Genomic DNA, 57671 nt, shown 5'->3' with positions numbered 1-57671 from the left:
TTACCAGATCCCTGTAATCCAGACATCAATATTACCGATGGATTTCCAGACAGATCAACTCCTGCAACATCTCCCCCCATTAATTCTGTCAATTCATCCTTAACGAGTTTTACCATTAACTGCCCCGGTTTCAAGCTTTTTAGAACATTTTGTCCTAACGCCTTTTCTTTTACCGTTGCCGTAAATTCTTTAGCAATTTTATAATTTACATCAGCATCAACTAATGCCCTTCTCACTTCCTTAAGGGTTTCAGCAACATTTACTTCTGTTATCTGCCCATGCCCTTTTAAAATATGTAAGGCCTTATCTAACTTATCACTTAAATTATCAAACATATATTTTCTCGTATTTTCAAAACACTATCTTTATCAATAGATCGTGCAAATTTAAGAATTTGAAGTGTATAAATAAAGGATGCAATTATAGAATTATAGAAGTAATCCTATGATTTGTTCTTGATTATGATGTAGAGAATCTATTATCTCTTAAAAAAGTAGTGTTGTAAATATCTTTGAACAAATATGATAAAACTGTTACTCTAACAAAAAGGAATCTCAATTTATGGTTATAGGTTATTGAAGGTGCTTGATACCACTATAACTTACAACCTCTTCTCCACCTACAACTTTTACAGCATTCTTAACAATTTCAAATCCTTTTTTCTTAAAAAATGGCTGAGTCATTAAATTTACTTTTGCTGTAAGAGTAACAATATTTAAGTCTTTTGCTATTTCTTCGATAGTTTTATACAATTCGGCAGCAATACCTCTACCGTGATAATTCATATGTACAAAAATATATTCTATATTCCCTTTTTTATCCATTGAGAAAGACCCTACGATTTCACCATTTAGTTTAGCATTATACACAAAGTCTTTTTCAAACTTATTTTGCCAATATGCTTTATTTACAGCTAATCGTGAGTATATTTTAATTTCAGATTTGGTAAATATCATTGCACCATAGGTGATTACTGTTTGGTAAAACAAATGTTGCATCAATGGTAAATCTTGATTTGTTGCTCTTGATATTTCACAATTCATATTACTAAAATAAAAAAAACAACTTCTATATTACATTTTATCTGTTTAATTTTTGTGTAATACTTAGACCAAAGGAAAAAAAAATCGACATTCTTCCACTAATTGAAGGAAAAACATCGATTTTAAAGAATTTCTTACTTTTAAGACTACATGCGCTCAGGAACATTAATTCCTAAAAGTTTAAATGCAGATTTAATTGTACGACCTACCACATCTGAAAGCTGTACTCTAAATATTTTTTCATCATCTGAGTCCGCTCCAAATATTGGTACGTTTTGAAAGAAAGAATTATAACCCTTCACCAAATCATATGTATAATTGGCTATTATTGCAGGGCTAAGGTCGTCTGCTGCATTTTGTATTATTTCTGGGTAAGATTCTAACAACTTGACAACATCCTTTTCTTTCTGATTCAATACTATTGTAGAAATATCTTTACTGTAATCAAAATCTGCCTTACGCAAAATCGCTTGAATTCTTGCATAGGTGTATTGTATAAAAGGCCCTGTATTACCTTGAAAATCTACAGATTCCTCAGGATTAAAGAGAATACGTTTTTTGGGATCTACTTTTAAAATATAATATTTTAAAGCTCCTAGTCCTATAATACGATACACCTCTTTTTTCTCTTCATCAGTATACCCTTCTAGTTTACCAAGGTCTTTAGAAATATCACCTGCTGTCTTTGCCATCTCTATGATTAGATCATCTGCATCAACCACAGTTCCTTCTCTACTTTTCATTTTACCACTAGGCAAATCGACCATACCGTAACTAAGATGATGTAAATACTGCGCCCAATCATATCCTAGTTTTTTCAAAATCAAAAACAATACTTTAAAATGATAATCTTGCTCATTACCTACAGTATAAATCATCCCCCCTATATCAGGGTTATCTTTTACTCGTTGAATGGCTGTTCCAATATCCTGAGTCATATATACTGCTGTACCATCACTACGCAACACTAATTTCTCATCAAGTCCTTCATCTGTAAGGTCACACCACACAGATCCGTCTTCTTTTTTAAAGAAAACACCTTTAGTCAACCCTTCTTCAATATTATTTTTACCTAGCAAGTATGTATCACTCTCATAATAGTAGCTATCAAAATCTACCCCCAGAGCCTTATAAGTTTGATCAAAGCCATCATACACCCATCCATTCATCATTTGCCATAATTGCACTACGTCCTTATCTCCTGCCTCCCATTTTCTCAGCATCTCCTGAGCCTCTATAATAACTGGTGCTTCTTTTTTTGCTTCTTCCTCTGTTTTTCCTTCACCTATCAGTTGAGCTATTTGCTCTTTATACACCTGATCAAATTTCACATAGTAGTTACCTACCAACTTATCTCCTTTTAAACCAGTAGATTCAGGGGTTTCTTCATTACCATATTTTTGCCATGCTAGCATAGACTTACAAATATGTATCCCTCTGTCATTTATAATCTGAGTTTTATATACTCTTTTTCCACTCGCTTTTATAATCTCTGCAACAGCATACCCTAATAAGTTATTTCTAATATGACCTAAATGCAACGGTTTGTTTGTATTTGGCGAAGAATACTCTACCATCGTTGCTTTATCATTTTCAGAAGGCGTGACAAATCCATACTTTTTATCATTTTTAGTTTTTGCAAAAAAACTAAAGTAATACGAGTCAGAAATTACAAGATTCAGAAAGCCTTTTACCACATTATAATTATCAATTTCCTTTACGTGTTCTACCAAATATTGACCAACTGACTCTCCTATCTGAACAGGATTTCCTTTTACTACTCGTAACATTGGAAATACCACTACTGTAATATCTCCTTCAAACTCTTTTCGGGTAGCTTGTAATTCTACAGATTCTAATTGAGCACTATACAATTGTTGTATTGCTTCTTTTACTTTTCCCGAAATGACTTCTTGTACACTCATCTTCTTAAAAATTTAAGCTGCAAAGATAAGAGAATTTACACTGTAGTACTATGTGTTTTATAATCATTCATCATGCTCTAAAAAAACACATGGCAATTGTATAAGAAAGTTAGAATTCTTATGCTAATATCATATCAATTCTGATGAATAATCTATGAAGAATCAGGTTTATACCTAACAACAATTAATTAACAATATGCTTTATAAAATCAGAAAGCAATATAATCAAGCATTCTATTGTATTTCTTTGTATCTTATAATTAAAAATGAAAATCCTTCTTACTGGTGCTAATGGATATATTGGAATGCGGTTACTCCCTTTACTTCTAAGTTTTGGTCATGAAATTATATGTTGTGTAAGAGATAAAAATAGGCTATCTATAGATAAGGAGCTTCAAAAAAAAGTATCAGTAGTAGAAATAGATTTTCTAACCCCCCCAGACTCTTCTATTCTTCCTTCAAACATTGATATAGCATATTACCTCATTCATTCTATGAGTTCTTCTACTACAGATTTTGATAAAAAAGAAGAATTATCTGCTCAAAACTTTAATCTCTATGCAAAACATACCTCTTTTAAACAGGTGATTTATCTAAGCGGTATTGTTAATGAAAAAAATTTATCAAAACATTTATGGTCTCGGAAAAACGTAGAAAAAATTTTATATCAAGGCAACTATAATCTTACTGTGTTAAGATCTGGTATTATTGTTGGCTCTGGCAGCTCTTCGTTTGAAATCATTAGAGATTTATGTGAAAAACTCCCTCTTATGATCACTCCAAAATGGGTGAATACAAAAACGCAACCTATTGCTATAAGAGATGTTCTTCATTTTATGACTGGTGTATTGGGCAAATCGATTTGCTACAACCAATCATATGATATTAGCGGCCCTGATATTCTTACATATGGAGAAATGCTAAAACTATATGCAAAAAAGAGAGGGATTAAGCTATCTATAATCACCTTACCAATTATGACTCCCCGCTTATCATCTTACTGGTTGTACTTTGTAACGTCTACATCATACAAATTAGCACTAAATCTTGTAGATAGCATGCGCATTCCTGTGATTGCAAACGACAATCGCTTACAACAAATATTAAAAATCACTCCTATAACTTATGGTAAAGCACTTGATCTAGCTTTCTTGAAAATTGAACAAAATCAAGTGGTTTCTAGTTGGAAAGATTCTATGGTAAGTGGTCGTTTTAAAAAAAGTATTCAAAAACACATTAGTGTTCCTAAACGTGGTTGTTTTACAGATAAGAAAAAGACGCGAGTTATAGACACACAAAAAACACTTAATCGTATTTGGTCAATTGGAGGAGATACTGGTTGGTATTACGGAAATTGGATGTGGAAAATAAGAGGTGATTTTGATAAACTTATGGGGGGAGTTGGTTTACGAAGAGGTAGAACACATACTGATCAAATTTTTTCTGGTGATTCTCTAGATTTCTGGAGAGTATTGGTTGCTGATAAAAATGATATGCGTTTATTATTATTTGCTGAAATGCGTATTCCTGGTGAAGCTTGGCTAGAATTCATTATCGATAAGGAAAACATCTTACATCTTACTGCTACATTTAGACCAAAAGGAATCTGGGGTAGATTATATTGGTATTTAATGATTCCTTTTCATTACTTTATTTTCAGAGGTATGGTTCGTAAAATTACGTTAATAAACTAATTATACTAGGACAAAACGCTAAGTTTTATCGATAAATCGCTTTTTTTTTAGTTTTTTTTATATATTTATTAAAATTACTGTATGAGGCAACTTTTGCTAATTATTTTTCTACCAACACTATTTACTTCGTGTAATTCTAAGCCTGTAAAAGATGCTGAATTGCATAACTTGGTAACACTATTAATTGGCAAGTTTTCTAATAAAGAACAAGTTGAAAACGACACGAGTTTTTCTCACCTTAATCTAGTAAATATTAGAATCTGGGAAGACAGACCTGGTTATTGGGTATACTCTGAGGTTTATAGTGCTAAAGAAAACCAAAAAATCCATAATCAAACAATATCTCATTATGAACGAATGGATTCTTCTACTTTTAAGAAAACAATTTATAAAATTTCAAACATAAAAAATCATAAGGACGATACTCCTAAAGAAGGTAAAAAATCAATGATTAATAATCTTGAGTTCTTTGATAACCTATCCATTGAACGCCTTAAATTAGAAACTGGGTGTCATGTCTATTTTAAGAAAAAAACTTCTACAATATACTCTGGAAAAACAAGTAAAAAATCATGTTATTGCAGTCCAGAGCAGCTTAATTATTCTACCAGTTCATATGTAGTAAGCAGGGACAAAATATCTATTTGGACCAAAGGATACAATAAAAAAGGAAAGCAAGTTTGGGGAAATATAAAAGGACCTTTTAAATACAAAAAAATCGTAGACAATTAATTTCTTTTGTTTGAAATTGGGTTATACTATAAAATCAGCTAGTGTTTTATTCTCCAAAACCTTCAAAGTACTATCTCTTACCTCTATCATAACACTATGTACTGCGCACAAAGCTTCATCGGGGCAATCATCACATTTTTCATAAAAATTAAGACTTACACAAGGAACCATAGCTATGGGGCCTTCTAGCACTCTTATTACAGATGCCATTGTAATATCTATTGGTTCTTTAATAAGATAATACCCTCCTCCTTTTCCTTTCTTGGATCCTAGAAATCCCGTTTTCTTTAAAGTTAAAAGAATGCTTTCTAAAAATTTCTGAGAAATATTCTCACTTTTTGCTATTTCAGAAATCAATACTGGTTCATTACATTTCTTTCTTGCAATATAAGTAAGTGCTTTTAAGCCATATTTCGTTTTTTTTGAAAGCATATTCTAATTGATTACAATCCTACCGTTTTTGTATTATCCCTTGTGATTCAAAATTCACTTACCCCTTTTTAGGAAGAAAAATTTCTGCCATCATACAACGTGCACTCCCACCTCCTAATGTTTCGATAGTAGTAAGGTCACTATAAAGAATTTCACAATGCTGTTGTATTTTGGTAATTTGATCCCCTGTAAAGCTTTTAAATGCTGATGATGACATTACAAGATAACGTTTATCTTTTAATCCTACAACCTGTAACACATTACCTGCAAATCCAACCACTTGATCTTCTGTAATTGATAGTATCTCTTTACCATCATTTTTTAAATGATTAATAAGGTTTTTCCTTTCTTTTTTATCATCAATACACTCTAGACATACTATCGCAAATGTTTCTCCCACTCCCATCATGACATTAGTATGATATATTGGTAACCTTTTTGAGTCAACTGTTTGATAAGCCGTAAATATAACAGGTAAATATTCAAAATCTTCACAAAACTCGATAAGCAAGTCTTCATCTGCCCTTGAAGAAAGAGCACAATATGCTTTTCTATTCACCCTATCTAACACCAAGCTCCCAGTGCCTTCTAGAAAAAGCTCTTCGTTTTCGGCTTCTGTATAATCTATTATATTCTGTATATCAAAACCAGAAGTTTCAATATAATCCAAAACTTCTGGCCTACGTTCTTTTCTTCGATTTACGGCAAACATAGGATACAATGCAACATTTCCATTTTGATGAAATGACACCCAATTATTAGGAAAGACTGCATCTGGCGTATCTTTTCCTATATCACCTTCAATCACAATCACTTGCACTCCTTTCTCTTTTAGCACTGCTACAAAAGTATCAAACTCTTGTATGGCTTTTTCCAGAATATCATGAGGGGATAAGCTTACTGCTTTTTGATAATAATTATTTACAGCAGTTTGTTCATTCATCCTAAATTCTACTGGACGAATCATTACTACAGTATTAGTTACTTGTGTTTTCAAATAATTAATTTATCATTTTTTGAGAAATCGTTGCTGTTGTTGCCTTTAGTACTTCAAAAGCTGCTTCTGCCATCTTATTCCCCTTATTATCTAAAGTAGGATTAACCTCTACAACTTCAAAACATACTGTTTTTTCAGTTTCTATAAATGTCTTAATTATACGAATAGCTTCATCAATATCAAATCCTCTGGACACAGGAGTACCTGTTCCTTTTGATATCAAATCACAATCCATGCTATCCACATCAAATGACACATAAATAATATCACAAGATTCTAATCTTTGAACAGCTTCTTCAAGACACTTATCAAAACCGCGATAGCGCATTTCTTCTACAGTATAATTTTTGATATCATTATCTGCTATTATCTTTTCTTCTGCTTCCTCTGTATCTCTTACCCCAAAATATACTACATGTTGATGTGCTACTTTTTGACCATCAATACCTATATTTTTCATTTTATTCCACAAATCTGCTGTCTCTTCTAATACTTGATTTGTTTTCAAATCTATATTATCAGTAGCTAATGCAGCAGCCAAAGGCATACCGTGTATGTTTCCAGATGGAGACGTATATGGTGAGTGTATATCTGCATGAGCATCTATCCAAACAACTCCTAATGTTTTTGTTGGATACGCTGCTTTTATTCCACTTATTGTTCCTAAAGCAGAAGAATGGTCTCCTGACAAAACAATAGGGTACGCATTGTTTTTAAGATTAGTAGACACACTATCACTTAATCTAGTACAAACTTTTAATACGCTACCTATTCGTTTAGCAAATGAATTATTTACTTTATTGTATATAGTTTCATTCTCTGTTTCTACATCTTCAAAATCATAAAGATTAAAATAATCATCTTTATGATTTATTGCTGCAATTTCTATTGCATCAATCCCCATATCAGAACCTCTGGTTCCCGCACCAATATCTGATCTGTTTTTTACTAATTTTATTTCTTTCATTGTGTACTCCTGTTTTAATTGCTTAAAAAATAACAAACAAGCAAAACAACTTTTACTCTATTTACTTACTCTATTCTGTTCTTCTTCTACCTTGTTTTATCAATCTACATTTTGAAATGTATGGTAATAAAACAACAAAAGCCTTACTACTATTTTTTATAATGTAAGGCTTTTATTTTATACTTGAATCTTTTATCTCTTTTCTACTGTTACAAAAGATCTTTCGTTTTCTCCAATATATATTTGTCTTGGTCTTCCTATTGGTTCTTTACGAAGCCTCATTTCTCTCCATTGAGCAATCCATCCTGGTAATCTACCTAAAGCAAACATCACAGTAAACATTTCTGTAGGAATGCCTAAAGCTCTATATATAATACCAGAATAGAAATCAACATTCGGGTATAATTTTCTTTGTACAAAATACTCATCCTCGAGTGCCACTTTTGCTAACCCTTTTGCTATATCAAGAACTGGATCTTCTATCCCTAAGTTTCCTAATACTTCTTCTGCCGATTTTTTTATAATCTTAGCTCTTGGGTCAAAGTTCTTGTATACTCTATGCCCAAACCCCATTAAACGGAACGGATCATTCTTATCTTTTGCTTTAGCTATATATTTAGCGGTATCACCTCCATCTTCTTTAATTGCCTCAAGCATCTCTATAACCGCTTGATTAGCTCCACCGTGAAGTGGCCCCCACAATGCAGAAATCCCTGCTGATAACGATGCAAATAGTCCCGCATGAGAAGAACCTACTATTCTCACTGTTGAAGTAGAACAGTTTTGCTCATGATCCGCATGAAGTATTAATAATTTATCCAATGCATCATTAACAATCTTATTAGCCTCATATGACTTGTTTGGTCTAGCAAACATCATTTTATGTAAATTCTCTACATAGCCCAATGAGTTATCTCCGTAATCCAAAGGAAGACTTTTTCGTTTTCTCATCGTCCAAGCTGCAAGTACAGGGAATTTTGCTAATATTTTCACAATAGCTCCGTACATTTCTTCTTCAGAATCAACATCTACAGATCCAGGGTTAAAAGCAATTAATGCACTGGTTAATGATGACAATACTCCCATTGGATGCGCACTTTTAGGAAACCCATCAAGGATTTTCTTCATGTCTTCATCTACATGAGATTCTTCTTTTATATCGCTATCAAATTTTTCTAATTCTGCTGCTGTTGGTAATTCTCCAAAAATTAACAAATAAGCAACTTCTAAGAAATCAGCTTTTTCTGCTAATTCTTCTATAGAATATCCTCGGTATCTCAGGATTCCTTTTTCTCCATCGAGAAAAGTGACACCACTCTCACAACTTCCAGTATTTTTATACCCAGGATCAATTGTAGTAACCCCTCCAGTTGCGCCTCTAAGTGTCTTAATATCAATTCCTAATTCGTTCTCTGTTCCTTCTATAATTGGAAACTCGTACTTATTACCGTCGATTTCTAACGTAGCTTTTTTTGACATTTGATTATTTTAGAATTTTGCTGTTATTGTAGAAATGCTAAAGTACGAAATATAGTGTTAAAATAGTATTAATGAGAGGATCAATTTTGGGGTTAAAATTGATTTTTATCGTAGTCAAAAAAAAGGAGGTGCCTTGTACAAGACACCTCCTTTTTTATACTTTTCCTACAAGGTATTTATTTCACCTTAAAAGCATTTTCTTTTGGATAGTATGCTATAGTTCCTAGCTCTTCTTCTATACGAAGTAATTGATTATACTTTGCCATTCTATCACTACGAGAAGCTGATCCCGTTTTGATCTGTCCAGTATTCAAAGCTACAGCAAGGTCTGCAATAGTATTGTCTTCTGTTTCACCTGAACGATGAGACATTACAGATGTATACCCTGCATTATGAGCCATATTTACAGCTGCTATAGTTTCTGTAAGAGTTCCTATCTGGTTTACTTTTATCAATATAGAGTTTGCAATCCCATTTTTAATTCCTCTAGAAAGCCTTTCTACATTTGTTACAAACAAATCATCTCCTACTAACTGCGTTTTATCACCAATTTTATCTGTTAGGTATTTCCAACCATCCCAATCATTTTCATCCATACCATCTTCTATAGAAATGATTGGATATTTTGCTGCTAATTCTGCCAAATAATCTGCTTGTTCTTCACTTGTACGAATCACTCCTTTATCTCCTTCGAATTTTGTGTAATCATATTTACCATCAACAAAAAATTCTGCTGCTGCACAATCTAAAGCTACCATTACATCTTCTCCAAATTTATATCCAGCTTTTTCTACTGCCAAAGCTATCGAATCTAAAGCGTCTTCTGTACCATCTAACGCTGGAGCAAACCCTCCTTCATCACCAACTGCAGTACTCAATCCACGATCATGTAGTACTTTTTTTAGGTTATGAAAAATCTCTGTCCCCATTTGCATTGCATGTGTAAAGTTTTCTGCTTTTACAGGCATTACCATAAATTCTTGAAACGCAATCGGTGCATCACTATGAGATCCTCCATTAATAATATTCATCATTGGTACTGGTAGTGTGTTTGCACTAACTCCTCCTACATATCTATACAATGGCATATTAAGCTCATTTGCTGCTGCTTTTGCCGCTGCCAATGAAACTCCTAATATAGCGTTTGCCCCAAGTTTTGATTTATTAGGTGTACCATCTAATTCGATCATTGTTTGATCTAATAGATTTTGCTCAAACACAGAATACCCTAATAACTCTTCAGCAATTATTGTATTAACATTTTCAACAGCCTTCAGAACTCCTTTACCCATAAAGGTTTTTCCTCCATCACGTAATTCTACAGCTTCGTGTTCTCCTGTAGATGCTCCAGAAGGAACTGCAGCTCTACCTAAAATACCGTTTTCGGTAATCACGTCTACCTCTACTGTAGGGTTTCCTCGTGAATCTAAGATCTGTCTAGCGTGAATATTAATAATTACACTCATTTTTTTAATTTATTTTGTTGGATAATTTTAATTCTCTGCAATATACAAAACCAGTAATTTTTAGCGTCTTTCAAAAAACTATAATTTAGTATAGAAATGACAGTATCCTCAACAAGTTATTAACTACAACGTTATAGATCAAAACCTTACCAAAAGACATTTCTAATTTCTACAACTACACTACTGGCACCTCCTTAAGCTTTTGCTTTTTTTATATTTTCTATAAATTGATCAAAAAGATATGTCGAATCATTTGGACCTGGGCTTGCTTCTGGGTGATATTGCACAGAAAAACAGTTCTTATTTTTCATTTTTATACCTGCAACTGTATCATCATTAAGATGTACATGGGTAATCTCTACATCTGGATGTTTTTCTGTTTCTTCTCTTCGTATAGCAAAACCATGATTCTGCGATGTTATCTCTCCTTTTTGAGTTATCAGATTTTTAACCGGGTGATTAATCCCTCTATGCCCATTATGCATTTTATAAGTACCAATCCCGTTAGCCAATGCTACCACCTGATGCCCTAAACAAATACCGAATAATGGTAAATCTTTTGCTATAATTTCTTTTGCTGTTGCAATAGCTTGTGTTAAAGGCTCTGGGTCTCCAGGTCCATTTGACAAGAAGTAACCATCAGGATTCCATTCGCTCATCTCTGCAAAAGTAGTATCATAAGGAAACACTTTTATATAAGCATCTCTTTTTGCCAGATTGCGCAAAATATTTTTCTTAATTCCGATATCTAAAGCTGAAATTTTATAGGTTGCATTAGGATCTCCTACAAAATATGGCTCTTTAGTAGATACTTTTGATGCCAATTCCAAACCATTCATATCAGGTACAGCAGCCAATTTTTCTTTTAATTTATCGATATCGTCAATTTCTGTTGAGATAACAGCATTCATGGCTCCATTATCTCTAATATAACTTACCAATGCCCTAGTATCAACATCAGAAATTGCAAGAAGATTATGTTTTTCTAAAAACTCTTGCAGAGAACTATCTGCAAGATCTCTAGAATAGTCATAACTAAAATTTTTGACTATCAAACCTGCTATTTTTATAGAGTCTGATTCTATTTCATGCTTATTGGTTCCATAGTTACCAATATGAGCATTTGTTGTTACCATTAACTGACCATAATATGATGGGTCAGTAAAGATTTCTTGATACCCTGTCATACCGGTATTAAAACACACTTCACCAAAGGCGCTCCCTTCTCTTCCTACAGCTTTGCCATGGAAAATTGTACCATCTGCCAATAAAAGAATTGCTTTTTTCCGAGATTGATATTTCATCTGTTTTAAATAATTGTTTGTTATAATTTGGCGAAATTGATATAATAGCCCCGCTATATCCACCTCCCCTTTTTCAATTTGATATTTATTTTTTTAAAGTCTTTTAATCTAGATTTTTTTTAAAATCTATCAAAAAAAAAGGATAAACGATGAACGTCTATCCTTTACATTATTATGTGCGATTCGCATTTCCCATTTATTCTTCTTCAGAACTAGTGGTTTCAGCTGCTGGCGCAACAGGTGCAGATTCAGTTTTCTTTCCTCCTTTACCTCTTCTCCTTGCTTTTTTCTTAGCAGGCTTACCAGCGTTATATAATTCATTATAATCTACTAATTCGATCATTGCCATATCAGCATTATCTCCTAGTCGATTACCTAGCTTTATAATTCTAGTGTACCCACCTGGTCTATCACCAACCTTAGATGCTACTTCTCTAAACAATTCAGTTACTGCATATTTATTACGCAATTTACTGAATACAATTCGTCTATTATGAGTTGTATCATCTTTAGATTTTGTCACCAAAGGTTCAACAAACTGCTTAAGAGCTTTTGCCTTTGCTACAGTTGTATTAATTCTTTTGTGCTCAATTAGGGAACAAGCCATATTCGCAAGCATTGCTTTACGATGAGCTGTTTTTCTACCTAGGTGATTTACTTTTTTTCCGTGTCTCATGACATTTTAATTTAATCATCATCTTGCATCTACCCACTTTGGGGAGCAAATTATGATGAAATTAGTCTTTATCTAATTTGTATTTTGAAAGATCCATTCCAAAGTTAAGCCCTTTAACGTTCACTAATTCTTCTAGCTCTGTCAAAGATTTCTTACCAAAATTACGGAACTTCATCAAATCATTTTTATTGTAAGATACAAGGTCTCCTAATGTATCTACTTCTGCAGCTTTTAAACAGTTCAACGCTCTTACAGAAAGATCCATGTCGATCAACTTTGTTTTCAACAACTGTCTCATATGAAGTGATTCTTCATCATAAGTCTCAGTCTGTGCTATTTCATCAGCTTCAAGCGTAATACGCTCATCAGAGAATAACATAAAGTGATGTATTAAAATCTTAGCTGCTTCTGTCAATGCATCTTTTGGATGAATTGATCCATCAGTTACAATTTCGAAAACTAATTTTTCGTAATCTGTTTTTTGCTCTACACGATAATTCTCTATACTATACTTTACATTCTTAATAGGAGTGTAAATAGAATCTGTAAAAATGGTACCAATAGGAGCATTCGCTTTTTTGTTTTCCTCAGCAGGAACATAACCTCTACCTTTTTCTATGGTAACCTCAAGATTAAGTGCTACTTTTTTATCCATATTACAGATAACCAGATCAGGATTTAACACTTGAAATCCAGAAATAAATTTCTGAAAATCTCCAGCTGTTAATTGCTCCTGTCCAGAAATAGAAATTGTCACAGACTCATTATCTATATCTTCAATCTGACGCTTGAAACGTACTTGCTTAAGATTTAAGATAATTTCTGTTACATCCTCTACTACACCAGATATTGCAGAGAACTCGTGATCTACACCTTCTATTCTAAGAGAAGTTATAGCAAATCCCTCTAAAGAAGATAGCAAAACTCTTCGTAAAGCGTTACCCACTGTTAATCCATATCCAGGTTCTAATGGTCTAAACTCAAATTTACCATTGAACTCTGTAGAGTCAATCATGATAACTTTATCGGGCTTCTGAAAATTTAATATTGCCATGTTATTGTTTCTTCTTTAGCGTTATTACTTAGAGTATAATTCGACAATGAATTGTTCATTAATATTTTCCGGAATTTGAATTCTAGCCGGAACAGAAACAAATGTCCCCTGTTTTGTATCATTATTAAATGTAATCCATTCATATACCTTACTATTGTTAGCCAATGAATTTTGAATTACTTCTAATGATTTTGATTTCTCTCTTACTCCAACAACATCTCCTGCTCTTAACTGATATGAAGGAATATTTACTTGCTCTCCATTTACAGTTATATGTCTATGAGAAACTAATTGTCTTGCACCTCTACGAGAATTAGACAATCCCATTCTGAAAACCACGTTATCTAAACGAGATTCACAAAGCTGAAGTAACACCTCACCAGTAATACCCTGTGCACGAGTTGCCTTTTCAAACATATTACGGAACTGACGCTCAAGAACACCATATGTATATTTTGCTTTTTGCTTTTCCATTAACTGGATAGCGTACTCACTTTTTTTCCCTCTACGTCTATTGTTTCCATGTTGACCTGGAGGGTAATTTCTTTTTTCGAATGATTTATCATCTCCGAATATCGCTTCACCAAATTTACGAGCGATTTTAGTTTTTGGACCAGTATATCTTGCCATTATTAATAATTTAGTTACTGAGAGTGATTATGAATTAAGGTCTCTTTCCTTCGATAATCTTAATCTCTCATCAATTAGATTTACTTATTATATGTAAAAAGATCCTGAAACAAGTTCAGGATTAGAATTAAACTCTACGTCTTTTTGGAGGACGACATCCATTATGCGGCATTGGCGTAACATCGATGATTTCAGAAACTTCTATTCCAGAATTGTGAATAGAACGTATCGCTGATTCTCTACCGTTACCAGGACCTTTAACGTATACTTTTACTTTCTTAAGACCTGCTTCGATTGCAACCTTAGCAGCATCTTCTGCAGCTAATTGGGCAGCATAAGGAGTGTTCTTTTTAGAACCTCTAAATCCCATTTTACCAGCAGAAGACCAAGAAATAACGTCTCCTTTTTTGTTTGTTAACGACACAATAATGTTGTTAAAAGAAGCAGTTACATGCGCTTCTCCTACAGATTCAACAATTACTTTACGTTTTTTTGAAGTTGACTTTGCCATACTACTTATTATTTAGTCGCTTTTTTCTTGTTAGCAACTGTTTTTCTTCTTCCTTTACGTGTTCTAGAGTTATTCTTAGTACGTTGTCCTCTTAGCGGTAAACCAGCTCTGTGACGTATACCTCTATAGCATCCTATATCCATAAGACGCTTAATATTTAACTGTACTTCAGAACGTAATTCTCCTTCAATGGTATAGGCTCCAACGGCTTCACGAATGCGACCAATTTGGTCATCATCCCAATCAGAAACTTTTATACTATCATCTACTTTGGCAGTTTCTAAAATTTCTTTAGCTCTACTTCTACCAATTCCGAAGATATAGGTTAACGCTATAACTCCTCGCTTTTGTTTAGGTATATCTACCCCTGCAATTCTTGCCATAATTACCCTTGTCTTTGTTTAAATCTAGGATTCTTTTTATTAATTACGTAAAGACGGCCTTTTCTACGCACAATCTTGCACTCGGCACTTCTCTTTTTTATTGATGCTCTAACTTTCATCTTTTTGTTTTTTATATCCATAAAACACATTTTTGTGCTTTATGAACGAAATCAGTAACAAGATTTTTCGGCCTGCAAAAGTACACAAAAAATCTTAAAATACAATATTCTTAATTTATTTAGTATCTATATGTTATACGAGCCTTGGTCAAATCATAAGGACTCATTTCTAACTTCACCTTATCTCCTGGCAATAATTTGATGTAATGCATACGCATTTTACCAGATATATGTGCTGTCACTACGTGACCATTTTCTAGTTCTACACGGAACATTGCATTTGATAATGCTTCAATTATACTTCCGTCTTGTTCTATTGCTGGTTGTTTTGCCATTATGCTACTGCTTTTCGGTTTTTACCCGTTTTCATTAATCCGTCGTAATGTCTGTTTAGAAGGTAAGAATTAACTTGCTGCATTGTATCGATAGCAACTCCTACCATAATTAGCAGAGAAGTTCCACCAAAGAACAATGCCCAACCTTGCTGAACATTTAATAGCTTTACTGCAATTGCAGGAAATATAGCTATTAAGGCCAAGAAAATAGATCCTGGCAATGTAATCTGAGACATTATTTTATCCAAATATTCAGATGTTTCACTTCCTGGACGAATTCCTGGAATAAAACCTCCACTACGTTTTAAATCGTCTGCCATTTTATTTGTAGGCACCGTAATTGCAGTATAGAAATAAGTAAATATGATAATCAACAAAGCAAATACCAAATTATACCAAAATCCAAAAATATCACTAAATGCTGCCACTACTCCTTGAGAAGTTTCAGAATCTGAAAGACCTGCAACTGCTACTGGTACAAACATTATTGCTTGCGCAAAAATAATTGGCATAACACCTGAAGCATTTAGTTTTAATGGAATATACTGGCGAGAACCGAAAACATTTTTTTCGTATCCTCCACCTGCAGTTCGTCTAGCATATTGTACTGGTATTTGGCGCACTGCCATAACTAATAATACCGATGCTAATATTATAACAAACCATATTACTAATTCTATCAATACCATAATCATATCTCCCCCTTCTCCTGATACTCTAGAAGAAAAGTTTTGTACGAATGATTGTGGCAACGTTGCTATAATACCTACCATAATTAATAGAGATATACCGTTACCAATACCTTTATCCGTAATTTTTTCACCTAACCACATTGCAAAAATACAACCTGTAGATATAATGATTACAGAAGATACAACAAAAACAGTTTGACTTATCTCAGTACTAAATGCCGATGCAGGAAGTGTTGCAAACAAATTATAGATATATCCAGGACCTTGAATCAAGGTAATAGCAATAGTTAACCAACGCGTAATTTGGTTGATCTTTTTTCTACCACTTTCTCCTTCTTTTTGTAGTTTTTGCAAATAAGGAATTGCGATACCCATCAACTGCACCACAATGGATGCAGATATATACGGCATAATACCTAGTGCAAACACAGAAGCATTAGCAAACGCTCCTCCTGTAAATGCATTAAGTAATCCCAACAAACCATCTTGGGTTTGAGATCCTAAACTTGCTAACTTCGAAGCATCTATTCCTGGAAGTACAACTTGTGCTCCTAATCGATATACCAATAGCAATCCAAGTGTTACTAAGATTCTATTTTTTAGTTCTTCGATTTTCCAAATGTTTTTTATTGTATCAATAAATTTCATGAATCGTCAATTATAAGGTTACTGCTTCACCACCTGCTGCTTCTATAGCAGCTTTTGCAGTGGATGTAAATTTATGAGCTGAGACTTTTAATTTTGCCTTCAGTTCACCTCTTCCCAATATTTTAACCAAATCATTTTTCCCCGCAAGACGTGTAGCTAAAATCACATCTAAGTCAACAGTATCAGTAATTTTTCCATCATCTACTAATTTTTGTAGTGTGTCTAAATTAATCCCCTGATACTCTTTCCTGTTAATGTTCTTAAAACCAAATTTTGGCACACGTCTCTGAAGTGGCATTTGCCCACCTTCAAAACCAATCTTTTTAGAATATCCAGAACGTGACTTTGCTCCTTTGTGACCACGAGTGGCAGTTCCTCCTTTTCCAGAACCTTGTCCACGACCTACTCGCTTAGTATTGTTTTTTACTGAACCTGCAGCAGGTTTTAAGTTACTTAAATCCATGTGCTTATATTATTTTGTTTCTATCGAAACTAAATGTTTAACTTTATTTACCATCCCAAGGATATTAGGAGTATCATCATGCTCCACAACCTGGCCGATCTTCTTAAGACCAAGAGCCTCTAAGGTTCTCTTTTGTCTTTGAGTACGGTTAATCGCACTTTTTACTTTTGTAATTTTAATCTTTGCCATCGTTCCTGAATTTATCCTTTAAACACTTTCTCCAATGAAACACCACGTTGAACTGCTACTTGTTGCGCACTACGCAATTGTAACAATGCATCAAATGTTGCTTTTACTACATTGTGAGGGTTAGACGATCCTTGGTTTTTAGAAAGTACGTCATGTACTCCTACCGCTTCTAGTACCGCACGTATTGCACCACCTGCAATCACTCCTGTACCAGTAGCAGCGGGCATTAACAATACACGTGCTCCTCCATATTTACCTTTTTGCTCATGTGGTAATGTCCCTTTATGCAATGGTATACGAACCAAATTCTTTTTTGCATCTTCTACTGCTTTTGCAATAGCTTCTGCTACTTCTTTAGACTTACCTAAACCGTGACCTACTACTCCGTTTTCGTCACCTACAACAACTATCGCAGAAAATCCAAAGGCTCTACCACCTTTAGTTACTTTAGTTACACGTTGTACTCCTACTAAACGATCTTTAAGTTCAAGCCCGCTTGGTTTTACTAATTCTGCGTTTTTATATTTTTGATACATAATTTCTTAGAATTTAAGTCCTGCTTCTCTAGCACCGTCTGCTAATGATTTTATTCTACCGTGATACAAATATCCTCCTCTATCAAAGGATACCGTTTCTACACCAGCTTTCTTAGCTTTTTCTGCAAGCGCTTTTCCAACCAAGTTTGCTTTTTCTATTTTATTTCCTGCTGCTGAAGCAATGTCTTTATCTCTTGAAGAAGCTGCACCGATAGTTTTACCAGATACATCATCTATGATTTGCGCATAGATTTCTTTGTTACTTCTAAAAACAGATAATCTAGGACGTTGTTCTGTTCCGTTTACACTACCACGGATACGCTTTCTTATCTTTAATCTTCTTAAATCTTTTGAGAATGCCATAACGTACGTATTATGCAGATTTACCTGCTTTTCTTCTTAATTGTTCTCCTACGAATTTGATTCCTTTCCCTTTATAAGGCTCTGGCTTACGGAAGCTTCTAATTTTAGCAGCTATCTGACCAACCAATTGCTTATCATGAGAACTTAATTTTACGATAGGGTTTTTACCTTTTTCTGAAATAGTTTCAACTTTCACTTCTGGAGCTAAGTCTAATACTATGTTATGAGAGAATCCTAAGGCCAAATCTAGTTTTTGACCTTGATTAGAAGCTCTATAACCTACTCCTACCAATTCTAATTCTTTGGTAAAACCTTCAGAAACACCTATAATCATATTATTGATCAAAGCTCTATACAATCCGTGCTTCGCTTTATGATCTTTAACTTCACTAGGCCTTTCTAAAACTACTTGGCTTTCTTCTACTTTCACTTCGATACTATCGATCTCTTGAGAAAGTTCTCCTAATTTTCCTTTAACAGTAACAACATTACCTTTCACTTCTACAGTGACACCAGACGGAATAGTTACTGGATTTTTTCCTATTCTTGACATTTCTTTTGTCTTTTATACTGTTAATATACGTAACAAAGTACTTCACCACCTACATTCTCTTGCCTAGCTTTTTTACCAGTCATTACTCCATGAGAAGTAGATACTATTGCAATTCCTAATCCGTTAAGAATTCTAGGAATTTCAGAAGATCCAGCATACTTACGTAAACCTGGCTTACTGATTCTCTGCAATTCTTTAATAACCGGTTCTTTGGTTATCTTATCGTATTTAAGTGCTATTTTGATACTACCTTGTGTTGTATTATCTTCAAATTTATAACTTAAAATATATCCTTGATCGAATAATATTTTAGTGATCTCTTTTTTAACCTTTGATGCTGGTATCTCAACAACTCTGTGTTGAGCACTATTTGCATTACGTATTCTGGTTAAATAATCTGCTATAGGATCTGTATTCATTATCTATAATTTATGATATTGGTTTTCGAAAATAGTCCGAACCTTATATCAATTAATTTACTTTATTATTACCAACTAGCTTTTGTTACTCCAGGTATTAGCCCTTTATTAGCCATTTCTCTAAATGTAACACGAGAAATTCCAAACTGACGCATATATCCTTTTGGTCTCCCTGTTAACTTACATCTATTATGCTTACGAACTGGTGATGCGTTTTTTGGCAATTTCTGTAAAGCTTCATAATCTCCAGCTTCTTTTAAAGCTTTTCGTTTTTCAGCATATTTTTCTACAGTTTTAGCTCTTTTCACCTCACGGGCTTTCATTGATTCTTTAGCCATAATTAATTCTTTTTAAAAGGTAATCCTAGTTCGGTTAACAATGATTTTGCTTCTTTATCAGTCTTAGCTGAAGTTTCAAATGTAATATTCATTCCTGAAATTTTATTTACTTTATCAATATCAATTTCTGGAAAAATTATTTGTTCAGTAATTCCTAAAGAGTAATTACCTCTACCATCAAATCCTGTAGCTTTAATTCCACTAAAATCTCTAACACGTGGTAATGCAGAAGTAATTAAACGATCTAAAAATTCATACATTCTTTCTCCTCTTAACGTAACTTTTGCACCTATTGGCATTCCTTTACGTAATTTAAAAGTTGCAACGTCTTTTTTAGAAATCGTAGCTATAGCTTTCTGACCAGTGATTGTTGTCAATTCATCTACCGCGTAGTCAATTAACTTTTTATCAGCTACTGCTGCTCCTACACCTCTACTTAAAACTATTTTCTTAAGTTTAGGCACTTGCATTACATTATCATAGCTGAATTCTTCTGTAAGAGTTGACACTACTTTGTCTTTATACTCTTGTTTTAATCTTGGGATATAAGCCATAACTATATTACTTCATTAGATTTTTTAGAAAATCTTACTTTCTTATCTCCTTCTACTCTATATCCAACTCTAGTAGTTTCTCCTTTTGAAGTTAACAACGATAGGTTAGAAATATGAATAGGAGCTTCTTGCTTTACAATACCTCCTTGTGGGTTTGCTGCACTAGGCTTTTTGTGTTTAGATACTAAATTGATACCTTCTACAATCGCCTTATTTTTATCTTTCAATACTTTTTGAACTACCCCTTCTTGACCTTTATTGTCTCCAGCGATAACTCTTACTGTATCTCCTGATTTTATTTTTAGCTTTGTCATTTTCACAACTATTATTAAAGCACTTCTGGCGCTAGTGAAACAATCTTCATGAATTGCTTATCACGAAGTTCTCTTGCAACTGGACCAAAAACACGGGTTCCTCTCATTTCTCCTGTAGGGTTCAAAAGAACACATGCATTGTCATCGAAACGAATGTAAGAACCGTCAGGTCTACGCACTTCTTTTTTGGTACGAACTACAACTGCAGTAGAAACGGCTCCTTTTTTAATGTTTCCATTTGGAGTTGCTTCTTTTACACTGACAACTATTTTGTCTCCTACAGAGGCGTATCTTCTTTTTGTACCGCCTAAAACACGAATGACTAAAACTTCTTTTCCACCTGTGTTATCGGCTACTTTTAATCTAGACTCTTGTTGTACCATAATTACTTAGCTCTTTCAATTACTTCTACTAATCTCCAGCATTTGGTTTTACTCATAGGTCTTGTTTCCATGATCTTTACAGTATCACCAATATTGCAATCGTTTTTCTCGTCGTGTGCAACGTATTTTTTCGTTTTTAACACGAACTTTCCGTACATCGGGTGTTTTACTTTTTTAACTTCAGAAACCACAATTGATTTCTGCATTTTGTTACTAGTAACAACTCCTATACGTTCTTTTCTTAAATTTCTTTTTTCCATCTTTCAGCAGAATTAACCGTTTAATTCTCTTTTTGTTAGCTCTGTAGCCATTCTCGCTATAGATCTTCTTACTTTACGCAATTGTAAAGGATTCTCTAATGGAGACATAGCGTGAGCCATTCTTAAATCTGAATACTCTTTTTGAGATTTACCAAGTTCCTCTTGTAATTCAGCTGTAGATAATTCTTTTACTTCTGATTGTTTCATAATCTCTCAAATATTAAGCTTGATAATCTCTAGCTACGATAAACTTAGTTTTTACAGGAAGTTTTTGAGCTGCCAGACGTAATGCTTCTTTAGCAACATCATAAGGCACTCCACTTATTTCGAATAATATTCTTCCTGGTTTTACTACTGCTGCCCAATACTCAACAGCACCTTTTCCTTTACCCATACGTACTTCGAGAGGCTTTTTTGTAATAGGCTTATCTGGGAATATTTTAATCCACAGAGATCCTTCTCTCTTCATATAACGAGTAGCTGAAATACGAGCTGCTTCTATTTGTCTAGCTGTAATAAAACTTGAATCTAATGATTTGATTCCGAAAGTACCGTTAGAAAGTGTATGTCCTCTTTGAGAAAGACCTTTCATACGTCCTTTTTGTTGTTTACGGAATTTTGTTCTTTTAGGCTGTAACATTGTTAATTTACTTTAAAAAATTACTTTCTACGACGTGATTTATTGTTTCCTGAACCACCACGTCCACCTCTGTCACCTTTTCCTTGTTTTTTGGATAAACCAACTAAAGGAGAAAGTTCTCTTTTACCATATACTTCGCCTTTCATGATCCATACTTTCACACCCAATCTACCATAAGTAGTGTGTGCTTCTACCAAAGCATAATCTATGTCAGCTCTAAATGTTGATAAAGGAATACGACCTTCTTTGTAAGACTCTGTACGTGCCATTTCTGCCCCGTTCAAACGTCCTGAAATTTGAATCTTGATTCCTTCTGCATTCATTCTAATCGCTGCTGCAATAGCCATTTTGATAGCACGACGATATGAAATACGACTTTCGATCTGTCTAGCTACACTAGAACCAACCAAAAATGCATCTAATTCAGGTCTCTTGATTTCAAAAATATTGATCTGTACTTCTTTTTCAGTAATCTTCTTAAGCTCTTCTTTCAACTTGTCTACCTCTTGACCGCCTTTTCCGATAATGATACCAGGTCTAGCAGTAGTGATAGTAACGGTTACAAGTTTAAGCGTACGCTCAATAATCACTCTTGATACACTAGCTTTTGATAAACGTGCGTGTACATACTTTCTAATCTTATCGTCTTCGGCAAGTTTATCACCGTAGTCATTACCTCCATACCAGTTGGATTCCCAACCTCTGATGATACCAAGGCGATTTCCGATTGGATTTGTCTTCTGTCCCATAGTTTATATTAGCTTTGTGTATTATTGTTTGCTGCAACCACTATTGTAACGTGGTTAGAGCGTTTTCTTATTCTGTGTGCGCGACCTTGTGGAGCTGGACGAAGTCTTTTTAACATACTTCCTCCATCAACACGGATCTCTTTTACAAAAAGATCAGCATCTTCGATGCTAGCGTCTTCATTTTTCGCCTGCCAGTTAGCTATTGCAGAAAGCAATAGTTTTTCTAAACGACGAGATGCTTCTTTAGGGCTAAATCTAAGAATCTGAAGCGCTTTTTCAACTTTTTCACCACGTACTAAATCCGCAACTAAACGCATTTTTCGAGGTGACGTAGGGCAGTTATTAAGTTTAGCAAAAGCGATCTGCTTTTTCTCCTCCTTAATTCTATCTGCCATTTCTCTTTTACGAACTCCCATGACTTAAATTATTTTTTACCTTTATTTTTAGCACCTGCATGTCCTCTAAAAGAACGTGTTGGCGAAAATTCTCCTAATTTATGACCTACCATGTTCTCGGTAACATATACCGGTACAAACTGGCGACCATTATGAACTGCAATTGTTTGCCCTACAAAGTCAGGAGTAATCATAGATGCTCTAGACCAAGTCTTGATAACAGACTTCTTATTAGCTTCTACATTTGCAGCTACTTTTTTCTCTAACTTATAGTGAACGTAAGGTCCTTTTTTTAATGAACGTGCCATATCTTATTATTTCTTTCTACGTTCTACAATATACTTATTACTCGCTTTCGTTTTAGAACGGGTTCTAAATCCTTTTGCAGGAAGACCTTTTCTAGAACGAGGGTGACCTCCAGAAGAACGTCCTTCACCACCACCCATTGGGTGATCGACAGGGTTCATTGCTACTGGTCTCGTACGTGGACGACGACCTAACCATCTAGTTCTACCTGCCTTACCTCCAACGATCAATTGATGATCACTATTAGATACTGCTCCGATAGTAGCTACACAATTAGCCAACACAAGCCTAACTTCACCAGAAGGTAACTTTACCGTAGCAAACTTACCATCTCTAGCCATAAGCTGAGCAAATGATCCTGCACTACGAGCCATAACAGCTCCTTGTCCAGGGTGTAATTCTATACAAGAAATGATTGTTCCCAATGGGATATCGCTAAGCGGCATTGCATTACCTATCTCTGGAGCTACATTACTACCAGAAACGATATTCTGACCTACTTGCAAACCATTTTGGGCAATAACATAACGCTTTTCTCCATCTTGGTAGTTCAAAAGCGCTATAAACGCAGTTCTGTTTGGATCATACTCTATTGTAGCAACGGTAGCAGGAATCCCCTGCTTATCACGTTTGAAATCAATGATACGATACCTTCTTTTATGACCACCACCTTTGTAGCGTATAGTCATTTTACCTTGACTGTTTCTACCTCCAGATCTTTTTTTCGGAGCCAATAGGCTTTTTTCCGGCTTATCAGCAGTTATGGCGTCAAATCCATTCACTACTCTAAAACGCTGACCTGGGGTAATTGGCTTTAATTTTCTTACTGACATTTTTTAGTCTTAAAGATTACTATATAAATCAATTACTTCACCTTCCGCCACCTGTACAATTGCTTTCTTATAAGCATTCGTTTTACCAGTAACCATACCTGTTTTTGTATAACGAGTATTACGGTCTGGGCGGACATTTATTGTTCGAACTTTAGTAACAGATACACCATAAGCAGCTTCAACTGCTTTTTTGATCTCTACCTTATTCGCTTTTTTATCTACTACAAATCCATAGCGATTAAACACCTCACTATCTGTAGTAGCCTTTTCTGTAATAATAGGTTTTATTAAGATACTCATGGCTTCTATTTACTTAAATTCGTTTCAATTCCTTTCAAAGAACTTTCCAAAAGCACTAAACTACCTGCATTAAGAATTTTATAAGTACTTAATTCTGAGCTAGTTATAACTTCTGAACTTTTCAAATTGCGTGACGACAAATATACATTTTTATTCGACTCTGCCAACACAAACAAAGATTTTTTGTTTTCTAGCCCTAAAGACTTCAAAATAGCTGTAAAATTCTTTGTCTTTATCGTGTCAAAACTAAAATCTTCAACAACCGTAATTGCCTTATCATTTGCCTTGATACTTAAAGCAGATTTTCTAGCCAATCTTTTTAAGTTCTTGTTTAATTTAAAAGAGTAGCTACGTGGTCTAGGACCAAAAATTCTACCTCCACCTTTAAACACAGGAGACTTAATACTACCTGCTCTGGCAGTACCTGTTCCTTTTTGTTTTTTTATCTTTCTAGTACTACCTGTAATCTCTGCACGCTCCTTAGCCTTGTGAGTTCCTTGACGTTGATTTGCCAAGTATTGCTTCACATCTAAGTACACAGCATGATCATTTGGTTCTATACCAAAAACAGCTTCAGAAAGGTCTGCCTTTCTTCCTGTTTCTTTTCCGTTTATATCAATTACCGCTACTTTCATTACTTCTGAATAGTTACATAAGCGTTTTTATGTCCAGGAACACACCCTTTCACAACAAGTAAATTCTTTTCAGGAACTACTTTTAATACTCTTAAGTTTTGAATTTTTACTTTTTCTCCACCCATTCTTCCTGCCATTTTCATTCCTTTGAAAACTCTTGCAGGATAAGATGCAGCACCTATAGAACCAGGAGCTCTTAAACGGTTATGCTGACCATGAGTTGCTTGACCCACACCACCAAAGTTATGTCTCTTTACAACCCCTTGAAAACCTTTACCTTTTGAAGTTGCTGACACATCAACAAATTCTCCTTCAGCAAAATACTCTACTGTTACTGTATCTCCTAATTTGTGCTCCTCATCAAAACTTTTGAATTCAACAACTTTACGTTTTGCAACAGTTCCTGCTTTCTTAAAGTGACCTAAAGCCGCTTTAGTAGCATTTTTGTCCGCTTTGTCATCGAAACCAAGCTGAATAGCTTCATAGCCGTCAACTTCTTTAGTTCTGACTTGGGTAACCACGCATGGTCCAGCTTCGATTACTGTACATGGAATGTTTTTTCCATTCTCATCGAAGATGCTGGTCATACCGATCTTTTTTCCTATTAACCCAGACATATTTAATTATTTATTAATGATTTACTAATTCTGTATTGAAACATTAACTTTTCAACACACTTTAATTTATTTGCAAAAAAACAGGGTCAAAACACGTTCAACCCTGAATGTATTTTTTTGCCGTTTTTCCTTTGCATACAGCGCAGGACATTTTATCGTAAGTTTTACTGCTTACCTCAAAGTCATATCAAACTTTGATCTCCACTTCAACTCCACTTGGTAACTCAAGCTTCATCAACGCATCAATCGTTTTTGAAGACGAGCTATATATATCCAATAGCCTTTTATAAGAACTCAATTGAAATTGCTCTCTAGACTTCTTATTTACGTGCGGAGAACGTAGCACAGTAAAAATCTTCTTATGTGTTGGTAAAGGAATTGGCCCAGTTACTACAGCACCAGTACTCTTTACAGTCTTTACAATTTTCTCAGCAGACTTATCTACCAAGTTATGATCGTAAGATTTTAGTTTTATTCTAATTTTTTGACTCATTTCTGTAATAATTAAGCGTTAACTCCTTTAGCAGCAGCAATTACTTCTTCTGAAATATTAGAAGGAGTTTCTGCATAGTGAGAGAATTCCATTGTAGACGTTGCTCTACCAGATGACAATGTTCTCAATGTTGTTACATATCCAAACATTTCAGAAAGCGGAACGGTTGCCTTAACAGTCTTTGCACCTGCACGGTCACCCATATCACTTACTTGCCCTCTACGTCGATTAAGATCACCTACGATATCACCCATATTTTCCTCAGGAGTGATAACTTCTAACTTCATAATCGGCTCCATAATCACGGCTTTAGCAGCTTTTGCTGAATTCTTAAAACCTAATTTAGCAGCTAATTCGAAAGATAATTGATCCGAATCCACATCGTGATAAGAACCATCTTTCAAAGTTACTTTTACAGAATCAACTTCGTATCCAGCTAATGGACCATTTTGCATTGCCATTTTAAATCCTTTCTCAATAGAAGGTATAAATTCCTTAGGTACATTACCTCCTTTGATTGTAGATTCAAATTGAAGCCCTTCATGTCCTTCATCTGCAGGCTCAATAGTAAACACGATATCCGCGAACTTACCACGACCACCAGATTGCTTCTTATAAACCTCTCTGTGATCTGCTACAGCAGTAATAGCTTCTTTATACTCAACCTGTGGCTGACCTTGATTAACTTCTACCTTAAACTCACGCCTTAAACGATCTACAATAATATCTAAGTGAAGCTCTCCCATTCCTGATATAATAGTTTGCCCAGAAGATTCATCTGTTCTAACAGTAAATGTTGGATCTTCTTCTGCCAATTTAGCCAAAGACATCCCTAATTTATCTACATCAGCTTTAGTTTTTGGCTCCACCGCAATACCAATTACTGGATCAGGGAAATCCATTGATTCTAAAACAATAGGATTCTTTTCATCAGTCATGGTGTCTCCAGTTTTAATATCCTTAAAACCAACAGCTGCACCAATATCACCAGCCTCTATATATTCTATTGCATTTTGCTTATTAGAATGCATCTGATAAATACGAGAAATACGTTCTTTTTTCCCTGAACGGTTATTCAAAATATAAGAACCTGCATTTAAACGACCAGAATATGCTCTAAAGAAAGCCAACCTTCCTACAAAAGGATCTGTTGCAATCTTAAATGCTAATGCCGAAAACGGTTCTTTCACATCTGGTTTACGCAATTCTTCCTCATCTGTATTTGGGTTTATCCCTACAATACCATCTTTATCAGTTGGTGAAGGTAAATAACGACATACAGCATCTAACAGAAACTGAACTCCTTTATTCTTAAACGCAGAACCACATATCATAGGAATAATAGACATATCCATTACAGCAGCACGAAGAGCAGCATGCACTTCTTCTTCAGTAATAGAATCCTCATCTTCCATGAATTTTTCAAGCAAATTCTCATCATAGGCAGCAACCTCTTCAATAAGTTTACCACGTAGTTCTTTTGCCTCTTCCTTAAGTTCTTCAGGAATATCAACAATATCAAAAGTAGACCCTTGTGTTTCATCATGCCAAACTATAGCACGATTCTTAACTAAATCTACAATTCCTTTAAAGTCTGCTTCATCACCTATATTCATAACGATAGGAACCGCATTAGACCCTAACATATCTTTTACCTGTTGGCATACTGCCATAAAATTAGATCCTTGACGGTCCATTTTATTAACAAATCCAATTCTTGGCACTTTATAGTTATCAGCAAGCCTCCAGTTAGTCTCTGATTGCGGTTCTACCCCATCAACAGCACTAAACAAGAAAACCAACCCATCTAACACTCTCAACGAACGATTTACCTCTACAGTAAAATCAACGTGACCTGGTGTATCAATAATATTAAAGTGATATCCTTTTGTATCATCTACAGGCTTACCATTCTCAGTTGGGAATTTCCACTCACAAGTTGTAGCAGCAGAAGTAATAGTAATACCACGTTCTTGCTCTTGCTCCATCCAGTCCATTGTAGCAGCACCATCATGCACTTCTCCAATTTTATGACTTACTCCCGTATAATAAAGAATACGCTCTGTAGTTGTAGTTTTTCCTGCATCAATATGTGCAGCAATACCTATATTTCTAGTATATTTTAAATCTCTAGCCATTTCTTAATGATTAAAATCTAAAGTGTGAGAATGCTTTATTTGCTTCAGCCATCTTATGAGTGTCTACTCTTTTCTTAACAGCAGCTCCTTCTTCTTTTTCTGCAGCTATAATTTCTGCAGCAAGTTTTTGAGCCATGGACTTCTCATTTCTTTTTCGTGAAAACTGAATCAACCACTTCATAGCAGTAGATATTTTACGATCTGGCCTGATTGGGTTAGGAATCTGAAAAGTAGCTCCTCCAACACGACGACTTCGTACTTCTACGTGAGGCATCACATTAGACAATGCGTCTTTCCACATTTCTAAAGCTGTTTTCTCTTCATTTTGTTTTTTCTCTTCTACAATATCTATAGCATCATAGAATATTCTGAAAGCAGTCGATTTTTTACCATCCCACATCATCATGTTTACAAAACGAGTCACTAATTGATCGTTAAAACGTGGATCTGGCAAAATCGGTCTTTTTTTAGCCTTTCTTTTTCTCATGTCTTATTCTTAAAGTTTTTTTAATTACTTCTTAGGGCGTTTTGCACCATACTTAGATCTACGCTGCGTTCTTCCTTCAACACCAGCGGTGTCTAAGGCTCCACGAACAATGTGATATCTAACTCCTGGTAAATCTTTTACCCTTCCACCTCTAACTAATACTATCGAGTGCTCCTGGAGATTGTGACCTTCACCACCGATATACGCATTTACCTCTTTACCATTTGTTAATCTAACACGAGCTACTTTACGCATAGCTGAGTTAGGTTTTTTTGGTGTAGTGGTATAAACACGCGTACAAACACCGCGGCGTTGCGGGCACGAATCCAAAGCAGCCGATTTACTCTTCTTAGTTATTTTGGCTCTACCTTTTCTTACTAATTGTGAAATTGTTGGCATAATTTGCTTTACACTATATATTAAAAATTTTAAATTTTCCCATTTTAAAGGGGGTGCAAAGGTAGAAATATTTTCCAGCAAATCAAATCCTAAGAGATTAATTTTTATATATTTAAACAACAGCTTTAAATCAACTAGACCAAAAGACATTTATTTATCATAAAAAATTCAAAAAAAACACTAAAACACATTTCAATAAAAACAACTTCGAACCATTACCTTCTCATGAAAACTTAGACACATGCACCACCTAACAAAGACACTAAACTTAAACACTAAATCACCCCAAAACAATAACCTAAAAACAACACTTCATTAATTTAACATAAAATTCACAAGAAAAAAATATTTTTTTTGTAGCTATAATCAATCATAAACTCTCTCTATTATCAGTGATAAAAAAATCTCAAAAGAAACATTAAAGAAACAATTCACTATCTGACACTTACCTTTTATTCAAGCAATAAAAACACAACCCTCTAATCCATATTTTAACACCATATAATTTAAGCACAGAGCTATGCTTCAATTTTAAATTTTAATGGTAAAAAGTTGTTTTATAAAGATATTATTATGATTTTTGGAACTGGCTAATTCAAATAAATTGTAAAATGAGAACAAAGTTTAGTGGAATTCTAACGCTACTACTAGCGTTTGTTGTGCAATTCACTTTTGCACAAGAAAAAACGATTTCAGGAACTGTAACCGATGATAAAGGGTTACCTCTTCCTGGAGTTAATGTTGTTGTAAAATCTACAGCAAACGGAACTCAAACCGATTTTGATGGTAACTATACTCTTACTGCGAACAGAGGAGCTGTATTATCATTTAGTTATGTTGGTTTTGAGACAAAAGATGTCGTTATTGGGGATAACACCTCAATAAACATTCGATTAGCAGCTTCAGCTTCTGAATTGGAAGAAGTTGTCGTTACTGCACAAGGGATAAAGGCAAAACCAAAATCCCTAAGTTACGCTATCGCAACAGTGGCAGATGATGAAATTGAAAACTCAGGAGAAGTAAACCTTGTAAGCTCTCTTACAGCAAAAGCCCCAGGGGTTTCTGTAGTTAGTTCTTCTGGTTCTGTTGGTGCATCTGCAAACATCAGAATTCGAGGAAATACTTCTATCACAAGAAGTAACTCTCCTCTTTTCATTGTTGATGGTGTTCCTATTGATAACTCTAGTGTTGGTAATGCAACAAATGGTGTTGACCAATCAAATAGAGCTATTGATATTAACCAAAATGATATTGCAAGCATATCTATACTTAAAGGTATTGCTGCACAAACCCTTTATGGTCTAAGAGCTGCAAATGGTGTTGTAATCATTACTACTAAGAAAGGTAAAACAGGAGCTCCAACTGTATCGGTTAGTTCTACTGTTCAGATGAGTGAAATAACACAAGTCCCAGAACTTCAAAGAGAATTTGCGCAAGGTGCAAATGGAGTATATAGAGGACCTGAATCTTTTAACGGCCCTAGTTGGGGACCTAGAGTTTCTACTTTAGAGTATGATGGAGATTCTAGCTATCCTTTCCACAGATTTGGTGCACTTGTTCCTACTGGAGATGGTAATGGAAGAGCTGCCGAAACATATGATCATTATGATTTCTTTGTAAAAGGTTTATTAACTGATCTGAACGTATCTGTAAGAGGTGGAACAGAAAGTGTAAGATATTATCTATCTGCTGGAAAACTTGATCAAACAGGAGTTGCTCCAACAGAAGAGTTTGGAAAAAACTCTTTTAGAGCTGACATAACTGCTGATCTTTCTGATAAATTTGAAATATCTGCAAGTGGTTCATTTGTAAATTCAGGTGGTGTAAGAGTACAAAGAGGTTCTAATATATCTGGTATTATGCTAGGTTTATTAAGAACTACACCAACTTTTGACAATGGTAATGGATTAACAGGAAGAAGTGCTGTTGGAGTTACTGATGTTTACGAACTTAGTGATGGTTCACAAAGAAGTTATAGAGCTGGTGTATATGACAACCCATACTGGACTGTTTCTAAAAACCCTGCTACTGATGATGTTAATAGGTTTACAGGTAGATTTTCTTTTGAGTACAGACCAATGGATTGGTTAACACTACAAGGTAGATATGCTTATGACAGATATAGTGACGTAAGAAAATCAGCATTTGATTTAAATTCTGCTTCTAACCGTACAGGTCGTGTATTTGACGATGCTGTTTTCAACGAAGATATCACAGCTAACTTTTTAGCTTTATTCAATAAAGATATTTCAGAAAAACTAACATTCAATGGTTTATTAGGATATGAAAACTATTCTAATGATTACCTTAGAAGAAATGTACAGGCTGATGGTCTTACTATCCCTGGATTCTTTGATGTATCAAACTCATCTACTCAAATAAATGATGTAGATATTTTCAGAAAGAAAACAGATGCTGTTTTTGGAGAACTTAAGTTTGGTTACAATGACACTTTCTTTGTTACGGGTAGAGCTAGAAATGACTGGTCTTCTACACTTCCTGTAGACAGCAATGACTTCTTATCATATAGTGTGGGTGCAAGTTTTGTACTTAGTGAGCTTTATGAAAGTGACATAGTAAACTATAGTAAGTTAAGAGCTTCTTATGGTAAAACTGGTAATGACGCTCCTATCTATGCATCAAAAACGTTTTTTGAAGCTGGTGAAGCTGGAGGTGATGGTTTTATAAATGGTAGTCCTAACACCTTCCCTCTATTTGGAGCTGTTGCTTTAGAAAGAGATGGAGAATCTGGAAGTAATCAAATTCAACCTGAAGAAACAACTGAATTAGAAGTTGGTGGAGAATTGAAATTTTTTAATTCAAGAGTAGGTTTAGATTTAACTTACTATACCAAAGAGACAACAGGGCAAGTTTTTGCAGTAGACGTTGCTCCATCTTCAGGATTTAACGGGCGAAACACTAATGTTGGTAAGATTGAAAACAAAGGTTTTGAAATAGGCGCCAACTTTAACCCTGTTCGTACAGATGATTTCTCATGGAATATTGATGTAAACTGGACCTCATATACTACTGAGGTAGTTGAATTAGCTCCTGGAGTAGAATCATTTACCCTTGCTGGATTTACATCTACATCTTCTAGAGTATTACCAGGAGAATCTTATGGTGCTATTTTTGGTAACAAATGGTTAAGAGATGATAGTGGTAATATCCAAATTGATGACAAAGGTTTCCCTATTGTTGATCCACAATCAGGTGTAATTGGAGATCCAATCCCAGATTGGCAAGCGGGTATAAGAAACACTGTATCTTATAAAAACTTATCTTTATCTTTCTTATTTGATATTAGAGAAGGTGGAGATATCTGGTGTGGTACTTGTGGTATCTTAGATTTCTTTGGAGTTTCTCAAGAAACCGCTGATCAAAGAGAAATTACTGATTATGTATTTGATGGTGTTGTACAATCAACTGGGCAACCAAATACTCGTGCTGTTGCTCTAGCAGATAATGCTACAGGAGTAAACAGATGGACTAAATATGGTTTTGGTGGTGTATCAGAAGATAATGTATATGATGGTTCATGGGTACGTTTAAGAGAAGCTTCATTATCTTATAATTTTGGAGATAAATTATTAAATGGAACTCCTATTACTTCTGGTTCATTAACAGTGTCTGGAAGAAACTTATGGGTAGACACTGCTTATCCTGGAGTTGACCCTGAAACCAACTTAACAGGAGATTCTAATGGTATTGGTTTAGAATACTTCAACCAGCCTAATACAAGAAGTTATGCTGTTTCACTTAAACTTAACTTTTAAAAAGTAAAAAATGAAAATATCATATAAAATCAACAAGGTTTTTATTCTCATGATGGCTACTGCAGCTATGCTAGTATCATGTGAATATGGCGACACAAATAATGATCCGTCACGTCCTACAGAAGATATAGTTCCTGTAAAGGCGATTATGCCAATTATGCAAACCCAATCTCATAGAAATATTACTGCTGGACTAGGTCGTCTATCTGGTATTATTACGCAACAATGGATAGGAGCAGATGCGCAACAGGCTGGTTATACCACCTATGTAATAGACGAAAGTGATTCAGATGCCTTTTGGGATACTGGTATTTATACTGGTTCTATGAGGGATTGTGTTCAGATCATAGAAAAGACTTCTGACATAGAAGGTGTAAATAGTAGAGGTATTGCTAAAATATACTTAGCAGCTAATCTAGGAATGGTAACAGATTGCTGGGGTGATGCTCCTTTTACTGAAGCATTTAAAGGTGAAGAAAACTTATTCCCTAAATATGACACTCAAGAATCGATTTTTGAATCAATTTTTAGATTACTTGATGAAGCTGTGGTTGATTTAGAGGCTGAAGATGCACTACCAATTCAGGGAAGTCTTGTTACCTTAACTAATGATCAATGGGCAAAAGTTGCCTATGCATTAAAAGCTCGTTATTATATCCAACGTACTAAAGTAGACACTGATGCTCATAACAAAGCATTAGCTGCCATAGCTAAAGCAATGTCAAGCAATGCCGACCAAGCTCAATTTAATTTTGAAGCTACAGTAAATGGCGGTAACCCATTAGCTCTTTTTGGTGTAGACAGACCAGAAACAATGGTGATTGACCCTAAGTTTTCTACTTTTATGGATGGAGATCCAAGAAAAAGTAAATACATGGTAAAATCAGGAACTACTGATTTATTTTATCAAAATGATAATCAAGATTTATTCTGGGGTCGTTTTGAATCTCCAAGTCTTCTTATGACTTATGCAGAATTAAAGTTTATAGAAGCTGAAGCTCTTGAACGTAAAGGTCAAGATGGTACTTCTGCCTTAAAAGCAGCAGTTGAGGCTAACATGGAATATATTGGTGTTTCTGCTCCATCTATAGCAGTTTACACTAGTGGTATAACTTTAGGAGGTTCTGAAGCTGCTGATATCGAAGCAATAATTATTGAGAAGTATAAAGCTTTGTATGGTAATACTCCTATAGAAGTATGGAATGATTATAAAAGAACTGGATATCCAAATCTAACTCCTAACTCAGAAGGTTCAAATGGTCTTAACCCATCAGGAGTAATTCCTAGAAGGTTCTTATACCCTATTTCTGAAAGAGTATCTAATCCTGATTCATATCAAGAAGCGATAACTAGACAAGGAAGTCATTTATTAGATGGTAAGACTACTGTTTTTCAATAAAAAAACAATTATAGTTCATCCATAACAAAATAAATAAATGCAGTGTTAACTGCTCAGTAATAAAAAATAAAATAAATGAAAACATTAATAAAAAGTATATTTGCCACCTCATTGATTTTATCAATGGTGTCGTGTGCTGATGATGAAGATCCAGGAGCAACTGGAACAACTGTGGGAGCAACTGTAAGGCTTGCAGAAACAGAAATCTCAACATTTGATATAAATGAAGAATTAACATTGAATTTAACTGGTGATGCTCAAATCACTACTATCTCTATTGTTAAAAAAGGGCAAAATCACCCAGATGACAACGCACCGTTTTCAAGTGACGAAAGTATTGGAAATGCAACCGTGTCTGGAGATGTTGCAACTTTTAACACTTCTTCATTATTGCCTTTTGTATTCCCTGGAAAAACAGACGGAACAACAGCTTCCTCTGGTAGTTTCCCCCTTGATTTCTTATATGAGGGAGGTTCTATTTCTCCAGCGGTAGCTGAGCAAATTTTGACTGTTAATAAGGTTATTAATATAACCGAAGAAGTTTCTGCTATAAAGCATAAGGATACTGCTTCTGATAACATTATTAAATATGTTGCTAAGACAGCAGGTGCTACTATAGATGGCATCACAGTAACTTGGAAGAATGGTTCTGCAGGTGCAGAAACAGATATCTCTTCAGAATTTGCTATAGCATCTGGAGAAATTGATTTAAAAGACAGAGCATATATCAATGATTATGGTCTTGCTGTTGGTGATACGTTGATCTACACATTTACAGTTACTAGTGGAACACTTAGTGATACTGCAGAAGTAGTTATCCCTATTGACCCACAACCACATAACGCAGCTGTTGGTGGGACTATAAGTAATGACCTTACTACAAATCAGCTAAGCTTATTGACAGGTGAAACTTCTATCGATGATGCCCCTTCTGGAGATATTGAATTTGATGGTACACAAGGATTTAAAGCAATTGCTAATACTGGTTACACTGTAGACATTCAATTTGTTAAGCTAGCTGCTCCTATCACAGGAGCTGCAGCATATGATGCTTACAATGATGTAGAGCAAACAAAAGCAGACTTTGATGCTGGAGCAGCGGTTACTACTGCTCAAGTGGTTAAAGATGAGATATATGTATACAAGCTAGTTAGAAACATTGGAACCGAAGCTAGCCCTGTACTTAAAGATATTTATGGTGTGATCTTAGTAGGAGACGTAACTCTTGTAAATGGAGGAACTGCTACTAGCATTGCATTATCTGCTAAAGAAAACAGCATTATAGAGTAATCAACAATCTATATACTTGAATTATTAATGAGGCTATCAAAAATGATAGCCTCATTTTTTTTTATAAAATCAACTACTAGAACTAACTCCTAATACATTATCTTTGCCAACTATGAAAAATGAATCCTTGATTTTTGGTATTAGATCAATAATAGAAGCAATTACTGCAGGCAAAACTATTGACAAATTGTTTCTTCAGAAAGGGTTACAAGGTGATCTATCTAAGGAATTAGTAACTTTGGTAAGAAAACAAAACATCACCATTACTCATGTCCCTATTGAGAAATTAAATCGCTTAACAAGAAAAAATCACCAAGGAGCTGTTGCCTACATCTCTCCTATTGATTTCTATGATTTAGAAAATCTTGTTATAAAGGTTACAGAATCAGGAGAAACTCCTTTGTTTTTGGTGCTAGACCAACTATCCGATGTTCGTAATTTTGGTGCTATTATAAGAACCGCAGAATGCACAGGAGTGCATGGTATTATTATTCAGAAAAAAGGGGGTGCTCCAGTAAGTGCAGATACAGTCAAAACTTCTGCAGGGGCCATTTACAAAATCCCTATCTGTAAAGTTGATCATATCAAAGATGCTATATTTTATCTACAAGGTTCTGGCATACAAGTGGTGGCAGCTACAGAAAAGACGAGCAGTACTATTTATGAGACGAATCTAACTCCCCCTACTGCAATTATTATGGGAAGTGAAGGCAAAGGCGTATCCCAATCGGTACTAAAACTAGTTGATCATCAAGCAAAACTACCAATGTTTGGCGATATTGGTTCTCTAAATGTGTCTGTTGCTTGTGGCGTATTCCTGTATGAAACTACAAGGCAAAGACAGTAGTTTTTTGACTACTCATTATCTTTACTTTCTTTATCTATCGGTTTATATTCATACACTACTGTAATTTGTTCCTCTGGATTTTCTTGCGTGACGTTTTCAATAAAATTACCATTCTCATCAAAGTGTTTTAAAAACTCATCATCTTCAGGGTTATAATTTTCAGATTCCCATGTGTATCGCTCAGGTTGAACCACTCCTTTTTTAATCACAAAGGCTAATACGATACCAGATATAAGTCCCGATAAGTGTCCTTCCCAAGAAATCTTAGGATCAATTGGCAGTACATACATAACCATACTACCATACACAAACACTACTACAAAAGACAATGCTATCAACCGAAAGTGCTTAGCCAATATCCCTTTAAAAAAAAGAAATCCAAATAGCATATAAATGATACCACTAGCTCCTATATGATTTGCAGGTCTCCCCAACAACCAGGTTAAAAAACCTGTCATAACAAAACCTATCAAAATAACTTTCCATGCATTCTTTTGATAAAAAAAGAATAATGCAGCTGATAATATTAAAAGTGGCAATGTATTATGCCATAAATGTGTTATATCTGAATGAATAAAAGGAGACAAAATAATACCTCTCATCCCCACCACTGTTCTTGGATATACCCCAAAACTATTAAAATCAACACCAAATCTAATCTCAAACCAAAAGACTACCCAAATTAATAAAACGAATAATAATGGGTATCCTACTACACCTGTACTAAATTCAAAATGAGTATTTTCTTCTTGCATAACATCAAAATCATATCAAAAAAAAGTCCAAAATATAAAGTTCAGCTAAAATGACAGGTTGTTATCATTTATAAACTGGATCTTTAAAACTAATAGTCGTAACTATACACTCATAATAACTTCTTTTATGATTGATTTATTTCCTACAAATAAATTCAATGAAGCTTTGTAACTTTACATTTACAAAATAATCTTGTACAATCTTTTGATTACTTATAGCTCCTATAATACTAATCAAATTAAAATAACAATTGTAAATGAATACAAACAAGCCTTTAGCAGAAAGAATTCGCCCATTATCTTTGGAGCAGTACTTGAGTCAGGAGCACCTTATTGGCACTAATGGATCATTAACACAGCAAATCAAAAAAGGGATTATTCCTTCTCTTATACTTTGGGGCCCTCCTGGGGTAGGAAAAACAACACTGGCAAATATCATTGCTACCGAATCAGGAAGACCTTTCTATACGCTAAGCGCCATCAATAGCGGTGTAAAAGATGTAAGAGAGGTTATTGATAAGGCCAAACAAAGCGGAGGTTTATTTACTACCAAAAATCCTATTTTGTTTATTGATGAAATTCATCGTTTTAGTAAATCACAACAAGATTCGCTATTAGGTGCCGTAGAAAAAGGTTGGGTTACTCTTATTGGTGCAACTACAGAAAATCCTAGTTTTGAAGTTATCCCTGCATTATTATCGCGTTGTCAAGTATACACACTTAACCCTTTTGGCAAAAAGGAGCTAGAAGCTTTGTTAGAAAGAGCAATGCAAGAAGATGAATTTCTGAAATCAAAAAAAATAGAACTAAAAGAAACTGAATCTATATTAAAACTAAGTGGTGGAGATGCGCGTAAACTGCTTAATATTTTTGAATTGATCGTTTCTAGCCACGATCAAGAGCCTATAGTCATAACCAATGATGTGGTGACAAAACTAGTACAGCAAAACACTGTGCGATATGACAAAACTGGAGAACAACATTATGATATTATTTCTGCATTTATCAAATCAATTAGAGGTAGCGACCCTAATGCTGCTGTTTATTGGCTTGCCAGAATGATTGAAGGCGGTGAAGATCTAAAATTTATAGCCAGAAGATTAATTATATTAGCCTCTGAAGATATCGGAAATGCAAACCCTACAGCGTTGATCTTAGCCAATAATTCTTTTCAGGCAGTTAATACTATTGGATACCCAGAAGCTAGAATCATATTGAGCCAATGTGCTGTTTATCTTGCCTCTTCACCTAAGAGCAATGCTTCTTACATGGCTATTAATCATGCACAACAATTAGTAAAACAAACTGGGGATTTATCTGTGCCATTACATATAAGAAATGCTCCTACTAAACTGATGAAAGAATTAGGGTATGGTGAAGATTACAAATATGCACATAATCATAAGGATAATTTTGCAAAACAGGAGTTTCTTCCTGATGAAATCATAAACACTAAACTATTTGACCCAGGAGATAATCAGCGCGAGCATTCGTTAAGAACTTTTCTTAAATCCAGATGGGGTGACAAATACGGCTATTAATTAGTTTAATTATACAGACAGCCATAACTTTATTACTGCCTAGCAAATGTATCTGTAACCAACTTATTAGTTACAGGATTGATGCGCTCTAGGACAAAATTACCGTATCCATCAAAATAGCCATTACCACTTAATTCTCCAGCTTTTACGATATAACTTTTTCCACTAGTCGATTTATAGATTTTACCTACAGACATCTTTTCTTGTTCTTTTTTAAACATCTCATATCCATATTCTTGTTTTTCAAAGATGAAATTGACTTCGTTAAACAAATATTCGATCGACTTATTTGTTGGTGTAGATAATTGCACCGCTTCTTTTACTTTACCCTCTGATACAGTTATAGGTTCTTTCTTTGACACCTCTTCCTGCTTACTCTGCACAAAAGTATAATTTAATGTTTTTACATCTTTAAAAGCATTCCTAAGTGCCTGATGATATGCTGGTTTAAACTCTTTTTCTCTACTTTTACCTTCTGTAGAAGCAAACACAACTGCACCATTACAATCAATCAATTCTACAATAAGCCTAGTCTGAAATACACTTGGTTTTTTTACTACATTCGCTCGCAATGCTTTACATCCATTATTTTTTAAATCCTCAGGATATTCTGCCATATTCATAAAAGCTTTAAAACCATATTTCTCAAATAAAAATTTGGTCAATGAATTTAGCTGATACTGATCATTCTTTTTAAGAAAACTATAACTCTCTGGTACAACAATATATTCATACTCATTAATACTTTTTTGAGCACTACTACTCAATGTTGAAATAAAAACAACCCCTAAAAACAAATTACGTAACATACAATCATTTTATATCATTAAAATCAAACCGTAGTTATACTCTTATATCATTTCTTCATTTGAATTTATTAAAGTTCAAAATAAGAACTAGCATTACTACCTATGCAAGATTAGTATTTTCTATTAAAATATAAGTCGAAATATAAAAATTAATTTTGTCATACTAAAAGGTGTCACAAAATACACCTCTATAAATCATCACAAAAAAGGTAGGTAGTCATATAAAAATCAAAGGTAATTTTTAATATCTTCTAATGTAGCAACTTGAATATTTTGTGAAGGTAATTTTTCTTTATGATAATTAAAACATATTGTTTTTAATCCAACCGCTTCTGCTCCCAATATATCTGCTTCATAATTATCTCCTATCATTACACTATGATTAGATACTGCTCCAGATTTTAATATTGCTTTTTCAAAAATAAAAGGATTTGGCTTTTTCACCCCTGCCTCTTCGCTATCTGTCACTGTTTTAAAAAAATGTAAAATCCCAGAGTTTAATAATTTCTTATTCTGAACTTCTTTAAATCCATTGGTAATAATATGTAAATCATATCTTGGAGTAAGATAATCTAATAAATCTTTTGCTCCATCTATCAAATAATTATGAAGTGGCAAAAAATCAATATAACCACTAGACATTGCATCTATGGTCTCTACAGGATATTTTTTTTCAAAAAAGGAAAACGTTTCAGAAAGGCGACCTCTTCTAAGCTCTTGTTGATTAACCTTTTCTTCTCTATACAATTTCCAATACTGCATATTAATAGGTTGATAAACTTTTAAAAAATCTCCTAACTGAATATCAATATTAAATTTTTCAAAAATCATTTGAAATGCTAGGGAAGAATTCTTATCAAAGTCCCAAAGTGTATGATCTAGATCAAAAAAAACATGTTTGATTATATTACTCATCTTCTATAGTCCAAATAAATTCTAAAATTGATTTCCAAAAAGATTCATTATGTGAATCGCTATATAAGGTATTACTAAAAACAGGAATAAAGGTACCATTTACCTTTTTAATCTTTTTTATATAGTCGCCTATTTCTTTTTTTACTGATATCTCATCCCCTACATCTTCTCTGTCTTCTTCCCCCAAATATGCATAACAAAAAGAATATACTATTAATGGAGTTTGTACTTCGTAATCCAAATCATAAAACATAAAAGGTGAACAGGTACCTGCACGAAATCCAGCATATCCAGCATACCCCATTGAGTAATCTTCTCCAATTTCTAATTCTATAAAATTACGATACGCTTCTGGTAGTTTTATTTTGAAAAAAGAACACAGGGAATATTGTAGCCGTCGATTCACAATATTCTCTATTCGCAGCTTTTCCTTTTTCAGCAGAACCATATCAGAAATAGCCGCATAGGAAACTTTTAGTCCTACATCAAGATAATCAGCTATATGCTTTATAATCTTATGATGCTGCAAACGGTTGTATCCTACATTTTTATCATACTTAGAATAATCACCTAGCCCAATTAAGACTTTGGTTTTTCTTTTTCTTTTTTTTTGTAGCCCAATTATAAAATCAAATGTGTCATACGGATCTTTTTGCAACCCTATAATTACTTTTATTCTATCTGTAAGTTCTTCAAACTGTAGTTTCCATAAATCTCTAAACCCTCCTCCTATTGACCTTAGGATCCCTTTATTTCTATAAGCAAAGGTTTGGCTTACTGAAATAACTGGTTTTATCGAGAATTTTTTTTCTTGAAATTTAAGACCTGGGTATTTCTCTAAAAGTACTTTTTTGAATTTATGAGCCCATATATCTACTACAGGATCTTTTAAGAAATCATGAGTATAAGCAATACTCTCTATTGCAGGAAAACGACCTATAGTATCTTTTACATGAGGCAGGTACTCTTCATATCTTGTTAATAGATAAAAGGTCGCCGCAAAAATATCAAAAGGCAATGCTGATTCAGTATGTTTAACATCAAAAAAGCATTTTGTATCTTCCCATTGAGTCACTTCTATATCTACATCATTTAACCCATGCTCAAAAAGCAATTCTACACTTTGAAAATAAAGTTCCTTTCCTAATGGTTGCTTACCATAAGAAAACTTAGGACCATCATGGGCAATAAACGGTTCTATTTTTGAAACCAAATCTACATCTAACCCTAAAATACGTTTGCAAATTTGTTTAAAGGTATATAATACTCTGGGAGTAACTTTTTGTACATGAACTAATAGCATATTTGTGTTCTAGGATTACATCTTATAGCTTCTATTTCTCATTTTATTAATCAAAACAGGAATATAGATACTATAATATAGATTCATCTGCAAAGCTAAAATAACTATTTTCTGTAATAACAAGGTGATCAAATAATTTGATATCCAAAGTTTGCCCTGCCAGCTTTAGCCTTTGGGTTAAAATTTTATCTGATTGACTTGGGTGCAGTACTCCACTAGGATGATTATGACCAATTATAATTCCTACAGCTCCACATTCTAATGCTAATTTATAAACAATTCTTAAATCTACAGAGGTTTCTGTCTTACCACCTATACTGATTTGTTTTTTCTGAATTACTTTGTTTGCATTATTTAGAAACAACACCCAAAATTCTTCATGCTGAAGATCTCCTATAACAGGTCTTAAAAGATTAAACGCATCTTTACTACAAGTAATTTTTGGTATCGTCATAGAGATCTCATCTCTTCTTCTTCTTCCTAATTCTAATCCAGCTACAATGGTTATAGCTTTTGCTTTACCAATTCCTTTGAAACGCATTAGCTGTTTGACCGATAATTTACCTAATCTATTAATCTTATGATCTACACTAGCTAACATACGCTTGCTTAATGCTACTGCACTCTCTTCTCGATTACCTGAACCTATTAATATAGCCAACAACTCTGCATCGGTAAGTGTATTCTTCCCTTTAGCGTCTAATTTCTCTCTTGGACGATCATTTTCATCCCATTCCTTGATCGAAAACGAAGCACTTATCTCACTCATACAACTAATTTACAATTAAAAATAATTAAAATATCAAAGCAATAAGAGCAAACTATTCACCTCAAAAACAACTACTTATTACACTATAAATATATCAACAATAGTACAAGAATTGTTATCCTAAGCCATTATTTTATCACATATATTTGTTTGAAAATGAAAGTTTTACTATATTTGAGCACCCTTAATCCAAAAATGAATATTTTAACACCTTCAAATTAACCTATTTATGAAGAATATTTTTACTTTCGTTTTACTTCTTGCAACCATTAGTTTTTATGGGCAAGATAAAAAGATATCATTTCTTAATTTAGTAGGAAATAACATACAAGTACCTAAAGGATGTCAAGCACAATCTGAATATGAAATGCAAGCTTGTGATGGAACATCTATAAAGTGGGATTATTATACTGATGACATGTTATCTGCAGTATTTGATGCTACAATAAGTGCATTTGCAGAGAGTAACACTTCAAAAACAGAAGTAGTATTTACTTCATTCGGTTCTCAACTAAAAGGATATAAATTTAAGATGGGAACAACCTTTCAGTATTTTTTAAGGGGAACAATAAAAGACCAACCTTTAATGATTAATCTAGGTACACCAAAAGATATTGGTAGTAACGATGATCTAGATGGGTTTCTTAGTCTATTTTTTGATGAAGTAAGTTAAAAAAATCATATATAAATTAAACAAAAGGCTAATCAATTGATTAGCCTTTTGTTTTTTAATAAAACTAACATCATGAAGTCTTTATTTGATCCATTAGTCTTAAATGAAATAGAAAGTCGAATCAATAAACTCTCTACTGATAGTTCTGCTGCATGGGGTAAAATGAATGTTTCACAAATGCTACATCATTGTCAATTTCCATTAAAAACAGCCCTGAGAAAAAATCCTCTTACGCTTAAACCTAATTTTCTAGCTAAATTATTTTTTAAAAAATCTATGTATAATGATAAGCCGTGGAGAAAAAATTTACCAACTCACTCTAAACTAAAAGTAGTAGAAACTAAAGAGTTTATCCCTGAAAAAGAAATACTTTTGGAGCTTGTTGCTAAATTCTCAAATCAAAGGGATAAAAAAGAATGGGAACCCCATCCAATCTTTGGTAAATTCACAAACGAGCAATGGGGGCAATTACAATATAAACATTTAGATCACCATCTTCAGCAATTCGATGTCTAAAACAAGAAGTTAGCATTGTTGTACTTCGTGCACAATATTTACTCTCTAATTATCCATTTTTTAACTTCATCAAAATCTAATCCCCCATAATTACCACTACTCATTAATAGTAACACAGAATTATCTAAATCTTTTTGTGCTAAATATTCTTTAAAATCTCTTGGCTCAGTATAAATAATCAGGTCATCTCTATTAAAAGCTGTTTCAATTTGCACAGCAGAAACTTCTTCTAGTTGCTTAATTTTCACAGCATGGGGAGAGTAGAATACAACTGCTTCGTCTGCTGTATTTAATGCCCCTTCATATTCTTTCAAAAACGATGCATCAAGACTACTATATGTATGTAACTCAAGGCAGGCAATAACTTTTCTGTCTTTATATTGTTCTTTTACAGCTCTGGTAGTTGCTCTCACCTTGGATGGGCTATGCGCAAAATCCTTAAATGCTACTGTATTATTATGTTCTACAATTTTCTCTAATCGTTTTGATGCTCCTTTAAAAGAAGCTATTGCTTCATAAAAATCATCTTCATCAATCCCCATATGTTGACAAATCCATTTGGCACCTGCAAGATTACTCAGATTATGTGCTCCAAAGATCTCAACAGGCATTTCTCCTTCTGGAGTATTTAATAAAGTCTCGCCGTGTTCTATCCTATACTCTGGTGTAAAATATGGAAACTTACGAATTGGGTTTTCTGTCAGCTCAGCCATTTTTTTCACTTCTGAGTCCTCTTCATTGTATACCAAAGCTCCCCCATTAACTATCGACTCAATAAAAACACGAAATTGATCTACATAATTATCAAATGTTGGAAACACATTAATGTGATCCCATGCAATACCACTTATCAAAGCAATATTTGGTTGATACAAATGAAATTTTGGCCTTCTATCAATTGGTGATGACAAGTACTCATCTCCTTCCAAAATGATAAAATCATTTTCTTCTGTAAGATGTACCATTGTATCAAAACCTTCTAATTGAGCTCCAACCATATAATCTACTTCTTTGTCATGATAATGCAAAACATGTAAAATCATAGAAGTAATAGTAGTTTTTCCATGAGACCCCCCAATAACTACTCTTGTTTTATTTTTTGATTGTTCATACAAAAACTCAGGATAAGAATATATCTTTACCCCTAATTCCTGAGCTTTAAGAAGTTCTTCATTATCTTTTTTGGCATGCATACCCAAAATAACAGCATCTAAATCAGAAGTGATTTTATCTGCAAACCAACCAAATTGATTTGGCAGTAATTCATAACGTTCCAACCTCGACTTAGAGGGTTCAAAAATAGTATCATCACTCCCTGTAACCTCATATCCTTTTTGATGTAATGCAATTGCTAGGTTATGCATGGCACTACCTCCTATAGCTATAAAATGTATACGCATAATAAACTCTTAAAATCAGAGAGTAAATATACAATTAACAATCTGCTCTCAAAACAATGATATCATGAAAAAATACAAACACCCTAGCATCTCTAATCGTTTCCTTCTAAAATCCAACAGTTTGCTAAACAAAACAGGCATTTCACTCATTTATCATTTTATCTATTCGTTTTTAGTTGTTTCTTACTCGCTTAAATAGATTTGGCATAATTTTTTATTTCTATAAACAAAATAGCCACGACTCATGACAAATACGTAGCTTTATAATGTTATTTACAAATCACAAGATGCAGTTATAATAAAATAATACAACTCGTCTTTACGTTTGTTTCACAACTTAAAACACAAATGATGAAAAAGCATATCATCCTTATTATAATCTGTATATCAAACCTGTATATAATGAAAGGGCAAAACGAATATCAAAACGACTGGAAAAAAGTTGAAACTTTTAATCAAAAAGGGTTACCAAAATCTGCCTTAGAAGTTGTAGAATCGATATATGAAAGGGCTCAAAAAGAAAAAAATGACAATCAGGTTATAAAAGCGATGCTTCATAAAGCAAAATACATGCTTACCCTTGAAGAAAATGCACAACTCACCATTATAAAAAATTTAAAAAAGGATATCGGCAACAGTAAATTTCCTAAAAAAAATATCCTACAAAGTATCTTAGCTAATTTATACTGGCAGTATTTTCAACAAAACAGATGGAAATTCTATAATAGAACACAAACTGCTCAAAAAGTAGATCAGGAAGATTTTAGAACATGGGATCTCGAAACACTATTTTCAGAGGTCCACTTATATTACCAAAAATCACTTCAAAACGGAGTCTTAGCACAACAAACAAGCCTTGATAAATTTGATGAAATTTTACAAGTAGCTTCAGATTCAAAAAAATACCGTCCTACATTATATGACTTTTTAGTCCACAATGCATTGGATTTTCACAAAACCTCTGAGACCTCTATCACCAAACCATCCTATGCTTTTTCTATAAACGACAAAAAATATTTACAGGATCACTCTATTTTTTCATCTTTAAAAATTAACACCAAAGACTCTCTGTCATTACAGTTTAACGCTTTAAAACTATTCCAAGACTTAATCAAGTTTCATTCTAGAGACAAAACTCCTGATGCATTAACAGAAGTAAATATAGAACGTATCAAATTTGTAGCAGAAAATGCAGTCTTTGATAACGTAAAAACAGTTTTACTAGAATGTCTACAATCAGAAAAAAAGAAGTATGCGACTCAAGAAGCTTCTGCACTATATGATTATGAAATCGCAAGTTTATATAACGAATATGCTGCTACTTATATCCCTGAAAAAAACAAAACTCATCGTTGGAAACTAAAAGACGCATTGGGAATATGCGATACAACGATCAAAAGATTCCCTAACTCCAGAGGGGCAGATCACTGTAAAGCTTTAAAAAGTCAGATTTTAAATCCTGAACTAGATATCAAAACAGAAAAATATCTCCCCATACAAACCTTAGGTAGATTATTGATCACATATAAAAACCTAGACAAACTATACTTTAAGGCATTAAAAATTACCCCTAAACAGCTCAATAGTTTAAATCGACTCTATAAAACTGAAGAACAAATTAAATTTTTAAACGCTCTACAAATAAGTAAAGAATGGAAATCTGAGATTTGTAATGAATATGATTACCAAAGACATACTACAGAAGTATTAGTGCCAGAGTTAGAGCAAGGCTCTTATCTTATCCTTGCCTCAACCGCAAAAGACCTTACCCAAAATAGTATGTTCTCCTATGGTAATACCCAGATTAGTAACCTTGCATTAATAGAAAACAAAACTCCTGAAAAATCAATATTTCAAGTCTTAGATCGTCACAATGGAAATCCTATTCCAAATGCAAAAGTACATTTCAAAACAGATAGTCGAAGAGGGTATGGTGATCGATTAGACAAAACCACAACAACAGATGAAAAAGGACAAGTATATCTATCTGTAAATAAATATTACTATGATGTAGATATTACCGTTTCATACCAAAAAGACAATACTAGATTCCAAGGATATTACCTAAATCAATCCTACACTTCAGAAAACGACAAAACCCATCGTAGTACTACATTTCTATTTACCGATCGCAGTATATATAGGCCAGGGCAAACTGTATTTTTTAAAGGGATTATGATGTCTTCTAATGGAGATGAAGATTATAAAGTATCTGCTAACCAACCTACGTTTGCTTCTCTAAAAGATGTAAATGGTCAAAATGTAAAAACATTAAATTTTACAACCAATGAGTACGGTTCTTTTAGCGGAGAGTTCATAATACCTTCATCGGGACTTACAGGTATATACACCATACAAACCAATAGTTACAACAGCACTTCTTTTTCTGTTGAAGAATATAAAAGACCAAAATTTGAAACCAAATTCAACCCCGTTACCGAGGTTTATAAAGTAAATGATAAGATAAAACTTACTGGTATTGCAACTGCTTATGCTGGTAGTATGATTACAGATGCCAAAGTAATATATAGAGTACATCGCAAAGTACAATATCCTCGTTGGTGCTATTGGTATCCCGCACACACAGTAGAACCTCAAGAAATCACACATGGAGAAACCAAAACCAATGACAAAGGAGAGTATTTTATTGATTTTAAAGCCCTACCAGACCTAGGAGTATCTAGAGAAAATCTACCTATATTTAATTATGAGATTACTGCAGATGTAATCGATATCAATGGTGAAACCCGTAGTACAACAACTATTGTGAATGTAGGTTACCATGCACTTACTGCCAATATTTCTATCAAAGAAAAACTTGATAAAACTCAAAAAGATCACGAACTTATAATAAGTTCCATTAATCTTAATAATGAACCTGTTGCTGTATCTGGATCTATCAAAGTCTACAAATTACTAGCTCCAGAAAAGCCTATGCGTATTCGCCCATGGAAAGCACCAGATTACAATGGCTTCAAAGAAGAAGAATTCAAAAAAATATTCCCTCATGATGCTTTTAAAAATGAACATGATTACCGAAAATGGAATAAAGGAAAATTAGTATTTGATAGTTCTTTTAATACTTCTGCTGTAAAAGAAAATGAAAAAGGAACACAAGACCTACCTTTAGGAAATATCAAAAAATGGGAATCAGGAAAATATGTTATTGAGCTGAAAGCCAAAGATCGATTTGGACAAGACGTAAAAGACATACAATATATTACCATCTATAGTCATGATGATAAAACTATTAGCGACAAACAATTATTTGAAATCTCTACCAATAAAGATACATATCAACCAGGAGACGAAGCAATAATCAAATTTGGGTCTGCCTCAGAAGATATTACGATTACCGTAGATATAGAAAAAGATCATAAGATTATCAAAACCCAGCTTATCAAATTATCTAATAATAGTAAAACGATCAAAATTCCTGTTGACAAAGATGATATGGGTGGTTTTTCTATAAATTACAGTTATCTAAACTATAATGGCTATGAGAGTGGAGCAATCATAATTCCTGTACCATACGAATCTACAGATCTGAGTATAGAAACCAAAACATTTAGAGATAAGCTACTCCCAGGTCAACAAGAAACATGGAGTTTTGTAATCAAAGGAGATAAAGGAGACAAGGTAAGTGCTGAGTTACTTGCTGGCATGTATGATGCCTCTCTAGATCAATTCAAACCACATCAATGGTATTTTAATCCCATCAATCGTCCGCCATACCATACACAAAGTACCAGAAACGCAACACAAAGTTTTGGCATACAACCATTCAGATTACAAAACCGAAGTAACCCTGATTATCATAGCAGTAATCAACACTATGATCAATTAAATTGGTTTGGATTATATTTTGGACAAGTATATTTTGGTGGAAGAAATAAGATGCGTGATATTATGGAGAGTGGTTCTCCTGCTCCAATGGAAATGATGCGAGCACCAAAATCAAAAAAAAGATCTATGCCTATGGAAACCGCAGCCGTTATGGATGATGAGATGGAGGCAAAAGAAGAAGATACAACTGCAAGAATCACTGATCGTTCTAATGAAGAAAATAGCAAGAAAGAACAAACACAATCATCTACTGAAGGAGTAAAGATTCGAAAAAACCTGCAAGAAACCGCTTTTTTCTTTCCACAGTTATCTACTGATGCAGAAGGTAATGTTAGCTTTAATTTTACCGCTCCAGAAGCGTTAACTAAATGGAAATTACAACTTCTGGCACATACCAAAGACTTAAAAGCTACCACCACCACTCTAGAAACTGTAACTCAAAAAGAACTAATGGTACTTCCTAATCCACCAAGGTTCTTACGTCAAGGAGATAAAATTGTATTGAGTTCTAAAATTTCTAATCTTGCAAACAAAGAGCTTAATGGCACTGTTGAATTACAATTATTTGATGCATTAACAAATAAAGCAATAGATGTAGCGCTCCATAATAATAACGCTTCTCAAAATTTTAATATCAAAGCAAAAGGCAATACAAATGCTTCTTGGGAGCTTACTATACCAGACAATATACAAACGGTACAATATAAAATTATAGCCAAAGCTGGAGAATTTTCTGATGGCGAGCAAAATGTATTACCTGTCTTAAGCAATAGAATGCTTGTTACAGAGACATTACCAATGTGGATTCGATCTGATCAAACAAAAACTTTTACACTAAATAAGTTAAAAAACAATACCTCAAGCACATTAAAACACCATAAACTTACCTTAGAGATGACCTCCAATCCTGCATGGTATGCAGTACAGGCACTCCCTTATCTCATGGAGTATCCTTATGAATGTGCAGAACAGACATTTTCTCGATATTATGCAAATACACTAGCCAGTCATATTGCTAATTCAAACCCTAGAATTCAGGAAGTGTTTAATCAATGGAAATCCAGTGATGCACTTGTAAGTAATCTTGAAAAAAATCAAGAACTAAAATCATTAATCATTCAAGAAACTCCATGGTTACGTGATGCACAAAGTGAAACTGAGCAAAAGAAAAGAATTGCTCTACTTTTTGATCTAAACAAAATGAATAATGAATTACAGATGGCGCTACGTAAGTTGCAACAAATGCAATATAATTCTGGTGGATTCCCTTGGTTCAAAGGAGGGCGAGAAAATCGATTTATCACACAACATATCGCAACTGGTTTTGGTCACCTAAGAAAATTAGGAGTTACTCAATTTGATCAAAGCACAACCAATATGCTTCAAAAATCAGTTCGTTTTCTAGATGCTGCTTTTGTAAAAGAATATGAAGAATTGAAACGATATTGTAAAAAGAACAAAATCGACATTAATGAAAACCATTTAAGCTATACGCAGGTTCATTATCTATATATGCGTAGTTTCTTTACTGATATCAAAAGACCTAACAACACCAACGAGGCGTGGAATTACTATCTAGGTCAATCTAAGAAGTACTGGCTAAGCCAGAGTCTATATTCACAAGGAATGTTGGCCTTGATTTTACATCGAGCAAAAGATACTACTGCCAATAAAATCATTAGATCGTTAGATGAAAAAAGCATCTCTAGTGAAGAATTAGGTATGTACTGGAAATCAAATACTGCTAGTTGGTTCTGGTATCAAGCACCAATTGAAACTCAATCATTAATGATCGAGGTATTTTCTGAAATAGAAACTGAACCCAAAAAGACACAGATTGTTGATAATCTAAAAATCTGGTTGCTCAAAAACAAACAAACCAATCGTTGGCAAACCACCAAAGCAACTTCTGATGCCGTATATGCACTATTATTAAATGGTAGTGATTGGTTATCGGTAACAGATATGGTAGATATCGTATTAGGAGATCAAAAAATTGATCCAAGTACAATGAAGGATATTCAAGTTGAGGCTGGAACAGGATATTTCAAAACCTCGTGGAACACAAATGAGATCAAACCTGATATGGCTACAGCCAAAATTTCTAAAAAAGGAAAAGGAATTGCATGGGGAGCATTGTACTGGCAATACTTTGAAGATCTAGACAAGATTACTACAGCCAAAACGCCATTGTCATTAAAGAAAAAACTATTCCTAAAAACAAATACTGATACAGGTGAAAAAATTACAGAAATAACTTCTAATACAAAATTAGAACTGGGTGATCTTGTAAGAGTACGAATCGAATTAAGGTCTGACCGTGCTATGGAGTTTGTGCATATGAAAGATATGCGAGCATCTGGGATGGAACCAATCAACGTTATATCTCAATATAAATGGCAAGATGGATTAGGGTACTATGAGAGCACCAAAGATGCATCGACCAATTTCTTTTTTGATTACTTACCAAAAGGTGTTTATGTTTTTGAATACGATTTACGGGTAAATAATAAAGGTGATTTCTCTAATGGTATCACTACCATACAGAGTATGTATGCTCCTGAGTTCTCTAGTCACTCAGAAGGGATTAGAGTACAAATCAAATAGATGGTAAATTCTTTTGATTATTTTAGCTCTCACAGGGTATTGTATAAAAATATAACAATACCCTGTGAAGTTATTTTGAGACAGAAACAGTTGACATGAGATTAATTAAAAGAATACTAAAATATCTTACAATCATTTTAACCCCACCTCTTCTATATCTTATAACGTCATTAGTTTTAACTCACATTCCAGTAAACAACACCAAAAATGATCATAATAAACCTCACCCCATATATTTAAGCTCCAACGGTGTACATTTAGATATTATTATTCAGAAAGATGACTTAATCTCTGCTGTTTTAAAAGATCAAATATATACCTCCAAAGCTCAATACTTCTCATTTGGATGGGGTGATAAAAGTTTTTATGTAGAAACCCCTAACTGGGCAGACCTTACTATTACCAATGGGTTCAAAGCCTTATTTCTGGAATCCCCTACATTATTACATGTAACAAGATACTCTTCTATTCAAAATGATTGGATTGAACTAAAAGTAGATAAGAAACAACTAAAAAAAATCAATGAATACATCTACAAAACCTTCCAACTAGATTCTGATCAAAAAAAAGTATTATTACCTGGTCTGGGGTATTATATAAATGATGATTTTTATGAAGCAAAAGGTAGTTATTCCTGTTTCAAAACATGTAATAGTTGGGTAAATAGTGGCTTAAAAAAAAGTAATATAAAAGCATGTCTATGGACTCCTTATGATTTTGGTGTTCTCAATATGCATCAACAAGATAAATAGATCTATAGCCCAAAAATCTTATTAATATTTTCTTCATATTTAGTTTTCATCTTCTAGGGGGAAATTTAGATTTTAAGTTGACTTAGAAATGCTTTAAGTTGATTTTGCTTTGGTAAAAACAGGTTGAAAAAAGTTAGCATATGGTTAATTAAAAACACTACTAATCACAAAAAAACAATTATTAAGCATTCATTTAAAAAAATTTGCCATCACAAAATAACATCAATTCTCAATTAAAATGACCGTAACTTGAATTGAATTATTTTTGGTTTAGATAAAAAAGGAAATTCAAGGATAATACCTTCATCCATGTATTTAATTTTGAAGTATGGAGTAAAAAGAAACAGTTTTAATAGGGAATTATAATAAATACTTCCCCTCTTATAAGAAACAAAAAAAATCAGCATAGATATACACCTATACTGATTTTAAATTATACTAATTAGAAAAATCAATCAATAGATTGATTCAACATTTTCCATAATGTATCTTTTAGTTCTTGTAATCCTTGCTGAGCAACCGAAGAAATAAACAAATAAGGAGCATCCATTTGTTGATCCAATTCTTTTTTTAATTCTCCTTTTAGCTCATCATCCAACATATCACATTTAGAAATAGCAACTAGGCGTTCTTTATCTAGCAGATCAGGATTATATCTACGTAATTCATCTAAAAGAATTTCATATTGATTTTTTATATCAGGAGCATCCGCAGGAATCAAAAACAACAAACTAGAGTTACGTTCAATATGTCTTAAAAAGCGATGTCCAATACCTTTTCCTTCTGCTGCCCCTTCAATGATTCCAGGAATATCAGCCATTACAAACGTCTGAAAATCTCTATATTCTACAATCCCCAAATTAGGTTTTAATGTAGTAAATTCATAATCAGCAATTTTTGGCTTTGCAGAAGTAATTACAGACAACAACGTAGATTTCCCTGCATTAGGAAATCCTACCAATCCCACATCTGCCAACACCTTAAGCTCTAGTGTAACATCTAATTCTTCTCCTTCTATCCCTGGCTGTGCATATCGAGGGGTTTGATTTACAGAATTTTTAAAATGCCAGTTTCCTCTACCACCTTTTCCACCGCGAACCGCAATATATTCTTGTCCATTCTCAGTAATTTCTTGAATAATATCTTGAGTTTCTGTGTCACGAATCACTGTTCCTAACGGCACATCAATGTACACATCTCCTCCATCTGCACCAGTACTTCTACTTTTACTACCGTGCCCTCCATGTTCTGCTCTGAAATGACGTCTAAACTTAAGATGATATAATGTCCACATATTTGGATTTGCACGAACAATAACGTGACCTCCCCGTCCTCCATCACCACCATCGGGTCCTCCCTTGGTAATATATTTTTCTCGATGTAAATGCACAGATCCCTTACCTCCGTTCCCCGAGGTTACATGTAACTTTACATAATCTACAAAATTCCCTTCTGTCATAACTCGTTTCGTATCATCCCGACATATATTGGGATCATTTCAATTTAATCTCTATTATTAGTATCTGTAATTTTGTTCTGTCTCACAAGAGAGACCTATAAACTTACAGTGTATCTATTACGTTGCTTAATCTTTGGGTAATCTCATCAACACCACCTACTCCATCTATTCCAAAATATTTATCTTGTTTTTGATAATAATCTTTTAAAATAGCAGTTTCATCATAATATATTTTGATACGGTTACGTATCACTCCTTCATCTGCATCATCTGGTCGTCCTGATGTTTTTCCTCTTTCTAGTAATCGCTGAACCAATACCTCATCATCTACCTCTAGAGCAACCATTGCGCGTACCTCTGTTCCTTTGGTTTCTAGGAATTTTGCCAATGAATCTGCCTGAGCTTCATTTCTAGGAAACCCGTCAAAGATAAAGCCTTTGGCATTTGGTTTTTTATCAACCTCAGCATTTAGCATGTTAATTGTAACCTCATCTGGGACCAATTGCCCTTTATCCATATAAGATTTTGCCAAAGTGCCTAGCTCGGTAGCATTTTTTATATTATATCTGAATACGTCTCCTGTAGAGATATGTACCAGATCATATTTTTGTTTTAAAACTTCTGCTTGTGTTCCTTTTCCTGCCCCTGGAGGCCCGAATAAGACCAAATTTGTCATATTATTTGATTTTAGTTGATAAACTTGAGTAAGATTACGTCCCAATCCATTATAATCAAGCCCGTAACCTACAATAAACCGATTTTCAATTTCAATTCCTGTATATGTAATTGCAACCTCTTTGGTGTATGCTTCTGGTTTATAAAATAACGTCGCAATCTTATAATCAGAACATCCTTTTTCCTCCAACATTTTTGCCAATACCTCTACAGTATTACCAGTATCTACTATATCTTCTAAAATCACAACTGTTCGTCCAGATATTTCCTGATCTAGCCCTACCAGCTCTTTCACTTCATGTGTAGTCTCGGTTCCAGAATATGAAGCAAGTTTTACAAAACTAACCTCACATTCATAATCAAACCTTTTTATAATTTCTGATGCAAACATAAAAGCACCGTTCAATACAGCAATAAACAAAGGTTTTTTATCTTTAAGGTCATGATTTAACCCATCAGACACTTTATCTATTGCTTTTACTATCTCATTCTCAGAAATAAAAGGAACAAAATGTAAATCATGCAACTTTATAAAACTATTTGACACTGACTATGGTTTGATTTTTTATACAAAGGCGCAAAGATAGTAATTAGATATGAGCATAACTAAGATTTACACTACCAACCTACTGCACATAAACCTTACTATTAATTTATACTGAGAAAAATAAGAAAGTAAAACCTGATAAAACAAGAAAGATTGTAGTTAAGTAATAGCATTTACCTTACATTCTTATGGTTATTCTTTCTGAAAAAATTATTTTTGCCATTTATGATAAATTTGAACCCCCTAAAATGACAAATTTTTTCTCGTCAAACTTCAAACTAGGAATTCTTGGAGGCGGACAACTAGGCAAGATGATGCTATATGAGACACGTAAGTATGATATTCAAACTTATGTTATGGATCCTGATCAAGATGCCCCTTCTAAAATAGCATGTGATTTTTTTCAACAAGGTAACCTCATGGATTATGAGACCGTATATAATTTTGGAAAAAAAGTAGATGTCCTCACTTTTGAAATTGAGTCTGTAAATCTACAAGCACTAGCAAAACTAGAAGAGGAAGGAAAAAAAGTATATCCCAGTGCAAAAACATTGGAAAAAATACAGAACAAAGGAAAACAAAAGCTGTTTTATAAAGAACAAAACATTCCCACTGCAACATTTACTAGATTCTCAAATAAAGCACATCTTACTGAAGGTATTACTAGCAACAAGATCAAACTTCCGTTTGTTTGGAAAAGTACTCAAGGAGGATATGATGGTAAAGGTGTATCAATTATTAAGTCTGGAGCTGATTTAGTACGTTTACCAGATGTAGAGTGTATTGCAGAAGAATTAGTAAATTTCAAAAATGAACTTGCAGTAATTGTAGCTCGTACTCCTAGCGGAGAAATTAAAACATACCCAGTGGTCGAAATGGAGTTTCATCCAGAAGCTAACCAAGTAGAATATGTAATATGCCCTGCAAGAATTGATGATGAAATTTCTAAAAAAGCAATGAAAGTTGCCGAAAGTGTATCAAGAGCTTTTGAACATGTAGGGATACTAGCCGTAGAAATGTTTTTGACACAAGACAATGAAATTCTTGTGAACGAAGTAGCCCCAAGACCTCATAACAGTGGTCATTATAGTATAGAAGCAAGTTACACTAATCAATTTGAGCAACAAATCAGAGCAATTCTTGATTTACCCCTAGGAGCTACAGAAAGTAAAGTTGCTGGTATTATGGTAAATCTAGTAGGAAAAGAAGGCTATGACGGTAATGTTATCTATAAAAACATAGAAAACATTATGAAAATGAAAGGTGTTACTCCTCATATTTATGGTAAAAAACAGACCAGACCTTTCAGGAAAATGGGACATGTAACAATAGTACATGAAGATATAAATGAAGCTAGGAAAATAGCTGAAAAAGTAAAAAACACAATAGAGGTAATTAGCGAATAACTAATTTCCAAAAAATAAAAAACGGTTATTTACTCTTTGCAAATAACCGTTTTTTATTTTTGAGTATTATAACAAAGTAGTAACAATAACAAAATAAATAATGAGCAAGGTTGGAATTATAATGGGCAGTACTAGTGACTTGCCTGTAATGGAAAAAGCTGTCGAAATACTAGAAAGTTTCGATATCGATGTAGAAGTAGATATTGTTTCTGCACATAGAACCCCTGAAAAATTGTTTGATTATGCCAAGAACGCACACACTAGAGGGATTCAGGTAATCATTGCAGGAGCTGGAGGCGCAGCACACCTTCCTGGTATGGTAGCATCTTTATCCCCTCTTCCTGTAGTGGGGGTTCCTGTAAAATCACGTAATTCTATTGATGGTTGGGATTCTGTATTATCTATTCTACAAATGCCAGGCGGAGTTCCTGTAGCAACTGTAGCATTAGACGGAGCTTTAAATGCTGGTATATTGGCTGCGCAAATTGTGGGCTCCAACGATTTATCTGTCTTAGAAAAAATCATCGCTTATAAAGAAGGTTTAAAACAAAAGGTAATTGATGGTGCAAAACAAATCAAAAAATAGTGCAAAAAAAAGAGTCGCTTTTCAGCGACTCTTTTGAATATCAGGTCTTATAAAAGAATATAACAATATTTATTAACCAACTTAAATATATTACACAAAAAAATTCATCATAAGACCATTACTCTTAAAACCTGAAACAAAGGTAAAACCTTACTTCCATTACACAAAAAAAGTAACGGTAAAATATTCGATATTTCGATGAAACACCTATTTAATCGACAAAAAACACAATTTGATTGATTTTATATATTATTTGATTGAAAAAACAGACGCTAAATGGAGAAAAAACTGAATATTAACAAAAAACTGAAGTGTTTTTAATAAAAATAGAAAAAGAAAGAGCTACAAT

General features: G+C 33.9%; 62 protein-coding genes (1 of these 62 only partly in view). 13 read left to right on the top strand and 49 right to left on the bottom strand.

Annotated features, from left to right (window positions below):
• The 3 genes from ffh to argS all read right to left on the bottom strand — a co-directional run.
• On the bottom strand, positions 1-335 hold the beginning of the coding sequence (ffh, locus tag DG508_RS02890) for a signal recognition particle protein (protein WP_108866693.1). 994 nt of this gene lie to the left of the window's left edge; only the first 335 of its 1329 coding nucleotides appear in the window; its start codon is at positions 333-335; the stop codon falls past the left edge of the window.
• A 237-nt stretch (positions 336-572) separates the two neighbouring features.
• Entirely contained in the window at positions 573-1043 is a 471-nt protein-coding gene (locus DG508_RS02885) for a GNAT family N-acetyltransferase (protein ID WP_108866692.1), read from the bottom strand.
• A gap of 146 nt (positions 1044-1189) precedes the next feature.
• Positions 1190-2968, bottom strand: coding sequence for an arginine--tRNA ligase (gene argS, locus DG508_RS02880; protein ID WP_108866691.1), 1779 nt, complete (start codon positions 2966-2968; stop codon positions 1190-1192).
• Positions 2969-3234: 266 nt separating this feature from the next.
• Between argS and DG508_RS02875 the strand changes: the two genes are divergently transcribed.
• A complete protein-coding gene (locus tag DG508_RS02875) occupies positions 3235-4662 on the top strand; it encodes an SDR family oxidoreductase (protein WP_108866690.1) in 1428 nt (475 codons plus the stop codon).
• 81 nt (positions 4663-4743) lie between these two features.
• A complete protein-coding gene (locus DG508_RS02870; protein WP_108866689.1) occupies positions 4744-5394 on the top strand; it encodes a chromophore lyase CpcT/CpeT in 651 nt (216 codons plus the stop codon).
• A gap of 21 nt (positions 5395-5415) precedes the next feature.
• On the opposite strand, the gene DG508_RS02865 is transcribed toward DG508_RS02870, so the two are convergent.
• From DG508_RS02865 to rpsL, 38 genes are all read right to left on the bottom strand, one after another.
• The gene (locus DG508_RS02865; RefSeq protein WP_103863706.1) at positions 5416-5826 is read right to left on the bottom strand and encodes an RrF2 family transcriptional regulator; all 411 of its coding nucleotides are present in this window, start codon (positions 5824-5826) and stop codon (positions 5416-5418) included.
• A 58-nt stretch (positions 5827-5884) separates the two neighbouring features.
• Positions 5885-6793, bottom strand: coding sequence for a citrulline utilization hydrolase CtlX (gene ctlX, locus DG508_RS02860; RefSeq protein ID WP_108866688.1), 909 nt, complete (start codon positions 6791-6793; stop codon positions 5885-5887).
• A 34-nt stretch (positions 6794-6827) separates the two neighbouring features.
• Positions 6828-7790: an arginase gene (gene rocF / locus DG508_RS02855; protein WP_108866687.1), complete on the bottom strand. Its 963-nt coding sequence runs from the start codon at positions 7788-7790 to the stop codon at positions 6828-6830.
• Positions 7791-7982: 192 nt separating this feature from the next.
• Positions 7983-9269 (bottom strand): citrate synthase, encoded by a 1287-nt coding sequence (locus DG508_RS02850; protein WP_108866686.1) that lies wholly within the window; start codon positions 9267-9269, stop codon positions 7983-7985.
• A gap of 176 nt (positions 9270-9445) precedes the next feature.
• Positions 9446-10735 (bottom strand): phosphopyruvate hydratase, encoded by a 1290-nt coding sequence (gene eno, locus DG508_RS02845; RefSeq protein WP_108866685.1) that lies wholly within the window; start codon positions 10733-10735, stop codon positions 9446-9448.
• A 194-nt stretch (positions 10736-10929) separates the two neighbouring features.
• Positions 10930-12039, bottom strand: a complete 1110-nt coding sequence (gene carA, locus DG508_RS02840; RefSeq protein ID WP_108866684.1) for a glutamine-hydrolyzing carbamoyl-phosphate synthase small subunit — start codon at positions 12037-12039, stop codon at positions 10930-10932.
• Between the two features lie 196 nt (positions 12040-12235).
• The gene (gene rplQ / locus DG508_RS02835; protein WP_108866683.1) at positions 12236-12715 is read right to left on the bottom strand and encodes a 50S ribosomal protein L17; all 480 of its coding nucleotides are present in this window, start codon (positions 12713-12715) and stop codon (positions 12236-12238) included.
• A 61-nt stretch (positions 12716-12776) separates the two neighbouring features.
• Positions 12777-13769, bottom strand: a complete 993-nt coding sequence (locus DG508_RS02830) for a DNA-directed RNA polymerase subunit alpha (RefSeq protein WP_108866682.1) — start codon at positions 13767-13769, stop codon at positions 12777-12779.
• A 24-nt stretch (positions 13770-13793) separates the two neighbouring features.
• Entirely contained in the window at positions 13794-14399 is a 606-nt protein-coding gene (gene rpsD, locus DG508_RS02825) for a 30S ribosomal protein S4 (RefSeq protein WP_108866681.1), read from the bottom strand.
• A gap of 127 nt (positions 14400-14526) precedes the next feature.
• Complete coding sequence (gene rpsK, locus DG508_RS02820) at positions 14527-14910, bottom strand: 30S ribosomal protein S11 (RefSeq protein WP_027392532.1); 384 nt, start codon at positions 14908-14910, stop codon at positions 14527-14529.
• Positions 14911-14918: 8 nt separating this feature from the next.
• Positions 14919-15293, bottom strand: a complete 375-nt coding sequence (rpsM, locus tag DG508_RS02815; RefSeq protein ID WP_103863699.1) for a 30S ribosomal protein S13 — start codon at positions 15291-15293, stop codon at positions 14919-14921.
• A gap of 2 nt (positions 15294-15295) precedes the next feature.
• Positions 15296-15412: a type B 50S ribosomal protein L36 gene (ykgO, locus tag DG508_RS02810; protein ID WP_013621733.1), complete on the bottom strand. Its 117-nt coding sequence runs from the start codon at positions 15410-15412 to the stop codon at positions 15296-15298.
• Between the two features lie 119 nt (positions 15413-15531).
• Positions 15532-15747, bottom strand: coding sequence for a translation initiation factor IF-1 (gene infA / locus DG508_RS02805; protein ID WP_008613577.1), 216 nt, complete (start codon positions 15745-15747; stop codon positions 15532-15534).
• Positions 15747-17087 carry a preprotein translocase subunit SecY gene (gene secY / locus DG508_RS02800; RefSeq protein ID WP_108866680.1) on the bottom strand — a complete coding sequence of 447 codons (1341 nt, stop codon included), beginning with the start codon at positions 17085-17087 and terminating at the stop codon, positions 15747-15749. The genes infA and secY overlap by 1 nt, the downstream gene beginning before the upstream one ends.
• A gap of 10 nt (positions 17088-17097) precedes the next feature.
• Positions 17098-17550 carry a 50S ribosomal protein L15 gene (gene rplO / locus DG508_RS02795; protein ID WP_108866679.1) on the bottom strand — a complete coding sequence of 151 codons (453 nt, stop codon included), beginning with the start codon at positions 17548-17550 and terminating at the stop codon, positions 17098-17100.
• A gap of 9 nt (positions 17551-17559) precedes the next feature.
• Positions 17560-17739, bottom strand: coding sequence for a 50S ribosomal protein L30 (gene rpmD / locus DG508_RS02790; RefSeq protein ID WP_103863696.1), 180 nt, complete (start codon positions 17737-17739; stop codon positions 17560-17562).
• A gap of 11 nt (positions 17740-17750) precedes the next feature.
• Positions 17751-18275: a 30S ribosomal protein S5 gene (rpsE, locus tag DG508_RS02785; RefSeq protein ID WP_103863695.1), complete on the bottom strand. Its 525-nt coding sequence runs from the start codon at positions 18273-18275 to the stop codon at positions 17751-17753.
• A 6-nt stretch (positions 18276-18281) separates the two neighbouring features.
• Complete coding sequence (rplR, locus tag DG508_RS02780; RefSeq protein WP_108866678.1) at positions 18282-18638, bottom strand: 50S ribosomal protein L18; 357 nt, start codon at positions 18636-18638, stop codon at positions 18282-18284.
• Positions 18639-18648: 10 nt separating this feature from the next.
• On the bottom strand, positions 18649-19191 hold the full coding sequence (rplF, locus tag DG508_RS02775; protein ID WP_103863693.1) for a 50S ribosomal protein L6: 543 nt from the start codon (positions 19189-19191) through the stop codon (positions 18649-18651).
• A 20-nt stretch (positions 19192-19211) separates the two neighbouring features.
• Positions 19212-19610, bottom strand: coding sequence for a 30S ribosomal protein S8 (gene rpsH / locus DG508_RS02770; protein ID WP_108866677.1), 399 nt, complete (start codon positions 19608-19610; stop codon positions 19212-19214).
• Between the two features lie 68 nt (positions 19611-19678).
• On the bottom strand, positions 19679-19948 hold the full coding sequence (rpsN, locus tag DG508_RS02765) for a 30S ribosomal protein S14 (RefSeq protein WP_108866676.1): 270 nt from the start codon (positions 19946-19948) through the stop codon (positions 19679-19681).
• Positions 19949-19950: 2 nt separating this feature from the next.
• Entirely contained in the window at positions 19951-20502 is a 552-nt protein-coding gene (rplE, locus tag DG508_RS02760) for a 50S ribosomal protein L5 (protein ID WP_108866675.1), read from the bottom strand.
• Positions 20503-20504: 2 nt separating this feature from the next.
• Entirely contained in the window at positions 20505-20816 is a 312-nt protein-coding gene (rplX, locus tag DG508_RS02755; RefSeq protein ID WP_108866674.1) for a 50S ribosomal protein L24, read from the bottom strand.
• Positions 20817-20830: 14 nt separating this feature from the next.
• On the bottom strand, positions 20831-21199 hold the full coding sequence (gene rplN / locus DG508_RS02750) for a 50S ribosomal protein L14 (RefSeq protein WP_025741865.1): 369 nt from the start codon (positions 21197-21199) through the stop codon (positions 20831-20833).
• 2 nt (positions 21200-21201) lie between these two features.
• A complete protein-coding gene (gene rpsQ, locus DG508_RS02745) occupies positions 21202-21459 on the bottom strand; it encodes a 30S ribosomal protein S17 (RefSeq protein WP_034243856.1) in 258 nt (85 codons plus the stop codon).
• Between the two features lie 12 nt (positions 21460-21471).
• The gene (gene rpmC / locus DG508_RS02740) at positions 21472-21666 is read right to left on the bottom strand and encodes a 50S ribosomal protein L29 (RefSeq protein WP_108866673.1); all 195 of its coding nucleotides are present in this window, start codon (positions 21664-21666) and stop codon (positions 21472-21474) included.
• A 13-nt stretch (positions 21667-21679) separates the two neighbouring features.
• A complete protein-coding gene (gene rplP, locus DG508_RS02735; RefSeq protein ID WP_108866672.1) occupies positions 21680-22099 on the bottom strand; it encodes a 50S ribosomal protein L16 in 420 nt (139 codons plus the stop codon).
• A gap of 20 nt (positions 22100-22119) precedes the next feature.
• A complete protein-coding gene (gene rpsC / locus DG508_RS02730; RefSeq protein WP_103863687.1) occupies positions 22120-22848 on the bottom strand; it encodes a 30S ribosomal protein S3 in 729 nt (242 codons plus the stop codon).
• Between the two features lie 8 nt (positions 22849-22856).
• Positions 22857-23264: a 50S ribosomal protein L22 gene (gene rplV, locus DG508_RS02725; protein ID WP_103863686.1), complete on the bottom strand. Its 408-nt coding sequence runs from the start codon at positions 23262-23264 to the stop codon at positions 22857-22859.
• A gap of 8 nt (positions 23265-23272) precedes the next feature.
• Complete coding sequence (gene rpsS / locus DG508_RS02720) at positions 23273-23551, bottom strand: 30S ribosomal protein S19 (RefSeq protein ID WP_019386271.1); 279 nt, start codon at positions 23549-23551, stop codon at positions 23273-23275.
• Positions 23552-23557: 6 nt separating this feature from the next.
• Positions 23558-24382, bottom strand: coding sequence for a 50S ribosomal protein L2 (rplB, locus tag DG508_RS02715; protein WP_103863685.1), 825 nt, complete (start codon positions 24380-24382; stop codon positions 23558-23560).
• A 9-nt stretch (positions 24383-24391) separates the two neighbouring features.
• The gene (gene rplW / locus DG508_RS02710; RefSeq protein ID WP_108866671.1) at positions 24392-24682 is read right to left on the bottom strand and encodes a 50S ribosomal protein L23; all 291 of its coding nucleotides are present in this window, start codon (positions 24680-24682) and stop codon (positions 24392-24394) included.
• 5 nt (positions 24683-24687) lie between these two features.
• Positions 24688-25317, bottom strand: coding sequence for a 50S ribosomal protein L4 (gene rplD, locus DG508_RS02705; RefSeq protein ID WP_108866670.1), 630 nt, complete (start codon positions 25315-25317; stop codon positions 24688-24690).
• Positions 25317-25934 (bottom strand): 50S ribosomal protein L3, encoded by a 618-nt coding sequence (gene rplC, locus DG508_RS02700; protein ID WP_108866669.1) that lies wholly within the window; start codon positions 25932-25934, stop codon positions 25317-25319. Before rplC ends, rplD begins: the two co-directional genes overlap by 1 nt.
• 187 nt (positions 25935-26121) lie before the next feature.
• Complete coding sequence (gene rpsJ / locus DG508_RS02695; protein WP_010181931.1) at positions 26122-26427, bottom strand: 30S ribosomal protein S10; 306 nt, start codon at positions 26425-26427, stop codon at positions 26122-26124.
• An 11-nt stretch (positions 26428-26438) separates the two neighbouring features.
• The gene (gene fusA, locus DG508_RS02690) at positions 26439-28565 is read right to left on the bottom strand and encodes an elongation factor G (RefSeq protein ID WP_108866668.1); all 2127 of its coding nucleotides are present in this window, start codon (positions 28563-28565) and stop codon (positions 26439-26441) included.
• A 10-nt stretch (positions 28566-28575) separates the two neighbouring features.
• Positions 28576-29052, bottom strand: a complete 477-nt coding sequence (gene rpsG, locus DG508_RS02685) for a 30S ribosomal protein S7 (protein ID WP_108866667.1) — start codon at positions 29050-29052, stop codon at positions 28576-28578.
• 24 nt (positions 29053-29076) lie between these two features.
• Positions 29077-29451: a 30S ribosomal protein S12 gene (gene rpsL, locus DG508_RS02680; protein WP_024770883.1), complete on the bottom strand. Its 375-nt coding sequence runs from the start codon at positions 29449-29451 to the stop codon at positions 29077-29079.
• Positions 29452-30062: 611 nt separating this feature from the next.
• Here rpsL and DG508_RS02675 point away from each other — a divergent pair.
• The 4 genes from DG508_RS02675 (at position 30063) to rlmB (ending at position 36763) form a co-directional block, all read left to right on the top strand.
• Positions 30063-33227, top strand: a complete 3165-nt coding sequence (locus DG508_RS02675; protein ID WP_108866666.1) for a SusC/RagA family TonB-linked outer membrane protein — start codon at positions 30063-30065, stop codon at positions 33225-33227.
• A 10-nt stretch (positions 33228-33237) separates the two neighbouring features.
• A complete protein-coding gene (locus DG508_RS02670; protein WP_108866665.1) occupies positions 33238-34626 on the top strand; it encodes a SusD/RagB family nutrient-binding outer membrane lipoprotein in 1389 nt (462 codons plus the stop codon).
• A 75-nt stretch (positions 34627-34701) separates the two neighbouring features.
• The gene (locus tag DG508_RS02665; protein WP_159090623.1) at positions 34702-35916 is read left to right on the top strand and encodes a hypothetical protein; all 1215 of its coding nucleotides are present in this window, start codon (positions 34702-34704) and stop codon (positions 35914-35916) included.
• Positions 35917-36028: 112 nt separating this feature from the next.
• The gene (rlmB, locus tag DG508_RS02660) at positions 36029-36763 is read left to right on the top strand and encodes a 23S rRNA (guanosine(2251)-2'-O)-methyltransferase RlmB (protein WP_108866663.1); all 735 of its coding nucleotides are present in this window, start codon (positions 36029-36031) and stop codon (positions 36761-36763) included.
• 8 nt (positions 36764-36771) lie between these two features.
• On the opposite strand, the gene DG508_RS02655 is transcribed toward rlmB, so the two are convergent.
• On the bottom strand, positions 36772-37518 hold the full coding sequence (locus tag DG508_RS02655; RefSeq protein WP_108866662.1) for a rhomboid family intramembrane serine protease: 747 nt from the start codon (positions 37516-37518) through the stop codon (positions 36772-36774).
• A 257-nt stretch (positions 37519-37775) separates the two neighbouring features.
• Between DG508_RS02655 and DG508_RS02650 the strand changes: the two genes are divergently transcribed.
• The gene (locus tag DG508_RS02650) at positions 37776-39059 is read left to right on the top strand and encodes a replication-associated recombination protein A (protein ID WP_108866661.1); all 1284 of its coding nucleotides are present in this window, start codon (positions 37776-37778) and stop codon (positions 39057-39059) included.
• 32 nt (positions 39060-39091) lie between these two features.
• Here DG508_RS02650 and DG508_RS02645 read toward each other — a convergent pair whose 3' ends face one another.
• The 4 genes from DG508_RS02645 to radC all read right to left on the bottom strand — a co-directional run bounded on the left by DG508_RS02645 (position 39092) and on the right by radC (position 42855).
• Entirely contained in the window at positions 39092-39868 is a 777-nt protein-coding gene (locus DG508_RS02645; protein WP_108866660.1) for a hypothetical protein, read from the bottom strand.
• A gap of 228 nt (positions 39869-40096) precedes the next feature.
• Entirely contained in the window at positions 40097-40783 is a 687-nt protein-coding gene (locus tag DG508_RS02640) for a YjjG family noncanonical pyrimidine nucleotidase (protein WP_108866659.1), read from the bottom strand.
• Positions 40776-42086, bottom strand: a complete 1311-nt coding sequence (locus DG508_RS02635) for a DUF7033 domain-containing protein (RefSeq protein ID WP_108866658.1) — start codon at positions 42084-42086, stop codon at positions 40776-40778. Before DG508_RS02635 ends, DG508_RS02640 begins: the two co-directional genes overlap by 8 nt.
• Before the next feature lie 70 nt (positions 42087-42156).
• Entirely contained in the window at positions 42157-42855 is a 699-nt protein-coding gene (gene radC, locus DG508_RS02630; protein ID WP_108866657.1) for a RadC family protein, read from the bottom strand.
• 229 nt (positions 42856-43084) lie between these two features.
• On the opposite strand from radC, the gene DG508_RS02625 reads away from it, so the two are divergent.
• Both DG508_RS02625 and DG508_RS02620 read left to right on the top strand, forming a co-directional pair.
• Positions 43085-43528 (top strand): hypothetical protein, encoded by a 444-nt coding sequence (locus tag DG508_RS02625; RefSeq protein WP_103863669.1) that lies wholly within the window; start codon positions 43085-43087, stop codon positions 43526-43528.
• A gap of 72 nt (positions 43529-43600) precedes the next feature.
• Positions 43601-44044, top strand: a complete 444-nt coding sequence (locus tag DG508_RS02620; RefSeq protein ID WP_108866656.1) for a DUF1569 domain-containing protein — start codon at positions 43601-43603, stop codon at positions 44042-44044.
• Positions 44045-44082: 38 nt separating this feature from the next.
• On the opposite strand, the gene DG508_RS02615 is transcribed toward DG508_RS02620, so the two are convergent.
• Entirely contained in the window at positions 44083-45444 is a 1362-nt protein-coding gene (locus DG508_RS02615; protein WP_108866655.1) for a UDP-N-acetylmuramate--L-alanine ligase, read from the bottom strand.
• Between the two features lie 402 nt (positions 45445-45846).
• Between DG508_RS02615 and DG508_RS02610 the strand changes: the two genes are divergently transcribed.
• A complete protein-coding gene (locus tag DG508_RS02610) occupies positions 45847-51897 on the top strand; it encodes an alpha-2-macroglobulin family protein (protein WP_234418160.1) in 6051 nt (2016 codons plus the stop codon).
• Between the two features lie 95 nt (positions 51898-51992).
• Entirely contained in the window at positions 51993-52649 is a 657-nt protein-coding gene (locus tag DG508_RS02605; protein WP_108866653.1) for a TIGR02117 family protein, read from the top strand.
• A 451-nt stretch (positions 52650-53100) separates the two neighbouring features.
• Here the strand turns inward: DG508_RS02605 and obgE are convergent, their stop codons facing one another.
• Both obgE and DG508_RS02595 read right to left on the bottom strand, forming a co-directional pair.
• Positions 53101-54108, bottom strand: a complete 1008-nt coding sequence (gene obgE / locus DG508_RS02600; protein WP_108866652.1) for a GTPase ObgE — start codon at positions 54106-54108, stop codon at positions 53101-53103.
• Between the two features lie 103 nt (positions 54109-54211).
• On the bottom strand, positions 54212-55330 hold the full coding sequence (locus tag DG508_RS02595; protein ID WP_108866651.1) for an adenylate kinase: 1119 nt from the start codon (positions 55328-55330) through the stop codon (positions 54212-54214).
• A 248-nt stretch (positions 55331-55578) separates the two neighbouring features.
• Here DG508_RS02595 and DG508_RS02590 point away from each other — a divergent pair, with 248 nt between their 5' ends.
• On the top strand, positions 55579-56736 hold the full coding sequence (locus DG508_RS02590) for a 5-(carboxyamino)imidazole ribonucleotide synthase (protein WP_108866762.1): 1158 nt from the start codon (positions 55579-55581) through the stop codon (positions 56734-56736).
• A 100-nt stretch (positions 56737-56836) separates the two neighbouring features.
• Positions 56837-57322, top strand: coding sequence for a 5-(carboxyamino)imidazole ribonucleotide mutase (gene purE / locus DG508_RS02585; RefSeq protein ID WP_108866650.1), 486 nt, complete (start codon positions 56837-56839; stop codon positions 57320-57322).
• Positions 57323-57671: the final 349 nt, after the last annotated feature.

This window comes from Aquimarina aquimarini, from assembly GCF_900299535.1.
GTDB classification, from domain to species: domain Bacteria; phylum Bacteroidota; class Bacteroidia; order Flavobacteriales; family Flavobacteriaceae; genus Aquimarina; species Aquimarina aquimarini.
The sequence above is the reverse complement of the archived record's forward strand: the minus strand, read 5'-3'. Positions and strand labels throughout refer to the sequence as shown.

Bases quoted from the DNA above. Each gene is read 5' to 3' on its own strand.
- rpsK (WP_027392532.1), bottom strand. From the start codon at position 14,910: ATGGCAAAGTCAACTTCAAAAAAACGTAAAGTAATTGTTGAATCTGTA.
- DG508_RS02620 (WP_108866656.1), top strand. From the start codon at position 43,601: ATGAAGTCTTTATTTGATCCATTAGTCTTAAATGAAATAGAAAGTCGA.
- radC (WP_108866657.1), bottom strand. From the start codon at position 42,855: ATGAGTGAGATAAGTGCTTCGTTTTCGATCAAGGAATGGGATGAAAAT.
- DG508_RS02625 (WP_103863669.1), top strand. From the start codon at position 43,085: ATGAAGAATATTTTTACTTTCGTTTTACTTCTTGCAACCATTAGTTTT.
- rplO (WP_108866679.1), bottom strand. From the start codon at position 17,550: ATGGATTTAAGTAACTTAAAACCTGCTGCAGGTTCAGTAAAAAACAAT.
- rlmB (WP_108866663.1), top strand. From the start codon at position 36,029: ATGAAAAATGAATCCTTGATTTTTGGTATTAGATCAATAATAGAAGCA.
- DG508_RS02830 (WP_108866682.1), bottom strand. From the start codon at position 13,769: ATGGCAATATTAAATTTTCAGAAGCCCGATAAAGTTATCATGATTGAC.
- rpsN (WP_108866676.1), bottom strand. From the start codon at position 19,948: ATGGCTAAAGAATCAATGAAAGCCCGTGAGGTGAAAAGAGCTAAAACT.
- rplP (WP_108866672.1), bottom strand. From the start codon at position 22,099: ATGTTACAGCCTAAAAGAACAAAATTCCGTAAACAACAAAAAGGACGT.
- rpsM (WP_103863699.1), bottom strand. From the start codon at position 15,293: ATGGCAAGAATTGCAGGGGTAGATATACCTAAACAAAAGCGAGGAGTT.
- rocF (WP_108866687.1), bottom strand. From the start codon at position 7,790: ATGAAAGAAATAAAATTAGTAAAAAACAGATCAGATATTGGTGCGGGA.
- rpsQ (WP_034243856.1), bottom strand. From the start codon at position 21,459: ATGGAAAAAAGAAATTTAAGAAAAGAACGTATAGGAGTTGTTACTAGT.
- rplR (WP_108866678.1), bottom strand. From the start codon at position 18,638: ATGGCATTCTCAAAAGATTTAAGAAGATTAAAGATAAGAAAGCGTATC.
- infA (WP_008613577.1), bottom strand. From the start codon at position 15,747: ATGGCAAAACAACCAGCAATAGAACAAGACGGAAGTATAATTGAAGCA.
- rpsE (WP_103863695.1), bottom strand. From the start codon at position 18,275: ATGTATCAAAAATATAAAAACGCAGAATTAGTAAAACCAAGCGGGCTT.
- rpsD (WP_108866681.1), bottom strand. From the start codon at position 14,399: ATGGCAAGATATACTGGTCCAAAAACTAAAATCGCTCGTAAATTTGGT.
- rpsC (WP_103863687.1), bottom strand. From the start codon at position 22,848: ATGGGACAGAAGACAAATCCAATCGGAAATCGCCTTGGTATCATCAGA.
- DG508_RS02645 (WP_108866660.1), bottom strand. From the start codon at position 39,868: ATGTTACGTAATTTGTTTTTAGGGGTTGTTTTTATTTCAACATTGAGT.
- rpmC (WP_108866673.1), bottom strand. From the start codon at position 21,666: ATGAAACAATCAGAAGTAAAAGAATTATCTACAGCTGAATTACAAGAG.
- DG508_RS02615 (WP_108866655.1), bottom strand. From the start codon at position 45,444: ATGCGTATACATTTTATAGCTATAGGAGGTAGTGCCATGCATAACCTA.
- rplV (WP_103863686.1), bottom strand. From the start codon at position 23,264: ATGGGAGTTCGTAAAAGAGAAATGGCAGATAGAATTAAGGAGGAGAAA.
- rpsG (WP_108866667.1), bottom strand. From the start codon at position 29,052: ATGAGAAAAAGAAAGGCTAAAAAAAGACCGATTTTGCCAGATCCACGT.
- obgE (WP_108866652.1), bottom strand. From the start codon at position 54,108: ATGACAGAAGGGAATTTTGTAGATTATGTAAAGTTACATGTAACCTCG.
- DG508_RS02670 (WP_108866665.1), top strand. From the start codon at position 33,238: ATGAAAATATCATATAAAATCAACAAGGTTTTTATTCTCATGATGGCT.
- rplW (WP_108866671.1), bottom strand. From the start codon at position 24,682: ATGAGTATCTTAATAAAACCTATTATTACAGAAAAGGCTACTACAGAT.
- purE (WP_108866650.1), top strand. From the start codon at position 56,837: ATGAGCAAGGTTGGAATTATAATGGGCAGTACTAGTGACTTGCCTGTA.
- rpsJ (WP_010181931.1), bottom strand. From the start codon at position 26,427: ATGAGTCAAAAAATTAGAATAAAACTAAAATCTTACGATCATAACTTG.
- rplC (WP_108866669.1), bottom strand. From the start codon at position 25,934: ATGTCTGGGTTAATAGGAAAAAAGATCGGTATGACCAGCATCTTCGAT.
- rpsL (WP_024770883.1), bottom strand. From the start codon at position 29,451: ATGCCAACAATTTCACAATTAGTAAGAAAAGGTAGAGCCAAAATAACT.
- DG508_RS02635 (WP_108866658.1), bottom strand. From the start codon at position 42,086: ATGCTATTAGTTCATGTACAAAAAGTTACTCCCAGAGTATTATATACC.
- DG508_RS02640 (WP_108866659.1), bottom strand. From the start codon at position 40,783: ATGAGTAATATAATCAAACATGTTTTTTTTGATCTAGATCATACACTT.
- DG508_RS02665 (WP_159090623.1), top strand. From the start codon at position 34,702: ATGAAAACATTAATAAAAAGTATATTTGCCACCTCATTGATTTTATCA.
- rplB (WP_103863685.1), bottom strand. From the start codon at position 24,382: ATGTCAGTAAGAAAATTAAAGCCAATTACCCCAGGTCAGCGTTTTAGA.
- rplF (WP_103863693.1), bottom strand. From the start codon at position 19,191: ATGTCAAGAATAGGAAAAAATCCAGTAACTATTCCGTCTGGTGTCACT.
- DG508_RS02675 (WP_108866666.1), top strand. From the start codon at position 30,063: ATGAGAACAAAGTTTAGTGGAATTCTAACGCTACTACTAGCGTTTGTT.
- DG508_RS02610 (WP_234418160.1), top strand. From the start codon at position 45,847: ATGAAAGGGCAAAACGAATATCAAAACGACTGGAAAAAAGTTGAAACT.
- DG508_RS02875 (WP_108866690.1), top strand. From the start codon at position 3,235: ATGAAAATCCTTCTTACTGGTGCTAATGGATATATTGGAATGCGGTTA.
- DG508_RS02850 (WP_108866686.1), bottom strand. From the start codon at position 9,269: ATGTCAAAAAAAGCTACGTTAGAAATCGACGGTAATAAGTACGAGTTT.
- rplD (WP_108866670.1), bottom strand. From the start codon at position 25,317: ATGAAAGTAGCGGTAATTGATATAAACGGAAAAGAAACAGGAAGAAAG.
- DG508_RS02885 (WP_108866692.1), bottom strand. From the start codon at position 1,043: ATGAATTGTGAAATATCAAGAGCAACAAATCAAGATTTACCATTGATG.
- DG508_RS02650 (WP_108866661.1), top strand. From the start codon at position 37,776: ATGAATACAAACAAGCCTTTAGCAGAAAGAATTCGCCCATTATCTTTG.
- DG508_RS02605 (WP_108866653.1), top strand. From the start codon at position 51,993: ATGAGATTAATTAAAAGAATACTAAAATATCTTACAATCATTTTAACC.
- rpmD (WP_103863696.1), bottom strand. From the start codon at position 17,739: ATGGCAAAGATTAAAATTACAAAAGTAAAAAGTGCGATTAACCGTACT.
- ctlX (WP_108866688.1), bottom strand. From the start codon at position 6,793: ATGATTCGTCCAGTAGAATTTAGGATGAATGAACAAACTGCTGTAAAT.
- rplX (WP_108866674.1), bottom strand. From the start codon at position 20,816: ATGACAAAGCTAAAAATAAAATCAGGAGATACAGTAAGAGTTATCGCT.
- ykgO (WP_013621733.1), bottom strand. From the start codon at position 15,412: ATGAAAGTTAGAGCATCAATAAAAAAGAGAAGTGCCGAGTGCAAGATT.
- DG508_RS02655 (WP_108866662.1), bottom strand. From the start codon at position 37,518: ATGCAAGAAGAAAATACTCATTTTGAATTTAGTACAGGTGTAGTAGGA.
- eno (WP_108866685.1), bottom strand. From the start codon at position 10,735: ATGAGTGTAATTATTAATATTCACGCTAGACAGATCTTAGATTCACGA.
- argS (WP_108866691.1), bottom strand. From the start codon at position 2,968: ATGAGTGTACAAGAAGTCATTTCGGGAAAAGTAAAAGAAGCAATACAA.
- rplN (WP_025741865.1), bottom strand. From the start codon at position 21,199: ATGGTACAACAAGAGTCTAGATTAAAAGTAGCCGATAACACAGGTGGA.
- secY (WP_108866680.1), bottom strand. From the start codon at position 17,087: ATGAAATTTATTGATACAATAAAAAACATTTGGAAAATCGAAGAACTA.
- rpsH (WP_108866677.1), bottom strand. From the start codon at position 19,610: ATGAATACAGATCCTATAGCAGATTATTTAACCAGAATACGTAATGCA.
- rplQ (WP_108866683.1), bottom strand. From the start codon at position 12,715: ATGAGACACGGAAAAAAAGTAAATCACCTAGGTAGAAAAACAGCTCAT.
- rplE (WP_108866675.1), bottom strand. From the start codon at position 20,502: ATGGCTTATATCCCAAGATTAAAACAAGAGTATAAAGACAAAGTAGTG.
- rpsS (WP_019386271.1), bottom strand. From the start codon at position 23,551: ATGGCACGTTCATTAAAAAAAGGACCTTACGTTCACTATAAGTTAGAG.
- DG508_RS02590 (WP_108866762.1), top strand. From the start codon at position 55,579: ATGACAAATTTTTTCTCGTCAAACTTCAAACTAGGAATTCTTGGAGGC.
- fusA (WP_108866668.1), bottom strand. From the start codon at position 28,565: ATGGCTAGAGATTTAAAATATACTAGAAATATAGGTATTGCTGCACAT.
- carA (WP_108866684.1), bottom strand. From the start codon at position 12,039: ATGAAATATCAATCTCGGAAAAAAGCAATTCTTTTATTGGCAGATGGT.
- DG508_RS02870 (WP_108866689.1), top strand. From the start codon at position 4,744: ATGAGGCAACTTTTGCTAATTATTTTTCTACCAACACTATTTACTTCG.
- DG508_RS02865 (WP_103863706.1), bottom strand. From the start codon at position 5,826: ATGCTTTCAAAAAAAACGAAATATGGCTTAAAAGCACTTACTTATATT.